This is a genomic window from Thermosporothrix hazakensis (genome assembly GCF_003253565.1).
In the GTDB taxonomy this organism is placed as follows: domain Bacteria; phylum Chloroflexota; class Ktedonobacteria; order Ktedonobacterales; family Ktedonobacteraceae; genus Thermosporothrix; species Thermosporothrix hazakensis.
In genome coordinates, this window is sequence record NZ_QKUF01000041.1 from 1 (window position 1) to 42,666 (window position 42,666).

Consider the following 42,666-nt stretch of genomic DNA (forward strand, 5'->3'; position numbering starts at 1 on the left):
AGTCGCAAAGATCGCCGGGATTATGGCCGCAAAAAAGACGCCTGACCTGATCCCGCTCTGCCATCCGCTCCCTATGACGCATATTCAACTTCACTTTGTCCTCGATAGCACAAAGGGCTGGATCTCGATTGAGGGACGAACGCGCACGACCTATAAAACCGGGGTAGATGTTGAGGCGCTCACAGCGGTAACCGTTGCTGCGCTGACCATCTATGATATGTGTAAAGGAGTCGACACGACTATCACGCTGGAACAGGCCTATATCGCGCAGAAAAGCGGAGGGAAGAGCGGTACTGTTACATTCCACCCAGAGTGATGCGAAGATATGGTGTTAAGAAATGACTCCTCTCGTACTTTGCCAATTGGTGATTGGGGGTAAAGATGTTTGAGTTTGATAGATGCGTCCTCGGCAGTAAAGCGCCAGTCAACTCTTAGTTTGGCTTTGACAAAACAATAAGTACATTCAAGCAATTTCTGTGGGATAAGTAATCTCAATAGCAAGGGAGCCGATGATTGAGAGTACTTTTGCTGAGTGCTGATGATACCGTTTGAAAAACTCTCGTGTTGCTGTCAGAAGCGCTTGCTTCGTTTCAAAGGATTCACAATACGTAATCCCTGTCAAAAGCGGCGCAAGACTCATCTAAATCGGATTGAGCCAGGGGCTGTATATCTGCAAGTAGAGCAAGACCAATCAACTCGCAGCCCCCCGCACCATCTCCTCCACATCATCATCGGGGTATTGGCATTGGTCCAAGCTACATATGCCGTACCGTTGGAGGCCTTTGCAGCAAGGCCTCCAACAATTGAGCGATCTCCTTTCTCCGTTTGTGCTGCTGAAACTGCACCGCGGTCTCGCTCGTACGATAATTCACGGCTCCTATCCTGTAGTACTTGTTCGACTGGGTGGGTGTTTCGATCATCACCTGCTATCCTACCAGACTCCACATGGCTCGCAGAGTGGGTAGCCACAAGAGGTTGAAATTATCTATATTAGGAAAACACGTCTTCTTTCTTTTGTCCGTCTCGTGCCACGTCAATCGTCTTTTTTTTACCTCATATTCTGGATCAAGGCTAGCCTATGCTGAGATCGTGAGATGGTGATCTCTCCTGCCTTGAGCACCTGACGCACTATTTTGTAGGAAGCCTGAATACCAGTTTGCTCGGCCATATAGTCCGCCAGACGAGGCATCGGTCCACATCAAATAGGGCAGCTCCAGAGTGCTTGGCCTACGGCGAACCGCTGCCAGCAATTGCTTCTTGTACTCCTCTGTAATCTTGGCGGAGGCCCTGACATCGATCGCTCTTTGAGCCTTTCAAGGCCCCCGGCCATCCAGCGTTTGAGCCAGCACCGCACGATTATTTCCACCAAGGAAATTGCTTCTTTCCTTTTTCTTCACATCCGGTGAGCCGAGCGAGCGTCAAGCGCCGGGAACCGTGGAACCTGGAAGGGCCATCCACCTGGCCCTTCTTTTCTTTTTTTTCTGGCTTCCTGTCCAGGTGCCCGAAGCGCTTCTTTCACGTCTAGAGTGAGCTGGCTTGAACGGTGTAAAGCCGCAGGAGCGTTGTTGTCTGCGGGAGAACGCTGACTGGTGCTCGTTCGCATCGAGGAAGCAGCCCACGGGCGCAAACGGTGCACTATTCTGGTGGGCGTCCAGCGACTGTGCAGTGCCAGATCACAGAAGCAAAGGAGCAAATATCAGGCAGGTTGCGTCAAGGCTGTCTCCGGTGTGCAGGGAGCAGCCCTCTAGAACAGCTATCCTGAAACGACTCCTTGCGTCGCTTGAAGAAATTGCGGGTCATCTCGTACATCCTGAAATTCTGGCAGCTCCTGGAATTCCCTCCATGCCTTGCCTCCCGTGGCGAAAGCGGTTCCCTGAGCCAGCAAGCTGAGGACTTCCTGCCGCTCCTTCTCCTGCTTTTTGCCTGTCGCCCACAGGCTGGCTGCCAACCAGAGATACGTCTGTTCGGCCCAACTGTGCAGGGCAAGAGCCCGGCGAAGAGAGACAATTGCAAGGTCATACTGACGGAGATAGTACATGATCGCGCCCAGATTGTGAAAGTTCGTCCATTTTTTCACGCCCTGCCCGACCGTTTTTGTCTCCTGTGCTTGTCTTTCAAACTCAATAGTAGCCTGCTGAGCGAGAGCACGTACGTCTTCCATCTGCTGCAACTCAGCACAAACCTTTATCTCCAGCAAGATAACTTCGTTCAACACACTCTCTTGCTGGTCCCACTGTGGATCTTCTTGAGCCAGTTCCCGTATGCTTGCAATCATTGCCTGTGCCTTGTGGACATTGTGGCGCGTCAGATAGATATCAGTTCCAGTTCGTAAGGCATAATATCGTTCTTGACGTGTCTGAGGAATTATCGGTGTTTGTTCTAATATTCGATTGAAAAGATATATCCACTCATCCCCTTTACCAATCGAAAACCAGCAGCCTGCTTGTGTGGAGTCTGTTACCGTCCATAATCGCTTTTCTGGAGGGAAGTGCTGCTCCGCCCACTGAATGAGCGTGTACTGCTCTCTGACCGTTTCTTCATACCGCTTTAACAAGGCAAGATGATCGACGATTTCCCAACGGGCCCATGCTTCCTCTTCTCTTGACAGAGCCTGCTGTTTATACCGACGCAGCAGGAGGAGGGCCTGTTCATACTCTTTGCATATACTATGCAGTTTTACTGCTAGATGTACAACGTTGCTCTCCAGAGATTCCGCTTGAAGAGCTGCTTCGATGCGTTCTTGTGCGATCTGCAGGAATCGTATATCTGGTTGCTTCCCCTGCTGACATTGTGTTTCATACTGTTGAATATACGATGCAATTTGTTGTATGCTCTGCTGATCCATAGTGGACTACTCCCCTTTCTTCGTAGTATATCTTTTTCTACTATTTTTTATGGAATGCGCTCTACAACTGCATAGCCTGTTTGTACTTCTGCAATATCGTTTCCGACTATGCCTGCTACCTCTACCCAGGCATGAAATGGATATTCATCCAGTTTTCCGAAAAGATTACGTCCAATAACCATTTGCGCAGGTACCCCTAGCGTTTGCAGATAGACACAGAATGCGAGGGATCGTTCCAAGCACAAAGCATGTGGCATGATGCACTGAGTGACAAGCTGACACCAGAGCAGTTCATGGCGAAGAAAGCGAAAAAGTTTTTCAGGTGAAAGATGCTCAAGAAGCATTCGATTGTGTGGCATGTCAAGACAGCGGTGCACATATTGCCATTCTTTCGCCGCATCTCGTCGAAGGCGAAGTAGATGCAGTCGCAGGAGGACCTGCGCAGTTACCAGAAGCGCTTTTCCACGCTGAAGCGGTGTAACAGCAGGAAGTGCTTCTTCATGGGAAAGATATCCTGTCAAGAAGATATCCCAATTTCCATCTCACAGGCCCGTTCGTTGCGCTGTATATTCCTGCTTGATAGCGGAAGGTTCGAGGGGAACTCTCAGTATTTCTTTCTCTTTCTTCTCAAAATCTTCTTCTTGTTGATGCGTTCTTTTTCCTGGCGGCATAAAGATGAAGAGCCAGAGCCGCTTCTGGATCGAATCGTTTTGCCTCAAATGTTGCAGACAGGGCTTCTTGTAGAGGAAAGGTCAAGACGCGAATCTCTTCATGCGGGTCGGGGGGCAACGGATTCCATTCGAGGTCAGATGCGATCAGCACATGCACATGATGGGTAACATACCCGGGATGGCTGTAGAATTCAATAAGCGGCTCCAGCCTTCTTGCCTGATATCCGATTTCCTGCCGAAGTTCTTTCTGGGCCAGTTCCTCAAGACGTTCGGGGCTCCCTTGCTCTCGTTTTCCGCCAGGCAAGGTGAGCTGCCAGCATCCTGCTCCGAGATTATATTCCTCAATGAGGAGTACGATGTCACCCTGGCCTACTGGCAGAAGGAGGACGCTCTCCGGTCGCTCAAGTACATCGCGTACGATCTCCTGCCCATCAGGCAGGCGGAAATGATATTGCTTCACGGAGAGCAATGGTCCTTGATAGGCGATCCGATGTGCCACCATATGCTCTCGTTTGGGAGATGAGGCAGAGAAGGTTTGAGAGAACGTTGAAGATGCTGTATAGGTGTGAACGTTCAGACAACGCGTATCGATGTGGATATAGGGACGCCCATACGCACGTGCATAGTTTGCCATATCTGCTGTGCCTCCACGCCCGAGCGGAGGTAATCCGTTCCAGGCAAGGATCAGCAGGTTGCATCGTTGGACCATCCATTCCTGAGCTGCGAGAAAAGCATCATCAGTGCATGCGCGATCCGAAAGCTGATGGGTGGCCTGACATGCTTGTAGCAGGGCTTGATAGGACTCGCGTTCTTTGGGTTCTGAAAAGAGGTCTTCATATCCAGCACAGGGAAGCACAATCTCGACACGAACGCCAAGCTCCAGCGCAATCTGGACAAAAAGCTGATCGGCTCCTTTTGCTAATGCAGAAAGCACGACAAGCTGTTTTTCCTGGTGCTGATAGTCTTGCAAAATAGCCCGAAAGTGTTGTTCAACAAAGAGGCGCGTTGCTTCATTTCCCAAATGCTGGTGACCAGCTACCCCAATAACAAATGGATGGGAGGATGCTTGCATTCGGTGTACCGCCTTTCCAACCGGTTGTTTGTTTGTCCTTTTTATGCCCTCGTTTCATGTGAAGCAGTAGAAGGAAAAATAGTTTTTCCATACCACTCATACAACATATCCCCTATTTCTCGTACCTCTGCCTTATTGCCATAAGAACTTGTAAGGAAATGTTGATAAATTTGTGTAATCATTGTAATATTTTGTAAAGAATGAATAGCTTGGCATGTCACTAGTGCATCTTTTGTCTTGCGAAGTGCTTCGGGGTATTCTCCAAGACGAAGCAGAGCTTCAGCAAACGTGAGAATGCTCCACGCCTGTGAACGCGTTTCATCGCGGGCATAGGTTTGTGTCTGAAGTCGCTGGAGATGAGAGAGTTCGATAATCGCTTGTTCCGGTACTCCAATCATATTCCAAATGCTTGCTCGCATCAAATGATACCCACCCTGATGTAAACCGGAGAGCGTTCCGGTCATGAGAAGGCAAGTCTGAGGATTCTCAAGAGGCTGACGTGCAATCATATTGGTTGCTTCGTCCGCAAGATCGAGGGCTACATTTATGGGAATGGAGGGCATGACCCGTGCCAGTGCTCCCTGAGCTCGGCTCAATTGAAGCATCGTCAAACCACGGAGTTGTGCATGAACTGTCTCACTTTCTTGTGCCAACTTAAGAACGTGCTGGTAGTCGGTGATGCTCTCTCCAATTCGTTTGAGCATATCATGGGGAGAACTTCCAAAGAGCCCCCATTCCAGAGAGACACATCCCCGAAGATAGTGCGCAACAGCCAGAAGTGCGTCATTGGATGAGGCAGACGCAAAACGAATTGCGTGATATGCGTAGGCATAGGCGAGGATATAGTCATTTTGATCCTTCGCAATTTTTGCGGCAAGTAGTGCATTGCTGTAGATAATTTCTCGAAGCGGCGAAAGTTCCTCAGCTTGGATGTGGCGTACATATTGCTCAAGAGAGTGAATGTCACGTGAAAGCTCTTGCAGAGTTTGCTGGGCTGTACTGGTTCGGTGGAGATGCAGTATTGTTAAAAAACGTTCTCGGAAATGAACGAGATCGAGGGAAGTATGTTGTGATATCACGTGTTTGAGGAAAAAAGGAAGAGAGGATGTGATGGTCCATTCCAGTTCGGCCTGCTCAGCCGAAGGCGTGTCAAGCGAAAATGTTCCTGCTTGAAGTAGAGCTTTCTGAGACTCAGTATAGCGCTCATGTGCCTGTATACTGTTCTCTTTTGTCTCTTGCACTTGCCTCTTGCTCTGATTCACCTCATATGGCTCTCTGTCCTCATCTCTCAAGAGTTTTTGATAGACAGTATCAATGTGAGCTGGGAATGGAAGTGTGTTTCGTTCATAGAGCGACTTTGCCTGTTGGTACGTTTGAAGCGCCTCCCGGGGGAAGCCTTGTCGATACAGGGCTTGCAGTAGCACGATGATGGCACGTTCATTGAGGGGATCATGGCGCAGAAGAGCATTGGCAAGTTGTTCAGCAGCTTTCTCATTCCCTGTTGCAAGATAGGCGTCGGCAAGCCAGTGGTGACAGCGAGAGGCCAGCCGTTCCAACTCTCCTCGCCTGCCCAGACACCAGATTCCGTCTTCGTGCTCCAAATACGTGCCTCGTTGGAATAGCGCCAGCGCTGCTTCGAGGAGCGGGATTCTGTCACTACTGCCGACGCCTGGCATCTCAGCTGCGTTGATCATTGCTTCGGCGGCATCGGCATCGACCCAGATGAATGCCTGATCGGGGAGAGCGAAGCGCTCTCGGGTGCTTAGCAGGCTTTGTTGTCCTGCTGGGGTCAAGATGGCACGGAGTTTTGATGTAGCTCGATGCAGAGCTGTTTCTGAGTTCATCGTAGCCCAGAGCCGATGCAGGATGGTTGTTTTAGTGACGGTGCGTTGATGATAGGTGAGCAGAAGGCCGAGCAGGCTCCTGGTATATTTTGCATAGGTAGAGGTACTGCCCCATTCATGTTCCGGGACTACTTTCCAGTCATCAGGACCAATGCGTCTCTCGATTGTCAGCGCGCCAAGGGTCCAGACCCTGAAGAGCGCGGTGTTGTTGTCTCCTCTTCTCAAGATCCCTCTTCTCCCATCCTTGATCTACAACATTCCTTTTTTGAGTGTTACGCAGCGTTGTTTGCGTTCCCAGGAGATATAGCAGCGAAGTGAACATACCAGAAAACACAAGTGTGAACGTGCTCCTATCATATCATAAAAAGTGGGATAAGTGAACTCTATGGATTGGAGACAGCGATCATCTGGAGACCCTTTCTCTGCTTCTGCTTAATCAAAATAATGGAAGAGAAAGTGAAATATTATACTACAATATAGTATAAATTAAATATCTTCTGTGAGTAGTATAGATGACATATGTTAGAAGGCATGTGATAGAGAATGTGCAGATGCAAGTGTGAGTTTGTTTGAAGAACTGAGGTGAGTAAAGTTAATCTGCAATGAACAATATATAATGCTTAAGGAGGTTTAACGGTGAATGGAAGTGTTGGGAGGGGCCGGGTGGGCGAGCGGGTGTGCCAGGTGTCTGGTCAGATAATGATCGGAAGAGGAGAGAAGGTATATGAAGCGGAAACAGCAACCGAGGATTGTTGAGAAACAGTATGTGGTGATGCTCTCGTCCACAGAACTGGCGACGGCGCTGGTAGCGGCGCAGCGCCAGATGGCAGAACTGGCAGCGCGTCACCTGGAGACGCTTTCGGAACCAGAACGACTTCAGCTCTATGGACTTGCTCAGTTCACGGAGAAGATAGAACGACTGATCGAGCAAGAACGGATGCGCGGCATGAGAGGCATTTCCACCTCATGAAGTATGGAGAAGAGAGAGGCATAAACGTCCTCCTGGTGGGGAAAAGGGCTCGTGTCACCACCGTTGATGGGTGTCGTTTTTTGGAGCCTGGCTCAGAGAGTCTTGCTGTATTGTGAAAGGAGCATCATATGTTGACCGGGAAACACCTTCGGTTTTATCGAGTGGTACATGGTTTGACCCAGAAGCAATTGGCGGAGCGGGTTGGGATGGGGCGCAACACGATTATGACCATTGAAACGCAGAACCGGGTGATTCGCAATATTGAGCAGTTGATGGCGTTGCAAAAGGCTCTGCATATTCCCTACGAGGAGATCGGGTTTATGCCTGTGGAAAAGAAGCAGTCGCATTGATCGGTGTTGGTAGTCTCTCTGAGGAGATTGCTTCTTTCCTTTTTCCTCACATCCGGTGAGCCGAGCGAGCGTCAAGCGCCGGGAACCGTGGAACCTGGAAGGGCCATCCACCTGGCCCTTCTTTTCTTTTTTTCTGGTTTCCTGTCCAGGTGCCCGAAGCGCTTCTTTCATGTCTAGAGCGAGCTGGCTTGAATGGTGTAAAGCCGCAGGAGCGTTGTTGTCTGCGGCAGAGAGGAACGGAGGGGCGAGCATATGTGCTCGCCAGTCCGACGGGAATTTATGTGGGGGGGCAAAGCGAGCGCGGCGTGGTGAAGCCGGTTGCTGTGAGATGGGACCAGACAGGACCCAGGACGCCTCTTGTTTGGATGGATGCGTGTTGTGTAAGCGCCAGTGGCAGCACGATGCCAGTGGTGCGAGTCACCGCAAGCGCCACGTCCTGGACACGCCGGTATTGAGCGAGATCGGGGACAACCATAAGCACGGTGCCTGTTTCTCCGGGGAACAGGGGGCGCCAGCCAGGCAGGATGCGAGCATAGGCAGTGAGTTTGGCCTGAAGCTGGCTGCTGCCCATGGAGCCTTCATCCCATTCAAGCCAGAGTCGGGAGCGCCGAGGAAGTCTGTCAGCACCGGTTGCTTGCATCAGCATGGTTGCATCGGGATAGACAACAGAGCGGTTCCCGCGTCCGGTTTGCGGAAGCGGGTCTTGGAGGTGGGTGGTGGCCCATATCAGCTGCATTGGTGCCTGTTGTCGCGCCTGCGCACAGGCCTCCAGAAAGCGTAGGACGCCAGCGGTATGGCTCCATTGGGCTTCGAGGCGGGCCACCCCGGTTTGACGCAGTTGCCCGTCGGTGTCTGTTGCCAGGGCAGAAAGGGGGAGCTGCTGCCAGACTGCCACAAGTCGCAGGCCCCGTTCCGCGAGTTGCCAGCGCGTTTCTCCTGCTTGCTTCTGCGCCGTCACACAATGCCAGGAGTGCAGAAGGCGCAGATAGCGCTCACAGGAAGCTGCCGAGGGGGTGTCCAGAAGGGCGGCAGCTTCTGGAGCGGTCAGCAGCGGATGCGCACAGAGGAGTTCGAGCAGGGGAACCAGGCGCGGCGGGAAGACAAGGCTCCAGAGGGCAAGATGCTCACGCCAAACAGATGGAACCCGGGGGGTCACTTGTCGCTCTGCGCGAGGCTGTAGCGGTCCCCGCCGCAAAGGGTGGACCGAGCTGGCAGGGAGGGCGCTCGACGGGAGGAGCCGTGACCCGGGCAGGAGTCCAGGCGGGATGGCCTCGCGTGAGAGGGGGACGAGGTGCTCGCGCATCTGGCAGGGGCGCAGGGTTGCCCCATCTCGCCAGTTCATCCGCCAGAAGGAGGCTTCTTCCGGCTCGGTGGTCAGGTTTGTGATGAGCAGAGGCAATGTGCCTCGCTGCCTCTGGTCGTGTCGCATGATGTGCAGTGCCAGATGCCAGCGCTCTTGCTGCAAGGCGGAGCGCACGAGGACCAGCAAGAGCGGGGTTTGCTCTCGGAAGGGGAGACGTTCCTGTGTATCGAGGAAGCGGGCCCAGGGACGCAAACGCTGCGCGATTCTGGCGGGCGTCCAGTGACTGTGCTGCGCCAGATCACAGAAGCAAAGCAGCAGATACCAGGCAGGCGGTGTCGAGGCTATCTCGAGGGTGCCGGGAGCGGTTCGACGCAGCAGCAGTGCTGCATCCGCTTCACACCCCTTGCTCCCTGAGGACACGGGCAAGACAGAAGGCCGTCGCCAGCACCAGCGTACCTGTGCGGGCGTCCCCTGCTGCGCCAGAGCTCGAGGAGCCTCGGCAACCGTGGCGTTGATGCGTGGTTGCAGGGTACGGAGGTGAGAGAAACGAGTCAGCAGACGCAGGATGCCCCGTTCATCGGTCTCCCAGAGAGCGGCTGCGGCAGCAGGCGTCATCCCTTCAAGGCTCGCGGCTATCTCCAGTCCGGCCTGGGTTAACACGTACCAGGTATGGGCCTCTCCTGCCGGGGTACAGGCCTCAATGGTGCCTTGCCCCTGTAAGGTACTGAGGGCTCGACGGACGGTTGTATCCGCCTCACCGAGCCCGAGGGCGAGATCAGGCACGCGCTGGAGTGGATAATGCAGCAGCCAGCGCAGACAGCGCTGCGCCAGCGAGAGGGAAGCAGCGGGTCTGGTCATCGCTCCGCTCCTGTTGTCTCCGCGTCCTCCGCAGACTCTATCTCCTCGTTGTCCTGTTCATCGAAGGTGCTCAGCTGCCGCTGCACCGACCGCTCCCGCTTTTTGGCAAACCGGGTGCTTCTTGAACGGCCTTGCTTCTTTGGGGGTGGCTCCGGGACGGGTGGGGCCGATGGTGTTGCGGCGGGCTCCCCTGTTGCGGCAGGCTGCGCTAAGGCCTCCTGTTGGGGAGGCTGCGCCCGCAGGGTCGCCGCAAGGTGGTGCTGGAGCTCCTGTTCCAGCTCGGTCCGCGGGCGAGTAAAGGCCGCGCTCCGGGCTCGGAACCAGCCAATGCAGCCCTCCGGGTCGAGCGCTGGTTGGTGGAGCCGCAACGAGAAGGTGGGGTATACCAGGGACTGATGAGTCAGGCGCAGGTAACAGGTATATCTGTTGAGCAGGACCAGATCCTCTTGTTCGACCTGCATTTCGCGGTGGAGTGTCCAGGCATCGGCTGCACTGAGCCGAAAGGTGACCAGATGCTGACAATTGGCGAGCGCGGTGGGCAAGAGGGTCGGGGATACTGTGGTCAGATACTCACACGACTGGGTGGCCAGCACCGCCGCTGCCCCATATTTGCGCAGTTCGGCTAAAAGGAGGGCATAATCAGCGCCGGCCATACTCTGGAACTCATCAATAATCAAGGTCGAGCGCACCCGCTCCGCTTCTGGCAGGACACTTTGTTGTTGATGCGCTGAGAGCATGAGGCCAAGCAGGGTTGCGCCGAGGAGGGAGGCGGTCGCGCTGCCGATTTCTCCTGCGGCAAGACGGATGATCACGATCCGGCGTTCGCGTAAGAGTGTCTTGAACGACACGGTGGAACAGCTCTGCCCAACGATGGCCCGCGCGGCCCGGGCTTCAAAGGGCACCATTTTGGTGAGGACCGGGTCAATCCGCTCGCGCTGTTGGCGCCCATCGAGAGGATCGAAGTACTGATACCAGAAGCGATGCACAAACGGATCGCGAACCAGGGCCAAGACGGCATGGCAGAAACGCTCATCCATCAAGACGGCAAAGACATCGAGCAAGGTATACTGCTCGCGAGCGCGGTCCTGCTCCAGCAGGGACAGATTGGCTTCATAGAGGGTGGCGAGCGCCATGCGAAAGGAGGCCTCCATGCGTGGTCCCCAGCCGTTTTCCCAGATGCGAGCAAAGGTGGTGATCAGTGTGGAAATGATCACTTCCCGCTCTTGCCCGGCGGAGGCATCAAGGGGATTGATCCCGACGCAGACGTCTGGATCTCCCAGATCCAGCAAGACCACATCCGCGCTGCGTGAAGCAGGTAGAAAGCGCAGTAGATCAAGGGCGAGATCGCCGTGCGGATCCAGGACAAAGAGCGCCTGGTCGTGTTGGGCGGCTGCGCGGGCCAGGTGGAGCATCAAGGTTGACTTGCCCTCCCCCGACTTGCCCGCAATAAGCACATGAGAGCGGAAGAAATCCGGGGGAAAGGCGAACGGCAGGGATTGGCCAGCATGCTCGGAAACGCCGACGATGGGTGCCCCGAGCGGTGCTACCAGGGCTTGTGGGACCAGCAGGCTTCGCGAGCGTTTCTGTTCTAAACCTGGAACATCGGTGAACTGCGCGGCCTGCGCCAGATTCCAGGCTCGTGCGACGAAATCACCGGTGAGATAGTGTCGCGAGCGGGGCACGCTCTGTTCCCACCGTCCCTGTGCAAGCGCCTGAGCGCGTCGCTCTGGAAGCGTCCTGGGGACAAAGTGTCCAGCAGAGGAATCGAATTGGCGATAGGTTGCGGCCAGATGCGTGAGGGCATCGTGGCGGCGCTGCTGCTGGCGGGCACGCCACTGCCATTCGAGCCAGGTGAGCCGCCAGAGGTGCGTGATGTGCTGGGCAGAGGTTGGCCAGGAACGCTGCTGACGCAGCCCCTGCCAGAGCCGTCGTGTGAGCGCCCACCAACGAGGCAAGAGCGCCATGCGCGTCCCGGGACCAATGACATAGAGATAGATTCTGCCACGATAGGCACATTGGAGGAGTCGCTGTTCGACCTGCCTGGACGCAAGATAGAGGTGTTTGCGTCGCAGCAGTTGCAGGAGCAGAAGCAGGACCAGGACAACGAGTCCACCAGCACCACCCCAGAGAGGGAGCTGCTCCTGTGCCAGCGTGTGCAGGCGGGGCATCTGCCCCGCGTGAAGCGCCCGCACCCAGGTGGTGAGTGCTGCCGGATCGCCAAAGACTGTCCAGAGCACAAGTCCCACCAGGAGCAGGCAGAGCAGCAGCAGCGTATTGCCACTGGGGGCACGCGACGTGAGGAGGGCTTCGCGCCGGGCCTGCCGTTCCTGTTCAAGCGGGTGCTCCAATGCCTTTCGCAGATAGCCTTGTGACCAGGAGGCAGGCAGAGGGATCAAGGCGATTTGGGCTACTGCTCGGAGGTCTGGCGGCAGGGTGCTGACCGCTGCAAGCACTCCGCGTAAGGGGTCTGCTTCTTTCATCGTTCGTAACGGGAGATAGGCGTCTGCTCCTGCCCGTAGCTCACAGACCGAACTGCGCTCCCCTCTCTCAAGGGTCAGCGGATCCTCCTGCGGTAGCAGGGGACGCGCCTGGACCTGGGGGACCCGCACCTGAAGCTGAGAGAGCGCGTGATCAAGTGTTTGTGGCGAGGAAGCCCGTAGCAGAAAGCGTTTGGTTTTGGTCTGGCCTTCGCCTGTGATTTCAAAGGCCAGAGGCGTAGTCGCATCGAAGACCATGCCTTGCAGCATGGTTTCCCAGGCTTCGTAGCGTTCCTGGGTTCGTTCGGGGGCCATCCGGCCCGGAACGAGGTGAACAGTGCACGGTGGTCGTCTTAGCATCTGGATCTCCCTTTGCTTAGTGCAATTTCTGTGTGCGCGAGGTGCCGTTGGTTGGTTCCACGGCCGTCAGCGGAAAGGGCTTGAGTCCACTGACTTGCTCCTCAGAGTTTGAAGTGGTCGCTGTGCTGCGCTGCGGCTTCACACCGTTGTGCTCCGGACCTTGCGGGGGAGCGGGAGTCGAGGAGTGCTGTGCATTCGTCCATTGCTCGGCCAGCTCGCGAGGATTGGTGGTGGCAAGGCGATGCTCCTGCTCGCTGGCAAGAAAACGGACTGGCATGCGTTTGCCATCCATGAGCATGAGTGCTTCTCCCCGGCGGAATGAGCGTACCAGTTGGATCTCTCGCGACGAGAGTTTGAAGAGCTGCCCCACCTCTTCAGCGGTCGTGTGATCCTGCCGAAAGAGGATGTGGGTGGCGCAGTTGGCGAGAATGGCGCTCTCCTGGAAGAGGCGGGGATGTTGGGTGATCCCGGTAATCGCAAGATACTGCTTGCGGGCCCGCTGAAACATCTCCTCGGCAAAACGGGCCCCTGCCCGATAGCGATAGAGCGTCGCTAGCTCATCAATAATGAGCAGCCGGGGCATGGTGGAAGCGAAGGAGAGATTCCAGACGGCATGGGCGATCATGAGCAGAGCAATCGGGCGCAGTTCATCATCAAGATCGCGCACATCAAAGACGACGAAAGGATTCTCAAGGCTCACATTGGTCTGATCCGTGAACAGCCCCGAGAGGCTCCCCTTCACATAGCGCTTCAAACGGCGTGCCAGGCCTGTGGTGTCCTCTCCACAATCGCCGCTTTCCAGCGTCGAGGAGAGATCCCGCAGCAGCGGGGCCGGTCGCTGATGCGTCTCCGGATCGGAGGAGATGCCGACCTTGCGGTAACACTCGTATAAAGCAATATCGAGGAGCGCTTTTTCCTCGACGCTCAAGGTGGCATCCGGGTTTTCCGGAGAGCGATGGGCCAGCATCATATCGAGCAAGAGATGCAGCCGCTGGATCTGATTGGCAAGGATATTTTCTTTGGTGAGGGCGGCGGCCTCTGCTCGCTGGTGCCGCCGGCGGGGCAAATCAAAAGGATTGAGATGGTGGGCGGAGCCCGGCGAGAAGCGGATCCATTGTCCTCCCAACTCAGTACAAAGGCGCTGATATTCCCGCTCGGGATCGATCACAATAATCTGGAGCTGCTCCCCGTTCGTCTCGCCCCGTCTGGCTCTGGCCTGATCCATCATCAAGAGGCGCATGATATCGAGCTTGCACTTGTAGCTTTTCCCGGAACCGGAGGGCGCCAGCAGAAAGCGATTGGCGTTGGCCAGCTCGTCCCACCAGTCAACGACGACCGGTTCTTGCTGCATGGTGATTCCTTCCAGCAGGGCGGTTGGCGTGGGGCGGTACACCAGATTACTAAAAAAGGGAAAGCAGGCGGCTACCGCGCTACTTGGAAGGGGGAGGCGTGAGCCGGGGTGAAAGGAGCCCGGGATACAGGTGCGAAAGCCGCGCTCTTGCTCAAAATGGAGCACATGAGGCCGATGGGAACTGACAGTATAGGCGGTATCGAGCAGGCGCTGAACTCGTCGATTCAGTTCCTCGCGCGAGGGGGCACGAACGAGTAAATGGATCGCATGCTCATGCAGTTGCTCCTCGCCTCCGGCGATGCGCTCAATAAGGGGCTCGATGTCCTGGGCCGCAACATGCAGATGCGGGTTGGCAGTACGTCCTTGCAGGTGCTGGCTCTGCAAGCTGCTCTGATAGTGCGTCTGCTTCCGTCGCAGCAGGCGCAGAGCCTCTTCTTGCTTGAGCGGGAATTGATGAAAGACGAGATCCATTTCCTCATCAAGCATGATCAACTGCTGCAAAAAGCCAGGGGCAACCAGGCGGGGGAGGCCCCGCAAGGCCAGTACACAGAGCCATTCGCGCTCATCGAGACAGAGCGCATCCTTCTCGATGCGGATGGACGAGGGGGCAAGCACATCGTCAAGGCGCATCTGGGTGCTCAAGGCGGTTTGCAGTGCTTCTTCCGTGAGTGGCTGCTGGGTCGCTCGTTGGGCGCCATAATAGGCGTCGAAGAGGCGGACGATCTCGGGATTCTCCAGCCGATGTACATGCAGGTCGAGTTGCTGGAGACCGGTAGTGATTTGCTCTACTCGGAGCTGGACCTGCTGCCAGGCCTGTTCATGAGAGAGTGCAACGGCTTTGCGGCGCGCGTTGCGTCGCCAGGGAGCGGTTTCGACGGCAAAGGGATCGGCCGACACAACGAGGTAGAAGCGTCGCTCTAAAAGCATGGTGTTAGTCGTATGCTGGTGCAGGAAGGCTGTATGAGAGGCGGCCAGACTCTCTGGCTCCTCACTGAGAGGAGCCAGGAAACGGGTATAGGCCGAGAGATCGAGCCGGGTGACGCGGACGAGAAGCTGTGTAGGAAACGGGAGTGTGCTGTAAAAGCGCTGATAGAGCTGAAAAATAGCTTCTTGTTCGGTCTCCGAGAGCAGGGCAAAGTTCTTGCCGGTAATTTCCAGCAGTGCACAATAGCGTCGCTCTCCGTTGGGATTCCAGAAACAGGCGATACCCTCAGAGAGGGCACGCAAGGGTACGAAGGTGTGTGTGCTGCCCAGACGAGCGGGGCGCGAAGGAAACCAGGGAAACGGCATCTTATTGTTCCTCCTTGTCGTGGTGGGGTGAGAGTGAGCTGACAGTAAGCGGACGCCAGACACTATGGCGTGGGCGCAACCAGAAGCGCAGCACGAGCAGACCCCAGACTTCAAGGGGCTGCCCCTGCCAGGAGCCCCACCCGAAGAGCAGGGCCAGCAGCAGGGGGGCCAGGAAGAGTCCCCAGAAACAGAGTTCGAGCAGACCTCCGTTCCGCCAGCTTGCACAACTGAGCCAGCAATTTGCCGAGAGGAAGACACCCGTTAAGAGGCAAAGGAACTGCCGTAACGAGATATCAATGGCCTGAATGGAAAAGACGATGTCCTGAGTCTGTAAGCGTGGAACGGTGCAGCGTTTCATCAATACCTCCTTTCCTACTGGGCCAGAGCTGAGGTGACCAGGTTTGATAGGGTGATGGCACCCAGGACGATAATGGTGCCGATAATGGCTGAGGCCAGTGCTTTCTTAGCAGCGGTCTCCTGATGCACGTTATCGCCGGCCGTCATCCACAGATAGCCCGCATAGAGGAACGAAAGGGCTGCGAAGCCGCCCACAAAGCCAGCAAAGACTTTGACCAGGTTCAGAATGGTCTGGTTGAAGTTCACATCAGCAAGCACCAGGGTGGTCATATCAGTGAGAGCAAAGAACATCGAAAGGACCTCCTTTTACGCTTCGTACTCGTTGCGCAGAATGCGCTGCAAATAGTGTTGGGTTTCTGTAGGGAGGTGGGCGAGCCAGTCTGCCCCAAAGGTAGCAATCGCATGCTCAGTGGCGCCTGGGCCCGCATTATAGGCCGCGAGTGCTTTGGCAAAGTCTCCGTGGTAGGTGTCCACATACTTCTTCATGAGCCGAGCTGCACCTGAGAGGGCTTCTTCAGGATCCCAGGGATCGACATGCAACCGGGTGGCGGTCTCTGGCATCAGTTGGGCGATACCTGCTGCTCCTGCCGGAGAAAGCGCCATCGGATTGTAGCCGCTTTCCTGGTTGATTTGGCGCAGAAACCAGGAAATCTGTTGCCCTCGCAGGCCTGCCTGGTGCGCGGCCTGCCGGGCCAACTCCACATAGGGGGAGTCGGGCAGATCCTGCCTAGTTGGGCAATAGGGCGTAGATAGCCCAGCACCTCAAAGCCTGGCCAGGTTACCGGATGCAGGCTGGGGAGCAAGGAATGCTCGTCAAAGGCCCGCGGCCCGTTGGCTTGAATGAAGGTGAGTTTTCCGGGATGAGAAGCGGTGGGACGAGTGATCTCACGAACAATCGCCACATGGCCATAGGTGCCGCCTCTCCAGACCAGGATATCCCCGGGAGCAGGGAGTCCCTTCCCTACCGGAATGCGTTGCCATCCCGGAAAATGAGCATAGACTTCCCAGAAGTCACTCGCGTTGGGGGCGGCAGGTAAGGGTGAGCCAGCAGCAGCATAGGCCCCGGTGACGAGAAAGACACACTGGAGTCGTCCGGGCTGCCAGAGGGAGTAACAATCCGAGCTCACCGGGCAGACCTGGTTCCAATAGGTCTGCACGTTTTGCGGGAACCGCTCCGGGTGATACTGGGTATCTGGATTGCCCGAGAGGTGTTTGCCCATCTCGGTGGCGGCCCGTACGACGCGTGCTGCGAGCTCTCTCCCGTTTAGCGTGGTTGGCGGGCCTTGCTCTCGCACCTGCGGAAGGAGAGCTTGCATCAGGCTACAACAGGAGAGCACTGACAGGAGCAGTACCAGAAGAGCGCAGCCCGAGCCAGGAGAAAACAGTTTCATGGATCCTCCCTCATGCTGTCAGCATGGCACGCGCGATCGCCCCACCCACCTGAGCCGTCTGGCGAATGGCCTGTCCAAGCACTGCGGTTGTTGAGGGTGTTCCAGCCAGAGTCGTGCACACCGCGCTGGCAAACCACCCGGGGATTTTCATGACCAGACAAAGGATCGCGCTCCCGACCAGGAAGCCCAGGATCCCGCTTTCACCTCCAAAGGTCGAGACCAGGCCGACACCAAGCACGATGACAACCACCTGAACGAACTGTACAAAAATGGTGGCGATAAAGGCACTCATCCAGAGATTGGCCCATCGTTGCCAGGCAGGAAAAGCGTAGCAGAGCAGCGCGATAGGAGAGATGACCCATAAGACATCGAGCAACGCCAGACGAACGAGCGCTTGAAAGAACAGCAAGAGTGCCAGGCAGAAAATCAGAGCGGTGGTGATCCAGCTTGAATCTTTCGCGTCAAAAAGACTCTGCCCGTTTGTGAGATGTGAGGCAACATCGATCTCGATCTGTGCGGTTCCTAAACAGAGTTGTGAAAGCAGATTCTGGATCGAGAGGACATGCTGAAAGAGGAGCGGCGAGGCGAGCAAGCAGACAAAGGCCAGCAGGAGTCGCGGAAGGACCTAAAGGGAGCTGGCTCCACAGAGCACATGATAGCCTGCAACGAGAAAACAGACTGACAGCAGTGCGGAGGCTGCCAGCATCATCTTGTCATGCAGTTGTTTGACGGCAGGTTGTTCATAGGTGAGATTAGAGCCTGTTGTGAAGAGAAAGTTTTTCCCCTCCGCCACAGCTCCCTCATAGAGGGAACAAAGTCCCTTCCAAATGGGTTTGAGGACGGCTACCCTGAGAACATCCGAGGTGTCAGAAGACAAGACATTCCAGACTGATGGCTTTTGTTCCAGTGGGCTTGGGGGTGCCGTCTCCTGGCAGATCCGAGTATGATGTTCCTCAGAGAGCATCCTGGGCCGGGAGGAGGGTCCCAGACCGTAACCGTAGCCAGGAGCGGTGGAGGAAAGCGAGAGGGCTGAAGTGGCTCGTGTTGTGAGCCCGCTGATCTCAAGACCGGCCAGGAGGAAGATACCAAGCCAGAGGACAGAACCTATTCGCCCGAACCAACATTTCATAAGTGGTGATCTCCTTCCAGATGACACTGTTTTTTGAGCGCCTCGATTTCAGTTGCGAGGACACGATATTGTTGCTGTGATTGCTGCATCTGGGTCTGTGCCTGGATTTTGGCGGTGGTCAGCGCCTCTATCTTGTGTTTCAGTGAGGCGAGTGCTTGTGTCACTTCGTTCTGTGAGATTTTCCAGGGGAGCGGACCGGCAAAGGCAGGGAGCGGACTGGCATTGGCGGTTTTCCATGCATCTTCAATGCGTTGCTGTAAGCTGTGCATCTCTTGCAACGATTTCTCATCGAGGTGAAAGACCTCTTCGGGAAAGGGATAGATGGGGAGAACCCAGATTGCAAAGAAGGGACAAAGATCTTCCGAGGTACGAGCTCTCTTCAGGTTCTCTTTGAGCAGAGAAATATCTTCTGTGGCTCCTTTCAGGTTAGTGGCAAAGGGCGCCGCGACGGCATCCGTCCAGGCTTGGTCATGACGCTGCAATTGTTGCAGGTACGAGCGAACGGTCATATGGGCCAGAAAGCCAGTACGAATCTGCTGATAAGCTTCCTGGGTGACCGGATAAAAGGACGTGGTCGATGAATTTGTAAGCATTGCAACGTCGAGCCGCTCGTCATGAAGTGTCCCCGACCAGGAAAACAGATGACCAAGATGAATGTTGACCTGATCCTGCTGAACGACAACCTGGATCGAATAGGTAGTTTCGCGAGGAGTCACGCTTGTCGAAGCTTCTGAAGGCTCGTCAGTACTGGTTTTGGTAAATTGCCCCAGGAATGGACTTTGTTCTGTTGGCATCCACTTGAGCAAGAGTAGCTCTTCTGTATCAGAAGCGAGATAGGAGGGCTGTGAAGGGGTGCCACAGGCGGTTATGCCTGAGAGGCAGGACGCCAGCAGGCAACAAAACAGCACAATATGAGTGGCCTTCTTCATGCGCCCCTCCCTGCCGTTTTCTGGCTGCACATATCGAGCAAGAGCGCTGGATCAGAGGAAAGATAGAGCAAGGGATGCGCTTCCTCAAAGCCGAACAGGTGTGCTCGCTGAAGCTGATACAAGATGCCCTTGAAGTAGCCGTGCGTATTGAGGAGGCCGAGTGGCTTGTGGGCCAACCACCCTCGCTGTTTCCAGCGTAGGAGTTCAAAAAGCGATGTGAAGGTCTCTAGTCCACCGGGCAGGACAACGATGGCGTCGGCGAGTTGAAGCAAGAACTGAACTGTGAACAGCTCGCTTTGGAGATCCCTTTCGGTGGCCTTGAGATGAATGGTCTCGCCACCAGCGGCTTGTGCAGCCGAAGCTGCAAGTTCAGCGAGCCCCCCGGGGGTTGTTGTATAGATCAAACTCCACCGCCGATGGGCGATCGCTTGACCCAATTGCAAGGCTGCGTGCTGCGAGCAGTCAGGACCAGGACTGGAACCGGCAAACAGACAAATGCGATACATAACACCTTCCCTTCCTCACTCCACCATCATCAGGGGAGAGCGTTCAAAAACGAAGAATGAAAACCGTCTGGTGGCATTGTGCCTTTTCATGCCCGAGGTGAGAAGGTACCACACATCACTCACACAGTACCCAAGGGTGCGTCTCGTTGTTGTGTATGCTCAGAAATGGCTGTTTTGCTTTTATTTCTGATTTTGTCGAAAAAGAGAAGAAGAGCTATGTATCTGACTGTAGGGATATAGATGGTATACGATTCATTTTATGTTTAAAATATAAAGAAAATGTTCTTACTTAAAAAACGAGTTGTATTGAACGTATAAATTTGGTTGGGCTATGATAGAGAAAAAGCAATGTGGTTGTGGTCTCTGGGGAGGTGATGCATGTCTTTAAAACAAGCGCCCCAACGGAATGAGCTGTTAGTGCAAGCCCGGTACGAGCATGGCTTGACCCAGGAAGCCCTGGCCGAGCGACTTGAGGTGGATGTGCGAACGGTAAGCTCCTGGGAGCGTGGATTGCGCACGCCGTCCCCGCACTACCGACATAAGCTTTGCAAACTGTTTAAAAAGACGCTGGTTGAGCTGGGTCTAGAGATACAACCTCATGGCAGCGACGAATTTCCCAGAGCATTTCCGCGCAACGAGTTATCAAATCGTGATGAGCACCGACATCGCATGCTGCGGCGGATATGGAAACGCTGGATCACGGATGGGCTGGAGCGTTCTTTGCACATGACCCTGCTTGTCCCCGATCTGGTGGAACTCCCTGAAGCTGTTCATAATCCCTGGTTGGCGGTTGCAGAGTGGGATCAAAAACCGCGGCTCATTCCAACGGGAACCTCCTTACTGGACCTTTATGATGCGGCGGATGGTACACTCCTGATTCTCGGTGAGCCAGGAGCGGGAAAAACCACACTCCTGCTCACACTTGCGCAAGCCTTGCTGGAACGGGAAGCACACCAGGCGATGCCACTGCTTCCCGTTGTTCTGCATCTTGCAGAGTGGACGCAGAAACGGTTTTCGCTGGATGAGTGGATTTTTCAAGAATTACAGCAAAAATATTACGCTCCTCAGCCGCTGGCTCGTCAGTGGATCGAGACGGAACAGGTAATCTTGCTCCTTGACGGACTCGATGAGGTCAACTCTGAAGCGCGAGCAAGTTGTGTCGAGGCGATAAATCGGTATCGGCAGGCGCATGGGCTGGTCCCGATGGTCATGTGTTGTCGCACGAAGGAGTATGAGGCTTTCAAGGGACAACTCTGTTTCAGTCATGCTCTTCAGATTCAGCCACTCCGCCAGGAGCAGATTGAGCAGGTGCTTGCGCAAAAAGGTGCTCAAGGGAAGGAACTTCAACAGGCGTTACAGCGTGACCCGGGACTCAGGCAGTTGGCCCAAACGCCATTCATACTGGGAATTTTGTGTCTGGTTTACACTGAAGGGATGGAAAGACAGGCTGCTACGTATGAGCAGGACGCAGCAGTTCTTCTGCAACAACGGGGCAGGCGGTGCTTGCCTGTTATGTTGAGCATGTACTGAAACGGCGGGGTCAACGGAGCATCTATACTCGTGAACAAACCCTTCACTATCTTGCAGTGCTCGCCTCTCAACTTGAGCGACACGGACAGGTTGAGTTCTCGTTAGAACGCATGCAGCCAAATTGGCTCCCCCAACGACAACAGCACCAATATCGTCGTTGGATTGTGCGTCTGTTCTATTGCCTGGAAACGCTCTCCTTGAGTATTTTCTTTGCCAGCTTTTATGGGGATCCGGTTTCGTTTTCCTCGGGACCGCTGGCCTGGGTTGCAGGGAAGCCAAGCAATGAGGTACTGGGATGGATGGCGCTTGGCCTGGGAGGGGGATTTCAAAATGTCACCAGTTTCGCTGTCTTGCTGACCGTGATCTTCCTCCTCATTTTTGTCCTCGCTGGACGCGTGAGCAGAGCCCATCCCCTGCGTCTCTCCTGGTCCTTGCTCCTGAAAAGGGCCTGGGAAGGATGTCGACGGGGGTTCTGCTTTGGGCTGGTGAGTGGGCTGCTGGCTTGTTTCTTCTTGAGTCTGTGGGGAGGGATTCCATATGGTCTCTATCGCGGGTTTGGGATTGCTTGTCTGAGTGGATTGTGTATGAGTTTTGCAAGCGGATGTCTTGCGCTTTTCCCTGCTCCAGAGCCGCAAAATGCCAGCAAGCGTGGCGTGAGAGAGCGGCTGACGGATTGTGTGCTCTATACGCTGTGTAGCACGTGCGGGTATGGACTGGTGTATGACGTGCTTTCTCATGAATCCCATCTGCTGATTCTGATCTATGCGCTCATTGTTGGCTGTCCCTCCGGGATCATTTTTGGTCTGGCCAATGGTACCCGGTTAGTAGAGGGGATGGGAGAACAGATCCAGCCTGCTGAAGTGGCATCCTGGCAATGGGTCAGCTGGCGTCAGGTGCTTGAGCAAGTGCGGAATGGTTTCTTGCTCGGGAGCTGGGTGTTTCTGGCAGTGAGCATTACCTTTCTCTGCGTTGCAGGTCTTTCCCAGGGCTTTGTGTATGGCCTGCGTTATGGCCTTCTTTTTGGCGTTCTAGCGGGCGGTATCGGAGCCCTGACGGCCCTGTTTGCAGGGCTTTTCGAGGCCTGGGTGACACGGATGTCAGATGCAGAGGAGCGTGCTTTGCAGCGGCCACACGAAGGCCTTTCCCGCTCGCTTCGTCATGCGGTGAAGGCATCACTCATTTTCGCGGCTCTTGGAGGATGTGGAGGGGGTGGCATCAGTGCTTTGGCGTTTGCTCTGACTGGAGTGCCTGGATGGCCGCTGCTTGGTTTTCGCTTCGCGATGATTTGCGGGAGCCGCTTTGCTTTTCAGTTCTTCTTCTTTCATGGGGGACTCGCATGGATCGAACATATGCTGCTGCGTTTTTGGCTCTGGCGACGAGGAGCGATCCCCTGGAACTATCCTCAGTTTCTGGATTTTGCCGTTGAGCGCATGCTGTTGTATCGGATGGGGAGTGAGTATCGCTTTGCGCACCGCATGCTTCAGGAGTATTTCGCCACATACAGGAAAAATGAAGGAGAAGAAGAAAATCTATGCGCAGATCGCCCAGTCCATCCAGATCTCATGCCCTTGTGATTGGTGGGGGCATTGCTGGATTAGTGACAAGCCACGTGTTGCTTCGGCATTGTAAACGGGTTACCCTGGTGGAGCGGGATATCTATCCCGCTGAACCTGTGTTTCGCTCAGGGGTTCCTCAGGGGCAGCAAGTACATACGCTTCTTTTGCGCGGTCAGCATGTCCTTGAGGAGCTGTTTCCGGGGCTGACCCAAAAATTGCTTGCGGCGGGAGCGATTGGCCGAGAGTATGGGAGCGGGAGCCTCTATGTGTCTCCTTATGGGCCTTTGTGTCAGATCCCCCCTCGTCTGCACGGGTGGAATTGTTCTCGCCTCTTTCTGGAATGGCATCTCTTGCAAGAGGTTCGCCACTCGGATCGCATCACTGTGGTGGAGGGAGCGGAGGTTGTAAGGTTGCTGGGTGAGAAGCAGCAGGGGCAGATAGATGGAGTACGCTACCTGAAACGGGGTCAGGCGGCTCCTCAGGAAGTGCATGCTGATCTCATCATTGACGCCAGTGGGGCTCTATCGCAAGCTCCAATCTGGTTAGAGCAGCTGGGATATCAAGCGCCCCAAGAAACAGTCGTTGCTATCCATCAATGGTATGCGACACGCTGGTATGCGTCTCCTGTCCCGGATGCGATCCCCTGGAACGGGGTCATTGTTCGGGCTTCCCCGCCACTGCGGCGAGACGGGGTCTTGATGGAGGTTGAAGGCGGACGGTGGATGGTAATCCTCTCCGGGAGAGGAGAGGATGCCCTTCCAACGGATGAGGCTGCCTTTCTCTCCTTTGCACAGAGTCTTTCCGATCCGACGATTGCCCGGGCAATACAGGCAGGACAACCATGCTCGCCGATGGATAGCTATTGCAGAACTCATATACAGTGGCGGCATTTTGAGCGGTTGAGCAGTGGCCCCCAAAACTTCCTCGTGCTGGGAGATGCCGCCTGTGTTTTGAATCCTGTTTATGGACAAGGAATGACGATAGCGATCCTGGAAGCGGTCTTGCTTGATCGTTGTCTGCGTCAGCAGGATCATGGTGCCCTGGCTTGTGTTTTTCAGCGACAGCAAGCCCATTTGTTACGACGGCCCTGGCAATATGCGGAAAGAGCTGAACGTCTCCTTGCCGGGAACAACACAGAAACGAATTGGGGAAGTAGGATCGTTCGACAGTATATCGAGACCTTGATGCATCTGGTAACCATAGATCCGCGTGCCTCGCTCATTTTTCAGGAATATCTGCACATGTTGCGCTCATCCAGGAGCTTTTTGCATCCCTACCTGGTGAAGCAGGTACTCCGTCTCTGGGTCAAGAAGTGGCGGCATGGAAGGGAACAGCGTGCCTCGGCTCAGGAATGAAAGCAAGGCGGGTGAGGATGGACTGCAATGAGGAGGGGGCGAGGTCGCTTGGGCGAACCAGCACACGGCAAGCAAGATCATGCGATGCTCTTGCAAGGGTCTGGGAGGCCCGTCTGCCGCCCCTCACGCTTTTCTTGAGGTGCCGGGCGAGTTTTGCTCAAGGATCGAGTGTGCTTGGTAATATTTTGCTTGTCGCATTCCCTTTCTCCGTCGATAGGAAGGAATCTGCGTTCTTTCTCGAAAGGCTCGGCTATCGTCCCGAGTCGAAGCAGGGAGAACGGCACGGTTGTGAGTGAAGAAGGTTGCTGAACTAGACTCAGCAGCCTTCTTTAGAGGTCATTGTTACGTCAGTTGGGGATTAGCTAAAGCTATTTCTAGCGTACGCACAATGATATCTTGTCTTCCGTAGTTGCTAATAAGATGGTTTGTAAGTAACTTTACACGCCCTGTGTTTACGCAAGAAAATGATGCGTTTGCTTGAACGAATGCTTCCAAGGCTATTTTAGCACTTTTCTCGTACTCTTTCTCAAGAAAGTATGTTTTGCTAGGAGTACACTTTCAAACGCTTTTCTGTGTCCCGCGTGCTTATGCTGAGCTGCTAATGCTGACCTTAGCTCTCTTCTCGTATTTACAGGATATTGAGCAGAGCGTACTGGAGCTGAGATGTAAGCCCAGGCTCGATCTAGATGATACCTTTCTTCAGCTAAGGCCACAAAATGAATACTCTCTTTCCCCGCGTCCTTATTGACAAATCGTTCTGCTTCATCAGCTCGCAGAATCGCTTGATGGAACTCTTATGGATTCAAGGCAACACGGGCCTTCGCTACGCTTAGGCCTGTCAGTATGCTCCCCTCGGGCTCGTAGTACAAGGCGAGCAGCCCGGATCCAGAGTATCTGGGTAAAAAAGGTGCTTGAAGACGCGAGAGGCAAGCTAAAAGAGGAAGAGGAGTTTTCTTCTGCCGATGAGCTCAATTTCAATTGGTTCCCCACGATTATGAGCCATGTTGAGTCCTGTAGAGCAGCAGGTCATGATCCCCTCAATCCAAACAGTCAGACAGGCATGACTGGATGAGAGCTGTCAGTTCTCGAGCGGCGAGACCGTGGTTCTCTTCCGACATCGCAAATGGCGCCAGGAGATTGCGGAGCTCGTACAAGCTCTGCTGGACAAGCATACAACGGGTGCTCGCGAATGATGGTGCTGCCGATGGCGTAGTGTACTCCACTGAGCAAGCAGCCTACATCATAGAATTGATGAGCATACTGTTGAGAAGCGACAGCGGCAAAACCGATTCAAGCAATTATTATAGAGTTTATTGCCAGAGATGACAGAATGGTTTGATGACCTCTACCAGACAACAGCAGGTGAAGGTGTCTCAAGGATTATGGTAAATCGAGTATATTCCGCAACATTTCTAGATGTCTCCGGGCAAGGATGTCTTTGGGATCAAGCTGAAGCGCCTGTGTATAGGTAACGAGTGCCTCTTCGTATCTTCCTAAGAGAAAGAGTGCACTGCCTTTGTTTGTAAGCGCAAGAGAAAAGGTAGGATCAAGCTGGAGAGCTTTGTCAAAGGCGATCAATGCACTTGTGTAGAGCCCAAGATCTGCGAGTATAACGCCTTTGCTATAGTGCGTCAGGGCGTTATTCGGGTCAAGTTGAAGTGCCTGCTCACAGGCGGCCAGCGCATCTTCAAGTCTTCCCATGAGATGAAGCACACTTGCTTTGTTCGTGTAGTTCGTGGGGAATGCCGGGTCAAGTTGAATCGCTTGCTCATAGGCAACTAATGCTTCTTGGCGTCTCCCGAGGCCATTGAGGGAAACTCCTTTGTTGGTATAAGCAGCGGCCAGTGTTGGATCAAGTTGAAGCGCCTGCTCGCAGATGGCCAGCGCCTTTTTATATCGACCACGATTATTGAGCAAGTTTGCCTGGTCAATAAGTTGAAGCGCTTTTCGGGGATGTCCTGACTGTGTAGATGAGGCAGGATTGCCAGTTGTCAGCGCAGAGGAGTCCTTCAATTGACTGGTGACTTCATTGTTTCCCGCTTTAAACTGTTTCAGCGGTGTATGTGCAGGGTGAGGTCCAGAGTTCTTCTCATAGTTTTCCAGGGCTGCTTGCACATCTGTTTGGAGCAGATGGTTTCTGGTCTTCAACGGATAAAGCCTGGTGATTTGCTTGTAGGTAGTCAGAGCCTCCTCATATTGACCGAGTTCAAGAAGTACAAGAACCTTCAGGTAATGAGCTTCTGCAAACTCGGGTGCAAGGTGGATTGCTTGCTCAAAATCCTGTAATGCTTCCTGGAACCTCTGCTGTGTGGTCAGTACCATTCCTTTAAGAACCAGTGCATTGACGTAATGGGGATCGAGGCGTAGAGCCTGTTCAAGAGCGGCAAGTGCTTCCTCGTGTCGCTCCTGTCTAAAGAGTGCCTGCCCTTGTGCCTGGTATGCTCCAGCATACGTGGGCGCAATCCGTAGAGCTTGTTCACAAGCATCCAGCGCTTCCTTATAGCGCCCCAGCTCACTGAAGGCAAGGCTCTGGTTCCGATATGTGATAGGGTCATGTGGATCAAGCTTCAGGGCTTGCTGAAATGCGGTCAGAGCCTCTTCGTGCCGTCCCAGCTGCATAAGAGTAGTTCCTTTATCGCTATGAGCCGGGGCATACGAGGGGTTGAGGCGAGTGGTTTGTTCAAGAGCTGCAAGAGCCTCCTCATATCTGCCGAGCATAGTCAAAGCCTGTGCTGCATTAAAATAGGAACCGGGATATAACGAATCAAGCCGCATGGCCTGCTGGCAGGCTGTGAGGGCCTCTTCATATCTGCCCAGGTGGAAAAGTGCATTGCTTTTAGCTGCGTAAGCAGGACTGAGGGAGGGCGCAAGCTGGATAGCCTCTTCAAAGACAGCGAGAGCCTTCTTGAATTGTCCCAGAAGTGCCAGTGCTTTTCCTTGATCAATGAGCCTCCCGGCTAGTTCCAGGGTCGCTTCGTTGGGGGTTAATGTTGGTGGTGCATAGGGTCTCCCGCTTAATTGCGCGTAGATAGTCATTAGCTCTTCAGCAACCTCCGCCATCGTGGCTGGTCGTGCCTCTGGCCGATACTGCAAGCATCGGCTGAGAACAGTGTGCACTTCCTCTGGCATAGGCACTTGCCATGCTTGTGCTTCTTGTTTCTCTTGCAATACTGCTCCTGCCACGGCTCCCGTACTCCAGGTGACATCGCCGATGAATAGTTCCAGTACTGAGACCGCCCAACTCCAGATATCTGTTTTGTGGGTCAATGTGCGCCCGGCAGCTTGCTCAGGTGAGTTATAGGCGGCTGTCCCTTTTGCCAGAATGCTTTGCTGTTCTGTCTGATATTTCTGTGTTTCTTCTTGCTCAGCCATGAGGAGAGTGGCAGCTTTTGCCAGCCCAAAATCACTCACTTTTGCGATCCCTTCAGCGGTAAGTAGAACGTTGTGCGGTTTGACATCCTGGTGGATTATCCCCTGTTCATGCGCAGCGTGCAGACCCTCGGCAACCTGAATTGCAATAATCAGGATACGCTCAAGAACATGTTGCTTCTCACCTTTATAGAGATGGCGCAGGCGAATACTTTGTTCCAGGCTCCCTTCACTGGCATATTCAGCAAACGGACAGGGAATTCCCTCTACATCCCGTACATAGAGGCAGCGCAAGATATGCGGATGGGGGGTCAGGTGGATCCAGTTCGCAACCTCACGGGTGAAGATCTTCTTGTCGTGCTGACTTCGAAAGTACTCAGGTTGAGGACGCTTGACTGCCAGAATCGTATGTGTGGTATGGTCATACACCTTATACACAATACCCATTCCACCTTTACCAAGAACACCTTTGACCGTATACGTATTTAAGATGACATCGCCTACTTGCCAGTCTCTGAAGACACGTTCAATATTCATAGGATAGGCTATATATCCTTGCATTCCTTTTGCTGGTATGGCCTGTGATGGAGGAGAAGAGGGAGCTGTGAAGGTATTTGTTTGCCGGCGGCGACTGAAAAGGCGCTGTATGAAGGTAGGTTTCTCATCCATAAATTGTCCTTTCATCCTTGAAGACTTTTTGTGAACTATGGAATATACACCGCTCTACATGGAACAGAGTATCAGAGAAGAACGGATTTGATCTCTCGATGAAAAGAGCATATCCCTTGTGGGAACTATGGTTCCTGTTACGGAGAGCAGTAGTGCTCCGCAGAGAGAAGGAGCCTTATTCTCTTTCACATCAAGCTTGTCATCCTTTTGGAAGTATACCTGCACTCTTTTCTACTTACAAGTATTGCTGCTTGCATATGCAGGTAGGATGCATCATTATTCCCTGCACAGTTGCTGTATTTTTCCATCTCTCTTCCCTCACCTGGACATTGTTTCTCAACCAGATGGCAATTGAAATTCCATAGGATCCACTCTAAAATTGTGTAAAATAAAGGTTATGGAGATCAGTGCATAGGAATACTTCAACTAGGGAATAACTTTATTATAGCAGGAGTTGCTATGGAAACGCTTTTTCCCTTTCTTGAGATTACAGGGCCAGAGAAGCAACAGTTTCGTGTAGAACTGAACAAGGACCGAATTACAATTGGGCGCTTTGATCTCTTCAATGATGTAGCGCTGGAACCAGATCCACAACAACTCATTTCCCGCAAGGCGCACTGCCTGCTTGAGCGCGATATGGAGGGCTGGTGGGTGGTACATAACGGAGGCGTGAACCCGACCTTTGTGCGCAAGGGAACCGATGTGATGATGGTTGAAGGGCGAACTTCGCTCAAGGAGGGGGATTGTATTCTGCTCCTTGGTAAGTTTGCAGAGGAAGGAGAGCTTTGTTATTGGGAACTGACCTTTCGTGACCCGTTTGGAACCAGGCCAGCCGGGCTAGGAAGAGGCGTTGCCTATCTGGAATATGACTGGATCGAAGGGCGACTGTTCCGTATCGAGGATGAGAAACGGCTGGAGATTCGGGACTTGCGTCCACAAGAACATAAGCTCGTTCGATATATGGAACAGCGCAATCGTACGAATCAGCATGCTGCTGTCCTATGTACTTTTGAGGAACTCATTGCAGCCATCTGGGGTGATGAGCCGGGACATACAGAGGCTGAAATCACGCATCTCATCTGGGAACTACGGCAGAAGCTGGAAACCAATCCCAGGGAGCCGCGTTTTTTGGAGACCGTACGTGGTCTGGGCTACCGGCTTGTCACAAAGCGGTTGCGTATGACAGCTGAAGAGTAAAGGCAGATCATAGCAGAGCGAAGGGCCAATACCCGGTAGCTTTCGAGATCTGAGCGGGAGAGGCAGAATCCTTGAGACCCTGTCTGGAGCGCCAGAATGGCTGTCATATGGACAGGCCTGGACTGAAGCATAGAAAGCAAGGATGCCCTTGCGCGGTCCTTTTTGCCGAGCGGTGTTTGTGAACGTATTCCTGTATAGAGGGTAAAAATGACAAATGCGATAAGAGAAACATTTTTTATACAACATGTATAAAAATCAGAGCAGGTAAAAGAGTTGCGAATGCGACTTTTCAGCAACCCTTATGGAGGCACTGTGACGCAATATGGAGATCTATTCGTGGTGACGCCTGGCCCTTTGCCATCTGAAAGGAGGACCCCATCTTGCTTTTTTGTCCTTCTTCGTCTCGGCTTTCTGTTCTTTCATGTCTTCGGTCTTCCTATGGCGTTCATTCCAGGGCGCTTCCCGAAAGGTATGCTCATAGGAAGTATTATAGCTGCTGGGATTTCTATTGCGCTGTGGTTCTCTCATAAGCTCGTGTTGAGATACCTTTCAGAACTCATGCTCTGTATTGTCTGGGGAGTGGTTGGCTGGACAGGAGGGGCGAACATTCACCTATCGTGGCTTCCGGCTCCTGTACTTCCGATAGCGCTCTGTATCATTGGGTTCCTTCTCAGCGCGATCACCTCTATGTGGGCCTTTATCCGGAGTTCCTTTGTCATTGTTTCTTCTCTTCTAGAAGGAGAATAGATGTGTATGGTTGCGACGATTACCTTCACTGTCACTGCGGGTTGTATGCAGGGTACACGCTTTGTCTTTACAACTCATGACACCCTGCTTTGTGGACGCATGAAGGATTGTCAGATATGTCTTTCCAATGATATGCAGGTATCGCGTCACCATTTTCTTTTAGAGGTGAATCCTCCAGAGGTCCGCTTGCGAGATCTGGGGAGTCGCAATGGCACCTTTGTGAACGGGAAAAAATATGGGGGGCGTCAGTCGCATGAGACTCCAGAGCAAGGCGCACAGCGCCAGTATCCCCAGGTCGATGTGCACGATCATGATGTGATTCAGGTGGGGCGAACGACTCTGGAGGTCAGAATTGAGGTGGAGCGTCATGTGTCTCGACCGATACACTGTCAATCATGTGGAAAGGATGTTTCCGCTGAGGCCGATTCTGGCAGAAGTGGTACATATCTCTGTAAGAGCTGCCAGAAGCGAATGCAGACCGAAGAGCATGGGATACAGTTGCAATCCCTACTTCAGCGGCTTCAACGACAGGCGCAAATAGATATGCCTGGTATTCCGAGCTATGAGATCGAACGCAAGATAGGACAAGGGGGAATGGGGGCAGTCTATCTGGTTCGACACCGGGAGAACGCTTCTTACGCCGCCATGAAGGTTCTCCTTGCCCGAGTAGCTGTGGATGAACAGATGCGGAAAAAGTTCATGCGCGAAGTGGAAGTGACACGATCATTGCGGCACAAGCATATTGTCGAGTTCCTTGAATATGGTTCGCTCGACAGTGTTTTTTACTTTCTTTTAGAATACTGTGAGGGGGGGAGCCTGTTTGATCTGATGCAAAAGCGTGGCGGGCGCCTTTCGCTGCAAGAGGCTGGACCACTGTTGCTACAGGCATTAAAAGGGCTTGCCTTTGCACATGAGCAGGGGTTTGTCCATCGTGATCTCAAGCCGCACAATATTCTGCTGAGCAAGAGAGATGGGCAATGGATAGCCAAACTGGCTGATCTGGGACTGGCGAAAAACTTTGAACAGGCCGGGTTAAGTGGTATGACGGTTACAGGCGAAGCGGCTGGCTCCTTTCTCTATATGCCTTATGAGCAAGTGATCAATTTCAAGTATGTAAGACCGGTTAGTGATATCTGGTCGATGGGGGCCACATGCTATCATGTCCTGACTGGTCAATTCCCACGCCCACTACAACAGGGGCGCGACCCAATAGAAGTTGTTTTGTCCGGAGAGATGATACCCATACACCAACGCGCTCCCTTTCTTCCCTCACGTGTATTGAAAGTGATAGATCGCTCCCTGGCGAAGAATATGGAGGAACGTTATCAGCATGCAGGGGAGATGTATCAGGCATTGGCACAAGCGTTGCAAGAAGCTTAAGGGCATGGTCAACCACTCTCGACAGAAGTCCCGGCTCGTGCCTGTATCTCTTAAGCCGGGGAGTAACTTCTCTTCCGCCAAAGGAGGAGTGAAGTGAAGGTGCTGTCGGCAATACTTTGCGGGGCTCGACAATGAGTTTCGAGCAGGTTTCAATCCTCAGCACTCTGGAGAGCGAGCTTGGCCCACTCTTGTAGACAGGGCTAATGGGGGAAACATCCTCTCTTCAACTTGAGAAGGCTGGTGTCCCTTAAAGAAGAGTGAAGACGCTGATGTTTGGAAAACACCTATATATTCAAGGATGATCTGCCGCGCCTGATCCCGTGTGAGAATGCTGGTTCGAGGGACACATTCTCATTTTCAAGGTGCTCCAGAATGACCACATATTAGCGTTATCTTAACAATTGCCTGTCTGGGTCATACGCACCAGAATTGTATGTTTTACCACCATTGTAGCTAGCGAGAAGGAGAAGTGGCACCAGGATAGGAAAAACAGACAAGGAGATAGCGAGAGCCAAGTAAGCATACAAGCACAACCGGGCGCATGAGGCATCATCTTGCCTCACATGTACAGTGGGTTAGGCATGTGTTGCCCGCTGCTGAAGCCAGCGCAGGCGTTCTTGGGAACGGGCCAGTTCTCCTATGTGCTCAAGAAACGGCGCCAGCGGCATGGGGTTCCGATCAATCTTTTGATCGGAACCCGCTTGAGCAGCGTACTGCCTTGCAGCACAAGAAACTGGGCGAGTATGAGCGTCAACCACCAATGTATGCTTTACCAACCTCGTGAATGGGAAGCTCCAAACACATCGTGAACGTTCCAATTCAAATGAGGGTGTGCTGGCTTGCTTAGCCAGCCGGGTGTGATTTTCATGATGGTTGCTTTACTCATAGCATGTAACCATCTTTGAAGGTGACTCCGGGATCGGGTATTAAACCGCCATCCTTGCAAGGATGTGTCAACATGTCTACTCCGTAGAGCGTGACCCGAAGCGGGTTGCGTTTGTGCAGGATCGTTTGGCGAAACTCAGAGTAGGGAATGTGAGGGAAGAGGCGGGGCAGAAAGGCAATGCAGGCAGGGGGGTCTCCAGAGAGCGTGAAGGGTGTCGGTGTGACTTTCGGGAGCGAGGCCTATATTGAAGGAGATCGCTTGAGATTCTCGTGAAGGTCGGGTATACTGAAGGGGAGCGGTTGAAGATACAACACTTCAACCGGATGAATGAAAGGAGGGGGTGTACTAGTGGTTGCTACCACGTGTTTGGGCGTGAAAACGCTGCACACATGAGGTGAAGATGCTGCTGTGAGGGCAGCGTGTGGGCGTTGTGGTGTGAAGAAAGGCAACCTTGCCAGTGCTCGTTTTGGCAGACCGACACTGGCAAGGTCCCAACAAAGCGGTCAAGACCGCACCGATACTATACCATACTCTCTGTGCTCTGGCTAGATCGTGTTGCAAAGAGATTGTCTTCAATCCTGCCTGAGTGCGCGGCTGGTGGTGTGTGTTCCCCGCTTTTTCCGTTCGTCGAGAGGCCAGTGGGCAGTGACATGTAGTCATCTGTTCTGCCCTTTTTCAGCCAGGATGCTTCAGAACGGATGCCTGCTTCCTTGCTGCTCGCGAGAGCAGAGCGCTCATGGAGCGCTTGTATGATGCGCAATCCTCAGGTCCTTTGTGGTGAGGGATGAGGACGCTGCCTGTCAGTGATTTTCCTCTGGGTGTGGTGTCGGCGTGCTGTGTGCATGTGGTCATGCCGGTACGTACGAAGAGAGAAGCTGGAGGTGTTTTTTGATCATGGAGATGAAGAAAGAGAGATAGGAGGAGGGAGATATGCGACAAGAGAGAAGAAAGCCGTCGGTGCTGCGACAAGTACGCAAGGAGTTGGACCTGACCCGCGAGGATATCGTGCGACGGGCGCGAATCTCGGCGTCGACGATTCGCAATGCGGAGTTGGGGCGGACGGTGCGGCAGCGCTCGGCCGTGCAGATTCTCACGGCGATTAATGAGGTGCTGCGCATGCGCCAGCAGCCGCCATTGACGTTGGAGGCGTTGCATCTGGTGCTCCTGGAGGAGTGAGCAGCGGAGCCCCTGCGGGGGACGCAGGAGCGACCCTGCTGGAAGCCCTACTTGTAGGATGAGCGTATGACAGGATGGACGTGTGAAAGGAGGAAGGGTATGGATGAGGTATGCTTGCCCCGGCGGGCGATGAGGCTGCGGATTCACTGTGAACCGCTGGAGACGCCTGCGCGGTTGTTTTGTCCGGTGTGGGCGGAGGCCCCCTTTACGCTCGAGGTCTCTGATGCGGAGTGGCAGCAGACGACGCTGCTGTCAAGCGTCCGGTTCGGGCAGGAGTCGGTCTGTCCGGTGGTGCTGCGGCCAGAGATGGTGGTGCGGGTGCTCTGTGGGGGGCTGCTGCTGGAGCTACAGGTGCGAGCCGTCGCGCGGGCATAAGAGCGCTGATGAGGCGCTGTGAGAACGATGAAAGAGGCAGACGAATGGCGGAACGAGAGATGCAGAGAGGTCGCATGAGCCCCTCTTTTCTGCTCAATGTGGCGCTGCCGGTGGCGCTGGCGCTCTGGGTGACGGCGTCCCTGCTGTGGCTGGCGCTGCAATGGCTCTGGGAGCGGGTGAGTGTGGCGGTGACGCAGCATGCAGGTTGTCTGGTGGGGCTGAGTGCGCTGGTGCTGAGTGCGCTGAGCGCGCCATGGGTGCTGCCGCTGCTCTTTCGTGGCCTTCGGGCTCTTGATGACTTTTCACAGAGCCGCAAAGATCGGGCAGCCTATCGCGCGTTGCTAGAGGCGTCGACGGAGGCGGTGCGCCAGGGGCGCAGACTGGAATACCGCAATACGCAGACGGGAGATCAGATGAAGGTGGATGCACTTCCGGCGCGGTTGCGACCAGCCTCTCAGGGCAGCATTGCTCAGGAGCCAGCGGGTATGTCTGCACCCCCGTTGCCTGCTGCGGTGGAGGCGATTCCGGCGGTGATTGAGTACCCGGCGATTCGGGATCAGGTGCCTGCCGGCCAGACGCTGCTGGGGATCCATCCGGAGACGGGGCGGTTGGAACTGGCCTCCCCGGAGCAGCTCAAAACGGCCTGGTTTGTGGGGGGCTCCAATTCGGGCAAGAGCAATACGGTCTATGGCAAGGTGCAGGATGTGGTCTCCTGGGGCGCGAAGCTATTGCTCTGTGACCTGCATGCGCATAAGCCGGATAGTCTGGCCCGCAAACTGGCCCCGTTCCGGCAGGCCTTGCTGCGTCCGGTGGCGACAACGGCAGAGGAGATCAAGCAGGCGATCCTGCTCTTTCTGGCGGAATTTCGGGCCAGACGAGCGGGGCGCCGGCCCTGCACGCAGCGGTGGCTCATTGTCTTTGATGAGGTCAACGCGACCTGTCAGCAAGTGGTGCGCGTCTCTGAAGCGGAGCGGGCCGACCTGTATGCCGCCTTTGGGCTCAAGCTGAGTGAGGAGCAGGTGAAATTGCAGGTCTTCATCAAGTGCCTGGCGGAAACGTGCGGCTATGAGACGCGGGGATTTGCGATGTATGGCTTTTTCATCTCGCAGAAGGTGGCGGGGCTGGCCTGGTTGCGCAATGCGATGATGACGGTGTTTGTGCATGCGCTGTTGATGCACAGTGAGGCGCTGCTGGCGGCTAATCACAAGCGGCAGGTGGCTGAGCAGGTGACCCGCTTTCGGGTGGGACGCACGCTCGTCTATGGCTATGAGATTGAGGAGATGATCTTGCAGCAGCCACGCTATGCCGTGGAAGCTGGACCGCTGGGAGCCCGCAGACCGGGGGAGGATGTGAGTCTAGAACCCTGGGCGTCATCTCCTGCTGTTTCCGTGCCGGGAAACGGGAAACGGGTGGAAACAGGGGCGGAAACGGAGGCGGAAACAGGGGAGGAAACAGCGCCACAAGCGGGGCGAGGGCCTCGTGGCAGGGTGATCGAGGGAGTGTTTCCGCCGTCATCCGCGGTACCTGCCCAAAAAGAGAGGCAGGGAGCTGTTTCCGCGGAGGTGCGGGAAACGATTCGGCGGCTCTGTCTGCAAGGCAAGCTCTCGCATCGAGAGATCGCAGCGGCGGTGGGGCTGGCCGGGCGCAAGTATGGGCTCTATCAGCAGGTGTGTCGGGAGCTGGGGATCAAGCCCCAGGAGTACCGAAAAAGGATGCCACCACACCGATGGTAAATCATGTGTTGATCTGTTCCCGGAACAGACCGGGAAGCAGAAATGACGATATGGTCTGTTCCGGGAACAGATCACGACAGTGAAAGGAGACGTTGTGATGACAATGACGATTGCATATGAAGCACGCGGATTGGGAACCTCCCCTTGCTATCCGGCAGGTTTTGATGGAGGCAACACCGATACCTGTTTTGCAACCTTCATCGAGGGTCAGGAACACATCACGGTGCTACCCAGTGCGATTGCCCTGGGTTCCGTGGCCAGACTGGATTTGTTACGCAGTGGGGTGCATGGCGTTCCAACGGCTCATGAGCGCTATCACCAGGATGTGTTGGTTTCGTATCAAGGGGTAGACTACTTTGTCGGATATATGGCGATGCGGCACCAGAAACTGGCCACGACGCAGCGAGGGGATGAGACCCGCTATGCCTCACGAGATCAGCTTCTTCGGCTGCTGGCCGCCTCGGGCTTGACGATTCCCACCACAGCATACACGCTTGAGCTGGTGACGACGCTGCCGGTAGGCTACTACACCAGGCAGTTACGGCGGCAGGTGCGTGCGTGCTTGGAGGGCGAGCATGTCTTTCAACTTAATGGGCAGCAGCGGCGGGCCACGATTCGGGTCCGCAAGATTCTGGTGGAAGGACCGCCCGCCTTGGTGCTCTATGGAGCTGACTCCGCCAGGCAGCAACGGCTGCTTATTGATGGTGGAGGCTATACCACAGAGTTTGTGGTGCTGGATGGCTTTGAGCCGCTGCCCGAACTGTGCCGAGGGGTTGAGTTGGGGGTGGAACAGATTGGTGAGTACCTGGCGGAGCAGGTCCAGGAGCGCTATCAGCGCAAGCTGAGCGTGCGTGAACGCAGTGACATTTTGCGGGCCTATGGCTCTCAGCGGAGTGGGCACCCGGAGGCGTATCCGACGATTGCCTGTGGTCGCACGAGCATTGCAGCAGCGGAACTGGCGAGTATCGTGCGAGAAGGCTGTCTCAAGGTGGGAGAGCTGACCTTAAAAGAGGCGGCGTCGCTGTGGGGGATCACGAACGAGGTGGTAGCCGGGCATATTCCGTATCACTACCATGTGGGGGGCTCGGTCTGGTTCTACCACGATGTGTTACGCAGCAAGATGCCCCACCTGCGAGCGGTGGAACAAGCGGAACTGGTGAATGCGCGAGGGAGCATGCGGATCGCGCAGGCCTTGTGCTCGTGAGGGGTGGTCGATGCCACGCAATACAGAGGAGTTTGAGTATGTGCAGGTGCCTTTTCCCAAAGGAAGCGCGGTGGTGCAGCACCTCCGAGAAGAGGCCCGGCGCTATAGCGGACGAGCGTTTGTGGGACCGCATATCGCGCTCTTGCTGATCGATCGCGATGCGCATCTCTATGGGAGTGCAGAAGGGCAAGGACGAGGCATCTGGTTTCCCCCGGCGTATCTGGCCCGGCTGCCCCCAGTGGCAGAGGAGCCACCGCTTCAGGATGTGGAAGCTCCTGTGAAGATGAGTGAGGCTGAGGTGGTGCAAGCACAAGCGCGAGCGATGGTGCAGATGCAGTTTGGCGATGATGACGAAGCATGAAAGGAGTGAGATGATGGGAATACGGCAATGGTTTGGGAAGCCGTCACAGGCGCAACGGGAGGCAGAAGCAGCGGTGCGTGCCTTGCTGGGGGAGATCCAGTTCACGCTGGAAGATCCACCGGAGGTGATGCAGGAGAAAGAGCGGCGTCTGCGTGAAGGGATTGAGATGATCCGACGGCATCGAGAGCAGGCGGAGGCCGCACGCTCCTGGTGGGCCAAAATGATCGGGTGGTAGGAAGTTGGAGAAAGAGAAAGCGAGGAAGAATGATGCAGAAGAAACGCAAGTGCTGGGTGCCACGCTGGACGTGCCTGCGAAGGCGGCAACGGAAGGAGCGCGCATCGCGCCCCGAGAAGCAGGAGATGACGCAGGACACGCTGCGATCGAGCGTGGTGGAGGAACAGGCCCAGACCGAGGACCAACCGTCAGAGCAACACACGACAGAGGAGGAAGAACCGATGCCAGGGCATCAGGATGAACAGCGAGCAGAAGAACGGGTGCTGGTGCTTCAAGATGAGGCAGGCAATCAGGTGCCGATAGTCCGCCGCGACGGCCGGCTCTTTGTGGATGGGGTCTCGGCCCGCATGCTTCAGATTGCGCCTCTGGATGCTCCGCCACCCCAACTGGAGCTGATGAGTGCCGGGGGCGTCCTGGTGCGCATGACGTTTGAGCAGTATGCGCAGCTGGTAGGACCGCTCTCTCGGGACGCGCTGGGAAGGATCTGTGCCTCATTGGATCAGCTCCTGATCGAGCAGGCGGAAGAAGCCGCGGAGTTGGAGCGAGGAGAGACAGAAGTGCAGCTGATGGCGCCGATCTTCTGTGGGGGGAAGCATCCCTTTGTGGTGCCGCTGACGCACCGAGCGGTGATCACGGCATCCCTGAGCCGGCCGCGTCTCTACCTGCTACAAGGGCGCTGCATGGGCTGTGAGAGCCTGTGGTATGCCAAAAAGCTGGAGCAGTATGAGGCGGCGCGTGAGCAGGAGCGTGAGCCGGACGAGCCGCGCTAAGCGGGTCTGATAATGCTCGAGGGCCTGGACATGCAGGCCTTCGAGCGCGAGTGTTGTTAACGGAGTTGACAGAGAGGAGAAGCGGTATATGCAGCGGGAGCGTCTGTTTCGGTTTCCCTATGGGATGTTTTTGATGGTGCGGTTGGAATATGTGCTGCTGACCCGGGATGAGTTGGAGGCCCAGATTTTGCGGGTGTTGGAAGGTGAGCTTGAGATGCAGCGGCAGCGCTGGCAGCAAGAGGCTGCTGCCGCCCGGCAGATGGGACGTGTGGTGCCGGCGGAGCCGTCGGGATGGGTACGGCTCTCGCAGGCCCAGCTGCTCTCACGCCTCTACAAGTTTGATACGGCGAAAGTGGGAGGAGCGAGACAGCCGCTCTCGATGAGTAAGACGACGCTGCGGCGGGCGCTCAAGCGGCTCACGGGGCGAGGGTATGTGCAGGTGCGTCAGGAGCCAGGGGATCCATTGGGCCGGGCGTGCTATCAGCTCCAGGTGGAGGCGATTCAGCAGGCGCTGGATGCCTTGCCGCATATGGCGGACCCGCATCGGTTCTTCTGGCAGGAGGGGATGAGCGAGAGTGCTGATGGCTTCTCTGTCCATGATGGAGGCACCTCTGTCCAAGAGAGCGAGACCCCCTTCCAAAATGGCGAGACCTCTTTCCAAAATGGCGGCACCCCCTTCCAAAATGGCGAGACCTCTTTCCAAAATGGCGGCACCCCCCTTCCACATTGGCGCCCATATAAGAAAGAGAAAAGAGAAGAAGAAAGAGAAAAGCAAGAGCCAAAAGAAGCAGCTTCCTCTGTCATCATGCAGAGCAATGTGCTGGCAGAGAGGGAGGGGGCTGCTGCTGTTTCTCCCCTGGATGAGGCGCTTGGTGTTCAAGGACGAAGTGGCAAAACGAGCACATGGGTGGAGCGCACTCCGCTCTCTGCCGCTCCAGGTGTCGAGGGGGACCAGGGAAAGCAACCCCCGCTCTCTCCCCGTGTCACGTCATCTGTCGTTGCTGCTGCTGAGGTTCAGCAAGAAACTATCCAGGTTCCTGGTATGGCCGGAGAAGCGGTGCCAGCGCTGTCGGCGTCGACCGTACAGCCCGCTGAAGCCGAAGCGAGAGAGGGGAGCGGGCGGTCCCACGGTGCTCGCGACGTGCAGGTGCTTGAAGCCGAGGCCGTGGTGGCGCTGATAGAGCGGTTGCGGGGAAAGGGGTATTCGCGGGAGCAACGTGAGCATGAACTGCGGGCGGCGGCGCGCCTGCTCACGCTGGAACCGAAGGTCAGTTTGCAGGAGATCGAGGCCGCCTGGACGCATGGCTCGGACGCATACTGGCGGCGCACGCATCAAGGGGAGCAGGTGCATGTGCATGATCTGGTGCATCGGGATTCGCATGGACGCTATCGAGTTCATGCCTTTCTGGAGCATCTCAAGCAGCAGAAGCTGCGGCTCCGGGTGCCTGTGGAGCGCTCTTGCCCGTCGCAGGTGCAGGAGCAGATCCCCTACGCGGTGATGGTGAGGCAGCGGGCGGCAGCCGTCGCGAAGGTGCAGGAACAGCCCCCTTGTGTCTCGCAGCCGGGTAAGCAACCTTCGATGCATGGTGAGATGCGAGGAGAGGAACCACCGCACTCGAGTGGACTGACGCAGCGACAAGCTCAGCAACTGGCCACGATCCTGGCGCAACAGGCGGCTTCCCTGGGGCTGCACCTGGAGAGTGCGGCACAGCCAACCGAGAGCGGGTGGCAGGTGTGCTTGCGCTGGAAGACGCCAGCCGGCGAAGCGGGGCAGGTGCTGGTGAGCAAGGCCGTGGAGGGGCTGCGATTCATCAAAGGGATGAGCGCGCGTGAATGTGAAACACAGCAGAGAAGGAGTGCATGAGGATGGAACGACGAGATCACGGATTGGAATCGCTGGGAGCGCTGGTGGCGCGCTCGACATGGCGGACCCGGCCGCCGCAGGTGACGATGCTCTCGCCTATGCAGGGGCCGCAGCAGGCTTCAGAGGAGCGCTGTGCGCAGTGCCGGGGGACGGGATTTGTGCGGCGGGAGGTTCCGTTTGGCCATCCGCAGTTTGGCAAGGCTCTCCCCTGTGTGTGCACGCGCAAAGCACAACACCAGCGAGAGGCGGCCCTGCTGCGAGAGCTCTCGCGCCTGGATACGTTGCCGAGGTACAGGCAAGCGACCTTTGAGCATTTTGAGGCGAGTCTGCCGGGAGTGGCAGAGGCCTATACAGCGGCGCTCGCCTATGCCGAACAGCCAGCAGGGTGGTTGGTGTTGCTGGGATCCTATGGCTGTGGCAAGACGCATCTGGCAGTGGCGATTGCACAGGAGCGGCTGGCAGCCGGGGAGCGAGTGGTGTTTCTGACCGTGCCGGATCTGCTGGATCATTTGCGCTCGGCATTTGCGCCCAATGCGCCGGCGACCTATGATGAGCTGTTTGCGCGCGTCCGGGAGGTGGAGCTGCTGGTGCTCGATGATCTGGGCGCGGAGCATCGGACACCCTGGGCCAATGAGAAGCTCTTTCAGCTGCTCAATCATCGCTACAACGCGATGTTGCCAACGGTGATCACCTCGAACCGGATGGCGCTGGAGGGGATAGACCATCGGATTGTCTCGCGTTTGCATGATCGGGAGCTGGTGAGACAGATCCTCATGGATGAGGCGCAGGATTATCGCGTGTGTCTGAGTGGAAGACAGGCGTTGGGTGAGCGTGAGCACTCTTGAGGATGACTGCGGGCTTGCTGCGCGTGGAGGTGTGTGGACAGAAGTCTTCTGAGTGGAAAGGGCCAAAACGCAAAAAAGCGGGAAAGGCATGGTTGGTGCGAGGAGAGATGAGCCCGGATGCGGAGAAGCTGTTGAGGGAGGGAAGGCTCTCCAGAGGCGGACAGGGATACTGCCCGGTTCTGGAGAGGGATGGACGCAGGAGATCAGCGTGCAGCTGCCAGTGCTGCTTGTATCTGGAGACTGGAAGCAGTGGCTTGACTGGCTGATCAGGAGAAAAGGTGCATGGACGTCCAGACGGGATGGTCGTGACGCTGTGTGCGAGACGTGTGGACCTCCGATGGTTCGTGCAGATGCAGGCAGGCGGGACTCACGCCGGAGCGTGAGCACGCCTGCTTTCACTAGCGTCTGGGAGGAAGAGACGTGGGATGCTCTTCCGTGTCCGTCTCGGTCCAGAACGGACATTGAGAGATGGTCCCGCCCACTTCCTGGGTGCTGCGTGCCCGCCTGCGGGTTCTCAGAGGGCGTTCAGGCTTCCCAAAGACGAGCGCTCCCGGACAAACCGACGGATGTGACCGCTGATGTGAGCGGTCGGAGGCCGAAGGGAGATCGCTCGTCTGGGAGGGAGCAGGGAGCGTGGTTTCTGCCAGGGGACCAGTGCTCGCGTGCCCCGAGCGCCTGAGAGCGCGCCCCTGCCGGTCGACAGGTGCAGAGGATGGCACGAGCATCTGCTGCGAGTTGCTCATTGCGTCCTCGGCTGTCGTGAGCAGGAGCGTGAAGAGGCCGGGGGGTTCCTCGGCAGGAGTCGTCGAGGTGCGCCGTGAGCGCCTGGGAGATGGTTTCCGTAGCCGTTGGAGGTGTTCCGGATGACCAAAGCGAAGTGATACCCGGGGTGTGGAAACCGTGTCCGTGCAGCGACGGTGGGACAGGTGCTGCTGCTGGGCTGCGGCAGCATGTTCCGTTGCCTGCGATGATGGCGTGCGTATCCGCGCCACGGAGCGCTGAGCCTGCTGCGGGACCGGAGTGCTTTGCGCTCGGTGCCCTGCCCCGGCAGATGTGGGCGCTTGCTCGGTCTGCCGCCTGGATGAGCGCGGTTTCCGCTGAGAGGCGGCACGCACTTGCTGGATATGCTCCGGGTTGCCAAAGACCAGGGTAGCGCGTGATCCAGGGATGACAGGAGGGCGCTGTTCTGTTTGTGCTGATGTGGTCGTTGGAGCAGGCGTTGTCTCGCCAGCAGGACCGGAAGCCGCACCCTGAGTTGCCCGCCGTCGGGGGCGTGGTCCTGCTGATGCAGGCGTCGTCGCTCGGCTTGCCTTCTGTCCGGGTCGCTGTGACCCTGCCTGTCTGGTTGTCGTCTGCGGTGACCTGGGATGCGCTGTCCTCTCTGCCAGGACCTCACCGGGAACCGCGGCCTCAGCCGTTAAGACCTGTGCCGGAGGGTATTGCTCGACGGGCGTGCTTGACCTGGCTCTGGTGCGCTGCTTCGGTGGATGCGATGCGTTTGGTCTGACGGCCGGCTGCGGTGACCTGGGATGCGCTTCAGCTGGAACCACAGACGCGGGAGAGGGAAGCGTTCTCACCTCGCGCTGTGAAGCACTGGTGCTGGCAGTCTGGACTTCCGATGCTGGTAGCGTCGCGGGGACCCGTGGCGGGAGCAAGGCCGCAGGCGTCTCCGTCGGGATTGGGCTTGCCGTGACCGCGGCGGTGTGGCTGG

General features: G+C 55.6%; 37 protein-coding genes. 19 read left to right on the forward strand and 18 right to left on the reverse strand.

Annotated features, from left to right (window positions below; genetic code table 11):
• Window positions 1-316 (forward strand): cyclic pyranopterin monophosphate synthase (gene moaC, locus EI42_RS28790; protein WP_282957340.1); only part of this gene is annotated, 316 nt, incomplete at its 5' end.
• Window positions 317-755: 439 nt separating this feature from the next.
• Here moaC and EI42_RS32905 read toward each other — a convergent pair.
• The 3 genes from EI42_RS32905 to EI42_RS28800 form a co-directional block, all read right to left on the reverse strand.
• Window positions 756-920, reverse strand: coding sequence for a hypothetical protein (locus EI42_RS32905; protein WP_170142989.1), 165 nt, complete (start codon window positions 918-920; stop codon window positions 756-758).
• 833 nt (window positions 921-1,753) lie between these two features.
• Window positions 1,754-2,845, reverse strand: coding sequence for a hypothetical protein (locus EI42_RS28795; protein WP_111326091.1), 1,092 nt, complete (start codon window positions 2,843-2,845; stop codon window positions 1,754-1,756).
• Between the two features lie 47 nt (window positions 2,846-2,892).
• Complete coding sequence (locus EI42_RS28800; protein WP_211326393.1) at window positions 2,893-3,204, reverse strand: lasso peptide biosynthesis B2 protein; 312 nt, start codon at window positions 3,202-3,204, stop codon at window positions 2,893-2,895.
• Here EI42_RS28800 and EI42_RS34575 point away from each other — a divergent pair.
• The gene (locus EI42_RS34575; protein ID WP_281279003.1) at window positions 3,198-3,326 is read left to right on the forward strand and encodes a hypothetical protein; all 129 of its coding nucleotides are present in this window, start codon (window positions 3,198-3,200) and stop codon (window positions 3,324-3,326) included. The genes EI42_RS28800 and EI42_RS34575 overlap by 7 nt on opposite strands.
• A 146-nt stretch (window positions 3,327-3,472) precedes the next feature.
• Here the strand turns inward: EI42_RS34575 and EI42_RS28805 are convergent, their stop codons facing one another.
• Together EI42_RS28805 and EI42_RS28810 are read right to left on the reverse strand one after the other, a co-directional pair.
• Window positions 3,473-4,588: an NUDIX hydrolase gene (locus EI42_RS28805; RefSeq protein WP_111326093.1), complete on the reverse strand. Its 1,116-nt coding sequence runs from the start codon at window positions 4,586-4,588 to the stop codon at window positions 3,473-3,475.
• Between the two features lie 41 nt (window positions 4,589-4,629).
• Complete coding sequence (locus tag EI42_RS28810; protein WP_111326094.1) at window positions 4,630-6,657, reverse strand: AfsR/SARP family transcriptional regulator; 2,028 nt, start codon at window positions 6,655-6,657, stop codon at window positions 4,630-4,632.
• Window positions 6,658-7,156: 499 nt separating this feature from the next.
• On the opposite strand from EI42_RS28810, the gene EI42_RS28815 reads away from it, so the two are divergent.
• Both EI42_RS28815 and EI42_RS28820 read left to right on the forward strand, forming a co-directional pair.
• Window positions 7,157-7,402, forward strand: a complete 246-nt coding sequence (locus EI42_RS28815) for a hypothetical protein (protein WP_111326095.1) — start codon at window positions 7,157-7,159, stop codon at window positions 7,400-7,402.
• Between the two features lie 128 nt (window positions 7,403-7,530).
• Entirely contained in the window at window positions 7,531-7,752 is a 222-nt protein-coding gene (locus tag EI42_RS28820) for a helix-turn-helix transcriptional regulator (RefSeq protein WP_111326096.1), read from the forward strand.
• A gap of 277 nt (window positions 7,753-8,029) precedes the next feature.
• Here the strand turns inward: EI42_RS28820 and EI42_RS28825 are convergent, their stop codons facing one another.
• Genes EI42_RS28825 through EI42_RS28875 form a run of 11 tightly spaced genes read right to left on the reverse strand, consistent with a single transcriptional unit; the run spans window position 8,030 to window position 19,703 of the window.
• Window positions 8,030-9,913, reverse strand: coding sequence for a replication-relaxation family protein (locus EI42_RS28825; RefSeq protein WP_111326097.1), 1,884 nt, complete (start codon window positions 9,911-9,913; stop codon window positions 8,030-8,032).
• Window positions 9,910-12,750 carry a helicase HerA domain-containing protein gene (locus tag EI42_RS28830; protein WP_111326098.1) on the reverse strand — a complete coding sequence of 947 codons (2,841 nt, stop codon included), beginning with the start codon at window positions 12,748-12,750 and terminating at the stop codon, window positions 9,910-9,912. Before EI42_RS28830 ends, EI42_RS28825 begins: the two co-directional genes overlap by 4 nt.
• 16 nt (window positions 12,751-12,766) lie before the next feature.
• Complete coding sequence (locus EI42_RS28835; RefSeq protein WP_111326099.1) at window positions 12,767-15,391, reverse strand: VirB4 family type IV secretion system protein; 2,625 nt, start codon at window positions 15,389-15,391, stop codon at window positions 12,767-12,769.
• A 1-nt stretch (window position 15,392) separates the two neighbouring features.
• A complete protein-coding gene (locus EI42_RS28840) occupies window positions 15,393-15,749 on the reverse strand; it encodes a hypothetical protein (RefSeq protein WP_111326100.1) in 357 nt (118 codons plus the stop codon).
• 14 nt (window positions 15,750-15,763) lie between these two features.
• The gene (locus tag EI42_RS28845; RefSeq protein ID WP_111326101.1) at window positions 15,764-16,039 is read right to left on the reverse strand and encodes a pilin; all 276 of its coding nucleotides are present in this window, start codon (window positions 16,037-16,039) and stop codon (window positions 15,764-15,766) included.
• A 15-nt stretch (window positions 16,040-16,054) separates the two neighbouring features.
• The gene (locus tag EI42_RS28850) at window positions 16,055-16,351 is read right to left on the reverse strand and encodes a lytic transglycosylase domain-containing protein (RefSeq protein ID WP_111326102.1); all 297 of its coding nucleotides are present in this window, start codon (window positions 16,349-16,351) and stop codon (window positions 16,055-16,057) included.
• Complete coding sequence (locus EI42_RS28855) at window positions 16,309-17,139, reverse strand: CHAP domain-containing protein (RefSeq protein WP_111326103.1); 831 nt, start codon at window positions 17,137-17,139, stop codon at window positions 16,309-16,311. Before EI42_RS28855 ends, EI42_RS28850 begins: the two co-directional genes overlap by 43 nt.
• Before the next feature lie 10 nt (window positions 17,140-17,149).
• Window positions 17,150-17,731: a hypothetical protein gene (locus EI42_RS28860; protein ID WP_111326104.1), complete on the reverse strand. Its 582-nt coding sequence runs from the start codon at window positions 17,729-17,731 to the stop codon at window positions 17,150-17,152.
• A gap of 33 nt (window positions 17,732-17,764) precedes the next feature.
• A complete protein-coding gene (locus EI42_RS28865) occupies window positions 17,765-18,268 on the reverse strand; it encodes a hypothetical protein (RefSeq protein ID WP_111326105.1) in 504 nt (167 codons plus the stop codon).
• On the reverse strand, window positions 18,265-19,197 hold the full coding sequence (locus EI42_RS28870; protein WP_111326106.1) for a hypothetical protein: 933 nt from the start codon (window positions 19,195-19,197) through the stop codon (window positions 18,265-18,267). The genes EI42_RS28865 and EI42_RS28870 overlap by 4 nt, the downstream gene beginning before the upstream one ends.
• Complete coding sequence (locus tag EI42_RS28875) at window positions 19,194-19,703, reverse strand: LOG family protein (protein ID WP_111326107.1); 510 nt, start codon at window positions 19,701-19,703, stop codon at window positions 19,194-19,196. The genes EI42_RS28870 and EI42_RS28875 overlap by 4 nt, the downstream gene beginning before the upstream one ends.
• A 378-nt stretch (window positions 19,704-20,081) precedes the next feature.
• Here EI42_RS28875 and EI42_RS28880 point away from each other — a divergent pair, with 378 nt between their 5' ends.
• Genes EI42_RS28880 through EI42_RS28890 form a run of 3 tightly spaced genes read left to right on the forward strand, consistent with a single transcriptional unit; the run spans window position 20,082 to window position 24,144 of the window.
• The gene (locus EI42_RS28880) at window positions 20,082-21,233 is read left to right on the forward strand and encodes an NACHT domain-containing protein (protein ID WP_111326108.1); all 1,152 of its coding nucleotides are present in this window, start codon (window positions 20,082-20,084) and stop codon (window positions 21,231-21,233) included.
• Window positions 21,203-22,807: a hypothetical protein gene (locus tag EI42_RS28885; protein WP_137686253.1), complete on the forward strand. Its 1,605-nt coding sequence runs from the start codon at window positions 21,203-21,205 to the stop codon at window positions 22,805-22,807. The genes EI42_RS28880 and EI42_RS28885 overlap by 31 nt, the downstream gene beginning before the upstream one ends.
• The gene (locus EI42_RS28890) at window positions 22,765-24,144 is read left to right on the forward strand and encodes an FAD-dependent oxidoreductase (RefSeq protein WP_111326110.1); all 1,380 of its coding nucleotides are present in this window, start codon (window positions 22,765-22,767) and stop codon (window positions 24,142-24,144) included. The genes EI42_RS28885 and EI42_RS28890 overlap by 43 nt, the downstream gene beginning before the upstream one ends.
• A 1,380-nt stretch (window positions 24,145-25,524) precedes the next feature.
• On the opposite strand, the gene EI42_RS28900 is transcribed toward EI42_RS28890, so the two are convergent.
• Window positions 25,525-28,050, reverse strand: a complete 2,526-nt coding sequence (locus EI42_RS28900) for a serine/threonine-protein kinase (protein ID WP_170142990.1) — start codon at window positions 28,048-28,050, stop codon at window positions 25,525-25,527.
• Between the two features lie 591 nt (window positions 28,051-28,641).
• Between EI42_RS28900 and EI42_RS28905 the strand changes: the two genes are divergently transcribed.
• The 12 genes from EI42_RS28905 (at window position 28,642) to EI42_RS28970 (ending at window position 40,955) form a co-directional block, all read left to right on the forward strand.
• Window positions 28,642-29,379, forward strand: coding sequence for a winged helix-turn-helix domain-containing protein (locus EI42_RS28905; protein ID WP_111326113.1), 738 nt, complete (start codon window positions 28,642-28,644; stop codon window positions 29,377-29,379).
• Between the two features lie 753 nt (window positions 29,380-30,132).
• Window positions 30,133-31,506: an FHA domain-containing serine/threonine-protein kinase gene (locus EI42_RS28915; RefSeq protein ID WP_111326128.1), complete on the forward strand. Its 1,374-nt coding sequence runs from the start codon at window positions 30,133-30,135 to the stop codon at window positions 31,504-31,506.
• Between the two features lie 541 nt (window positions 31,507-32,047).
• Complete coding sequence (locus EI42_RS32120; protein ID WP_137686254.1) at window positions 32,048-32,290, forward strand: hypothetical protein; 243 nt, start codon at window positions 32,048-32,050, stop codon at window positions 32,288-32,290.
• Window positions 32,291-33,322: 1,032 nt separating this feature from the next.
• Complete coding sequence (locus EI42_RS28925; protein ID WP_111326116.1) at window positions 33,323-33,568, forward strand: helix-turn-helix domain-containing protein; 246 nt, start codon at window positions 33,323-33,325, stop codon at window positions 33,566-33,568.
• Window positions 33,569-33,667: 99 nt separating this feature from the next.
• Complete coding sequence (locus tag EI42_RS28930; protein ID WP_111326117.1) at window positions 33,668-33,943, forward strand: hypothetical protein; 276 nt, start codon at window positions 33,668-33,670, stop codon at window positions 33,941-33,943.
• 74 nt (window positions 33,944-34,017) lie between these two features.
• Window positions 34,018-35,676: a hypothetical protein gene (locus EI42_RS28935; protein ID WP_211326394.1), complete on the forward strand. Its 1,659-nt coding sequence runs from the start codon at window positions 34,018-34,020 to the stop codon at window positions 35,674-35,676.
• A 97-nt stretch (window positions 35,677-35,773) separates the two neighbouring features.
• Complete coding sequence (locus tag EI42_RS28940) at window positions 35,774-36,880, forward strand: ParM/StbA family protein (RefSeq protein WP_111326119.1); 1,107 nt, start codon at window positions 35,774-35,776, stop codon at window positions 36,878-36,880.
• A 10-nt stretch (window positions 36,881-36,890) separates the two neighbouring features.
• Window positions 36,891-37,241 carry a hypothetical protein gene (locus tag EI42_RS28945; protein ID WP_111326120.1) on the forward strand — a complete coding sequence of 117 codons (351 nt, stop codon included), beginning with the start codon at window positions 36,891-36,893 and terminating at the stop codon, window positions 37,239-37,241.
• Window positions 37,242-37,251: 10 nt separating this feature from the next.
• The gene (locus EI42_RS28950) at window positions 37,252-37,476 is read left to right on the forward strand and encodes a hypothetical protein (RefSeq protein WP_137686255.1); all 225 of its coding nucleotides are present in this window, start codon (window positions 37,252-37,254) and stop codon (window positions 37,474-37,476) included.
• Window positions 37,477-37,505: 29 nt separating this feature from the next.
• Window positions 37,506-38,246, forward strand: coding sequence for a hypothetical protein (locus EI42_RS28955; protein ID WP_111326122.1), 741 nt, complete (start codon window positions 37,506-37,508; stop codon window positions 38,244-38,246).
• A gap of 88 nt (window positions 38,247-38,334) precedes the next feature.
• Window positions 38,335-40,110: a MarR family transcriptional regulator gene (locus EI42_RS32125; protein ID WP_137686256.1), complete on the forward strand. Its 1,776-nt coding sequence runs from the start codon at window positions 38,335-38,337 to the stop codon at window positions 40,108-40,110.
• 2 nt (window positions 40,111-40,112) lie between these two features.
• Complete coding sequence (locus EI42_RS28970) at window positions 40,113-40,955, forward strand: ATP-binding protein (protein WP_211326395.1); 843 nt, start codon at window positions 40,113-40,115, stop codon at window positions 40,953-40,955.
• A 398-nt stretch (window positions 40,956-41,353) separates the two neighbouring features.
• On the opposite strand, the gene EI42_RS28975 is transcribed toward EI42_RS28970, so the two are convergent.
• On the reverse strand, window positions 41,354-42,666 hold a 1,313-nt coding region (locus tag EI42_RS28975; RefSeq protein ID WP_211326396.1), incomplete at its 5' end, for a hypothetical protein.

Bases quoted from the DNA above. Each gene is read 5' to 3' on its own strand.
- EI42_RS32905 (WP_170142989.1), bottom strand. From the start codon at position 920: ATGATCGAAACACCCACCCAGTCGAACAAGTACTACAGGATAGGAGCC.
- EI42_RS28795 (WP_111326091.1), bottom strand. From the start codon at position 2,845: ATGGATCAGCAGAGCATACAACAAATTGCATCGTATATTCAACAGTAT.
- EI42_RS28800 (WP_211326393.1), bottom strand. From the start codon at position 3,204: ATGCCACACAATCGAATGCTTCTTGAGCATCTTTCACCTGAAAAACTT.
- EI42_RS28805 (WP_111326093.1), bottom strand. From the start codon at position 4,588: ATGCAAGCATCCTCCCATCCATTTGTTATTGGGGTAGCTGGTCACCAG.
- EI42_RS28815 (WP_111326095.1), top strand. From the start codon at position 7,157: ATGAAGCGGAAACAGCAACCGAGGATTGTTGAGAAACAGTATGTGGTG.
- EI42_RS28820 (WP_111326096.1), top strand. From the start codon at position 7,531: ATGTTGACCGGGAAACACCTTCGGTTTTATCGAGTGGTACATGGTTTG.
- EI42_RS28825 (WP_111326097.1), bottom strand. From the start codon at position 9,913: ATGACCAGACCCGCTGCTTCCCTCTCGCTGGCGCAGCGCTGTCTGCGC.
- EI42_RS28830 (WP_111326098.1), bottom strand. From the start codon at position 12,750: ATGCTAAGACGACCACCGTGCACTGTTCACCTCGTTCCGGGCCGGATG.
- EI42_RS28835 (WP_111326099.1), bottom strand. From the start codon at position 15,391: ATGCCGTTTCCCTGGTTTCCTTCGCGCCCCGCTCGTCTGGGCAGCACA.
- EI42_RS28840 (WP_111326100.1), bottom strand. From the start codon at position 15,749: ATGAAACGCTGCACCGTTCCACGCTTACAGACTCAGGACATCGTCTTT.
- EI42_RS28845 (WP_111326101.1), bottom strand. From the start codon at position 16,039: ATGTTCTTTGCTCTCACTGATATGACCACCCTGGTGCTTGCTGATGTG.
- EI42_RS28850 (WP_111326102.1), bottom strand. From the start codon at position 16,351: ATGGCGCTTTCTCCGGCAGGAGCAGCAGGTATCGCCCAACTGATGCCA.
- EI42_RS28855 (WP_111326103.1), bottom strand. From the start codon at position 17,139: ATGAAACTGTTTTCTCCTGGCTCGGGCTGCGCTCTTCTGGTACTGCTC.
- EI42_RS28865 (WP_111326105.1), bottom strand. From the start codon at position 18,268: ATGAAATGTTGGTTCGGGCGAATAGGTTCTGTCCTCTGGCTTGGTATC.
- EI42_RS28870 (WP_111326106.1), bottom strand. From the start codon at position 19,197: ATGAAGAAGGCCACTCATATTGTGCTGTTTTGTTGCCTGCTGGCGTCC.
- EI42_RS28875 (WP_111326107.1), bottom strand. From the start codon at position 19,703: ATGTATCGCATTTGTCTGTTTGCCGGTTCCAGTCCTGGTCCTGACTGC.
- EI42_RS28880 (WP_111326108.1), top strand. From the start codon at position 20,082: ATGTCTTTAAAACAAGCGCCCCAACGGAATGAGCTGTTAGTGCAAGCC.
- EI42_RS28890 (WP_111326110.1), top strand. From the start codon at position 22,765: ATGCGCAGATCGCCCAGTCCATCCAGATCTCATGCCCTTGTGATTGGT.
- EI42_RS28900 (WP_170142990.1), bottom strand. From the start codon at position 28,050: ATGAATATTGAACGTGTCTTCAGAGACTGGCAAGTAGGCGATGTCATC.
- EI42_RS28905 (WP_111326113.1), top strand. From the start codon at position 28,642: ATGGAAACGCTTTTTCCCTTTCTTGAGATTACAGGGCCAGAGAAGCAA.
- EI42_RS28915 (WP_111326128.1), top strand. From the start codon at position 30,133: ATGGTTGCGACGATTACCTTCACTGTCACTGCGGGTTGTATGCAGGGT.
- EI42_RS32120 (WP_137686254.1), top strand. From the start codon at position 32,048: ATGAGGCATCATCTTGCCTCACATGTACAGTGGGTTAGGCATGTGTTG.
- EI42_RS28925 (WP_111326116.1), top strand. From the start codon at position 33,323: ATGCGACAAGAGAGAAGAAAGCCGTCGGTGCTGCGACAAGTACGCAAG.
- EI42_RS28930 (WP_111326117.1), top strand. From the start codon at position 33,668: ATGGATGAGGTATGCTTGCCCCGGCGGGCGATGAGGCTGCGGATTCAC.
- EI42_RS28935 (WP_211326394.1), top strand. From the start codon at position 34,018: ATGAGCCCCTCTTTTCTGCTCAATGTGGCGCTGCCGGTGGCGCTGGCG.
- EI42_RS28940 (WP_111326119.1), top strand. From the start codon at position 35,774: ATGACAATGACGATTGCATATGAAGCACGCGGATTGGGAACCTCCCCT.
- EI42_RS28945 (WP_111326120.1), top strand. From the start codon at position 36,891: ATGCCACGCAATACAGAGGAGTTTGAGTATGTGCAGGTGCCTTTTCCC.
- EI42_RS28950 (WP_137686255.1), top strand. From the start codon at position 37,252: ATGATGGGAATACGGCAATGGTTTGGGAAGCCGTCACAGGCGCAACGG.
- EI42_RS28955 (WP_111326122.1), top strand. From the start codon at position 37,506: ATGATGCAGAAGAAACGCAAGTGCTGGGTGCCACGCTGGACGTGCCTG.
- EI42_RS32125 (WP_137686256.1), top strand. From the start codon at position 38,335: ATGCAGCGGGAGCGTCTGTTTCGGTTTCCCTATGGGATGTTTTTGATG.
- EI42_RS28970 (WP_211326395.1), top strand. From the start codon at position 40,113: ATGGAACGACGAGATCACGGATTGGAATCGCTGGGAGCGCTGGTGGCG.